60 protein-coding genes, 1 pseudogene and 1 riboswitch (2 of these 62 cut by a window edge) are annotated in these 54,671 nt (G+C 62.1%); of the genes and pseudogenes, 41 read left to right on the top strand and 20 right to left on the bottom strand.

Going from position 1 to position 54,671, the window contains the following annotated elements; all coding sequences use genetic code 11:
* The 5 genes from J3O30_RS13565 to J3O30_RS13545 form a co-directional block, all read left to right on the top strand.
* A protein-coding gene (locus J3O30_RS13565; RefSeq protein ID WP_207580834.1) for an MFS transporter crosses the window boundary here: on the top strand, positions 1-569 show its 3' portion. The gene continues 877 nt to the left of window position 1, outside the view; 569 of the gene's 1,446 nt are visible here — the last part of the coding sequence; its start codon lies beyond the left edge, outside the window; the stop codon is at positions 567-569.
* Between the two features lie 166 nt (positions 570-735).
* Complete coding sequence (locus tag J3O30_RS13560) at positions 736-1,800, top strand: histidine kinase dimerization/phosphoacceptor domain -containing protein (protein ID WP_207580833.1); 1,065 nt, start codon at positions 736-738, stop codon at positions 1,798-1,800.
* A 302-nt stretch (positions 1,801-2,102) separates the two neighbouring features.
* The gene (locus J3O30_RS13555; protein ID WP_207580832.1) at positions 2,103-2,654 is read left to right on the top strand and encodes a DUF924 family protein; all 552 of its coding nucleotides are present in this window, start codon (positions 2,103-2,105) and stop codon (positions 2,652-2,654) included.
* Between the two features lie 178 nt (positions 2,655-2,832).
* The gene (locus J3O30_RS13550; RefSeq protein ID WP_207580831.1) at positions 2,833-5,367 is read left to right on the top strand and encodes a mechanosensitive ion channel family protein; all 2,535 of its coding nucleotides are present in this window, start codon (positions 2,833-2,835) and stop codon (positions 5,365-5,367) included.
* 112 nt (positions 5,368-5,479) lie between these two features.
* Positions 5,480-5,746, top strand: a complete 267-nt coding sequence (locus J3O30_RS13545) for a hypothetical protein (RefSeq protein ID WP_017994411.1) — start codon at positions 5,480-5,482, stop codon at positions 5,744-5,746.
* A 9-nt stretch (positions 5,747-5,755) separates the two neighbouring features.
* On the opposite strand, the gene arsC is transcribed toward J3O30_RS13545, so the two are convergent.
* The 3 genes from arsC to J3O30_RS13530 are packed head-to-tail and all read right to left on the bottom strand — an operon-like array spanning position 5,756 to position 7,267.
* Positions 5,756-6,178: an arsenate reductase (glutaredoxin) gene (gene arsC, locus J3O30_RS13540; RefSeq protein WP_207580830.1), complete on the bottom strand. Its 423-nt coding sequence runs from the start codon at positions 6,176-6,178 to the stop codon at positions 5,756-5,758.
* Positions 6,175-6,873 (bottom strand): MIP/aquaporin family protein, encoded by a 699-nt coding sequence (locus tag J3O30_RS13535; RefSeq protein WP_207580829.1) that lies wholly within the window; start codon positions 6,871-6,873, stop codon positions 6,175-6,177. The genes arsC and J3O30_RS13535 overlap by 4 nt, the downstream gene beginning before the upstream one ends.
* Positions 6,874-6,910: 37 nt before the next feature.
* On the bottom strand, positions 6,911-7,267 hold the full coding sequence (locus J3O30_RS13530; protein WP_207580828.1) for a metalloregulator ArsR/SmtB family transcription factor: 357 nt from the start codon (positions 7,265-7,267) through the stop codon (positions 6,911-6,913).
* 42 nt (positions 7,268-7,309) lie between these two features.
* Between J3O30_RS13530 and J3O30_RS13525 the strand changes: the two genes are divergently transcribed.
* Complete coding sequence (locus tag J3O30_RS13525; RefSeq protein ID WP_207580827.1) at positions 7,310-7,834, top strand: DUF6428 family protein; 525 nt, start codon at positions 7,310-7,312, stop codon at positions 7,832-7,834.
* A gap of 49 nt (positions 7,835-7,883) precedes the next feature.
* Here J3O30_RS13525 and J3O30_RS13520 read toward each other — a convergent pair whose 3' ends face one another.
* Positions 7,884-8,864: a squalene cyclase gene (locus J3O30_RS13520; protein WP_207580826.1), complete on the bottom strand. Its 981-nt coding sequence runs from the start codon at positions 8,862-8,864 to the stop codon at positions 7,884-7,886.
* Between the two features lie 403 nt (positions 8,865-9,267).
* On the opposite strand from J3O30_RS13520, the gene J3O30_RS13515 reads away from it, so the two are divergent.
* A complete protein-coding gene (locus J3O30_RS13515; protein ID WP_037078243.1) occupies positions 9,268-10,098 on the top strand; it encodes a response regulator in 831 nt (276 codons plus the stop codon).
* A 183-nt stretch (positions 10,099-10,281) separates the two neighbouring features.
* Positions 10,282-11,613 carry a diguanylate cyclase gene (locus J3O30_RS13510; protein ID WP_207580825.1) on the top strand — a complete coding sequence of 444 codons (1,332 nt, stop codon included), beginning with the start codon at positions 10,282-10,284 and terminating at the stop codon, positions 11,611-11,613.
* A 62-nt stretch (positions 11,614-11,675) separates the two neighbouring features.
* On the opposite strand, the gene J3O30_RS13505 is transcribed toward J3O30_RS13510, so the two are convergent.
* Together J3O30_RS13505 and J3O30_RS13500 are read right to left on the bottom strand one after the other, a co-directional pair.
* Complete coding sequence (locus J3O30_RS13505; protein WP_207580824.1) at positions 11,676-12,698, bottom strand: GlxA family transcriptional regulator; 1,023 nt, start codon at positions 12,696-12,698, stop codon at positions 11,676-11,678.
* Positions 12,699-12,992: 294 nt separating this feature from the next.
* Positions 12,993-13,193: a hypothetical protein gene (locus J3O30_RS13500; protein ID WP_207580823.1), complete on the bottom strand. Its 201-nt coding sequence runs from the start codon at positions 13,191-13,193 to the stop codon at positions 12,993-12,995.
* A 277-nt stretch (positions 13,194-13,470) separates the two neighbouring features.
* On the opposite strand from J3O30_RS13500, the gene J3O30_RS13495 reads away from it, so the two are divergent.
* Genes J3O30_RS13495 through J3O30_RS13485 form a run of 3 tightly spaced genes read left to right on the top strand, consistent with a single transcriptional unit; the run spans position 13,471 to position 14,193 of the window.
* Positions 13,471-13,704, top strand: a complete 234-nt coding sequence (locus J3O30_RS13495) for a DUF2171 domain-containing protein (RefSeq protein ID WP_207580822.1) — start codon at positions 13,471-13,473, stop codon at positions 13,702-13,704.
* Positions 13,705-13,757: 53 nt separating this feature from the next.
* Positions 13,758-13,967, top strand: a complete 210-nt coding sequence (locus J3O30_RS13490) for a DUF2945 domain-containing protein (RefSeq protein ID WP_207580821.1) — start codon at positions 13,758-13,760, stop codon at positions 13,965-13,967.
* Between the two features lie 40 nt (positions 13,968-14,007).
* Complete coding sequence (locus J3O30_RS13485) at positions 14,008-14,193, top strand: DUF3008 family protein (RefSeq protein ID WP_207580820.1); 186 nt, start codon at positions 14,008-14,010, stop codon at positions 14,191-14,193.
* A gap of 30 nt (positions 14,194-14,223) precedes the next feature.
* Here the strand turns inward: J3O30_RS13485 and J3O30_RS13480 are convergent, their stop codons facing one another.
* On the bottom strand, positions 14,224-14,937 hold the full coding sequence (locus J3O30_RS13480) for an MgtC/SapB family protein (protein WP_207580819.1): 714 nt from the start codon (positions 14,935-14,937) through the stop codon (positions 14,224-14,226).
* A gap of 221 nt (positions 14,938-15,158) precedes the next feature.
* On the opposite strand from J3O30_RS13480, the gene greA reads away from it, so the two are divergent.
* Together greA and J3O30_RS13470 are read left to right on the top strand one after the other, a co-directional pair.
* A complete protein-coding gene (gene greA / locus J3O30_RS13475; RefSeq protein ID WP_207580818.1) occupies positions 15,159-15,641 on the top strand; it encodes a transcription elongation factor GreA in 483 nt (160 codons plus the stop codon).
* A 122-nt stretch (positions 15,642-15,763) separates the two neighbouring features.
* Positions 15,764-16,123 carry a hypothetical protein gene (locus J3O30_RS13470; protein ID WP_207584327.1) on the top strand — a complete coding sequence of 120 codons (360 nt, stop codon included), beginning with the start codon at positions 15,764-15,766 and terminating at the stop codon, positions 16,121-16,123.
* Between the two features lie 40 nt (positions 16,124-16,163).
* On the opposite strand, the gene J3O30_RS13465 is transcribed toward J3O30_RS13470, so the two are convergent.
* Positions 16,164-17,057, bottom strand: coding sequence for a LysR family transcriptional regulator ArgP (locus J3O30_RS13465; protein WP_207580817.1), 894 nt, complete (start codon positions 17,055-17,057; stop codon positions 16,164-16,166).
* Between the two features lie 100 nt (positions 17,058-17,157).
* Here J3O30_RS13465 and J3O30_RS13460 point away from each other — a divergent pair, with 100 nt between their 5' ends.
* The gene (locus J3O30_RS13460; protein ID WP_207580816.1) at positions 17,158-17,766 is read left to right on the top strand and encodes a LysE/ArgO family amino acid transporter; all 609 of its coding nucleotides are present in this window, start codon (positions 17,158-17,160) and stop codon (positions 17,764-17,766) included.
* 55 nt (positions 17,767-17,821) lie between these two features.
* Here J3O30_RS13460 and J3O30_RS13455 read toward each other — a convergent pair whose 3' ends face one another.
* On the bottom strand, positions 17,822-18,103 hold the full coding sequence (locus tag J3O30_RS13455) for a hypothetical protein (protein WP_207584405.1): 282 nt from the start codon (positions 18,101-18,103) through the stop codon (positions 17,822-17,824).
* A gap of 75 nt (positions 18,104-18,178) precedes the next feature.
* On the opposite strand from J3O30_RS13455, the gene J3O30_RS13450 reads away from it, so the two are divergent.
* Together J3O30_RS13450 and J3O30_RS13445 are read left to right on the top strand one after the other, a co-directional pair.
* Complete coding sequence (locus J3O30_RS13450; RefSeq protein ID WP_207580815.1) at positions 18,179-19,120, top strand: LysR family transcriptional regulator; 942 nt, start codon at positions 18,179-18,181, stop codon at positions 19,118-19,120.
* Between the two features lie 99 nt (positions 19,121-19,219).
* Positions 19,220-19,375 carry a hypothetical protein gene (locus J3O30_RS13445; RefSeq protein WP_003540537.1) on the top strand — a complete coding sequence of 52 codons (156 nt, stop codon included), beginning with the start codon at positions 19,220-19,222 and terminating at the stop codon, positions 19,373-19,375.
* A gap of 72 nt (positions 19,376-19,447) precedes the next feature.
* Here the strand turns inward: J3O30_RS13445 and J3O30_RS13440 are convergent, their stop codons facing one another.
* Positions 19,448-19,810, bottom strand: coding sequence for a hypothetical protein (locus J3O30_RS13440; RefSeq protein WP_207580814.1), 363 nt, complete (start codon positions 19,808-19,810; stop codon positions 19,448-19,450).
* 20 nt (positions 19,811-19,830) lie between these two features.
* Complete coding sequence (locus tag J3O30_RS13435) at positions 19,831-20,832, bottom strand: glycine betaine ABC transporter substrate-binding protein (protein ID WP_207580813.1); 1,002 nt, start codon at positions 20,830-20,832, stop codon at positions 19,831-19,833.
* 716 nt (positions 20,833-21,548) lie between these two features.
* On the opposite strand from J3O30_RS13435, the gene J3O30_RS13430 reads away from it, so the two are divergent.
* Positions 21,549-23,000, top strand: coding sequence for a cobyric acid synthase (locus tag J3O30_RS13430; RefSeq protein ID WP_207580812.1), 1,452 nt, complete (start codon positions 21,549-21,551; stop codon positions 22,998-23,000).
* Positions 23,001-23,089: 89 nt separating this feature from the next.
* Positions 23,090-23,860 (top strand): SDR family oxidoreductase, encoded by a 771-nt coding sequence (locus J3O30_RS13425; protein ID WP_207580811.1) that lies wholly within the window; start codon positions 23,090-23,092, stop codon positions 23,858-23,860.
* Between the two features lie 121 nt (positions 23,861-23,981).
* Here the strand turns inward: J3O30_RS13425 and J3O30_RS13420 are convergent, their stop codons facing one another.
* The gene (locus J3O30_RS13420) at positions 23,982-25,115 is read right to left on the bottom strand and encodes a helix-turn-helix transcriptional regulator (protein ID WP_207580810.1); all 1,134 of its coding nucleotides are present in this window, start codon (positions 25,113-25,115) and stop codon (positions 23,982-23,984) included.
* Positions 25,116-25,302: 187 nt separating this feature from the next.
* On the opposite strand from J3O30_RS13420, the pseudogene J3O30_RS13415 reads away from it, so the two are divergent.
* From J3O30_RS13415 to J3O30_RS13400, 4 genes and pseudogenes are all read left to right on the top strand, one after another.
* Positions 25,303-25,790: pseudogene (locus J3O30_RS13415) on the top strand (hypothetical protein).
* Positions 25,791-25,832: 42 nt separating this feature from the next.
* Positions 25,833-26,108, top strand: a complete 276-nt coding sequence (locus J3O30_RS13410) for a DUF4242 domain-containing protein (RefSeq protein WP_207580809.1) — start codon at positions 25,833-25,835, stop codon at positions 26,106-26,108.
* Positions 26,109-26,120: 12 nt separating this feature from the next.
* Entirely contained in the window at positions 26,121-26,501 is a 381-nt protein-coding gene (locus tag J3O30_RS13405) for a DUF1127 domain-containing protein (protein ID WP_246762669.1), read from the top strand.
* A 308-nt stretch (positions 26,502-26,809) separates the two neighbouring features.
* Entirely contained in the window at positions 26,810-27,898 is a 1,089-nt protein-coding gene (locus J3O30_RS13400; protein WP_207584325.1) for an adenylate/guanylate cyclase domain-containing protein, read from the top strand.
* A 26-nt stretch (positions 27,899-27,924) separates the two neighbouring features.
* Here the strand turns inward: J3O30_RS13400 and J3O30_RS13395 are convergent, their stop codons facing one another.
* A complete protein-coding gene (locus J3O30_RS13395; protein ID WP_207580808.1) occupies positions 27,925-29,715 on the bottom strand; it encodes a chloride channel protein in 1,791 nt (596 codons plus the stop codon).
* Between the two features lie 253 nt (positions 29,716-29,968).
* Positions 29,969-30,365, top strand: a riboswitch (cobalamin riboswitch).
* Positions 30,366-30,496: 131 nt separating this feature from the next.
* On the opposite strand from J3O30_RS13395, the gene cobU reads away from it, so the two are divergent.
* From cobU to cobO, 4 genes are read left to right on the top strand one after another with little or no spacing between them, the layout of a single operon-like run.
* Positions 30,497-31,021: a bifunctional adenosylcobinamide kinase/adenosylcobinamide-phosphate guanylyltransferase gene (gene cobU / locus J3O30_RS13390; RefSeq protein WP_207580807.1), complete on the top strand. Its 525-nt coding sequence runs from the start codon at positions 30,497-30,499 to the stop codon at positions 31,019-31,021.
* A 4-nt stretch (positions 31,022-31,025) separates the two neighbouring features.
* Positions 31,026-32,075 carry a cobalamin biosynthesis protein CobW gene (gene cobW / locus J3O30_RS13385; protein WP_207580806.1) on the top strand — a complete coding sequence of 350 codons (1,050 nt, stop codon included), beginning with the start codon at positions 31,026-31,028 and terminating at the stop codon, positions 32,073-32,075.
* A 4-nt stretch (positions 32,076-32,079) separates the two neighbouring features.
* Complete coding sequence (gene cobN / locus J3O30_RS13380) at positions 32,080-36,072, top strand: cobaltochelatase subunit CobN (RefSeq protein WP_207580805.1); 3,993 nt, start codon at positions 32,080-32,082, stop codon at positions 36,070-36,072.
* A gap of 4 nt (positions 36,073-36,076) precedes the next feature.
* Positions 36,077-36,727 (top strand): cob(I)yrinic acid a,c-diamide adenosyltransferase, encoded by a 651-nt coding sequence (gene cobO / locus J3O30_RS13375; RefSeq protein ID WP_207580804.1) that lies wholly within the window; start codon positions 36,077-36,079, stop codon positions 36,725-36,727.
* Positions 36,728-36,730: 3 nt separating this feature from the next.
* Here cobO and J3O30_RS13370 read toward each other — a convergent pair whose 3' ends face one another.
* The 3 genes from J3O30_RS13370 to J3O30_RS13360 form a co-directional block, all read right to left on the bottom strand.
* On the bottom strand, positions 36,731-37,525 hold the full coding sequence (locus J3O30_RS13370) for a helix-turn-helix transcriptional regulator (protein ID WP_207580803.1): 795 nt from the start codon (positions 37,523-37,525) through the stop codon (positions 36,731-36,733).
* The gene (locus J3O30_RS13365; RefSeq protein ID WP_207580802.1) at positions 37,525-37,890 is read right to left on the bottom strand and encodes a nuclear transport factor 2 family protein; all 366 of its coding nucleotides are present in this window, start codon (positions 37,888-37,890) and stop codon (positions 37,525-37,527) included. Before J3O30_RS13365 ends, J3O30_RS13370 begins: the two co-directional genes overlap by 1 nt.
* Positions 37,891-37,999: 109 nt before the next feature.
* The gene (locus tag J3O30_RS13360; RefSeq protein WP_207580801.1) at positions 38,000-38,785 is read right to left on the bottom strand and encodes a TSUP family transporter; all 786 of its coding nucleotides are present in this window, start codon (positions 38,783-38,785) and stop codon (positions 38,000-38,002) included.
* A 98-nt stretch (positions 38,786-38,883) separates the two neighbouring features.
* On the opposite strand from J3O30_RS13360, the gene J3O30_RS13355 reads away from it, so the two are divergent.
* The 8 genes from J3O30_RS13355 to J3O30_RS13320 all read left to right on the top strand — a co-directional run bounded on the left by J3O30_RS13355 (position 38,884) and on the right by J3O30_RS13320 (position 45,607).
* Entirely contained in the window at positions 38,884-39,303 is a 420-nt protein-coding gene (locus tag J3O30_RS13355; RefSeq protein ID WP_207580800.1) for a cobalamin biosynthesis protein, read from the top strand.
* Between the two features lie 69 nt (positions 39,304-39,372).
* Positions 39,373-40,323, top strand: coding sequence for a nucleoside hydrolase (locus J3O30_RS13350; protein WP_207580799.1), 951 nt, complete (start codon positions 39,373-39,375; stop codon positions 40,321-40,323).
* Between the two features lie 233 nt (positions 40,324-40,556).
* Positions 40,557-41,396 carry a uroporphyrinogen-III C-methyltransferase gene (gene cobA / locus J3O30_RS13345; protein WP_207580798.1) on the top strand — a complete coding sequence of 280 codons (840 nt, stop codon included), beginning with the start codon at positions 40,557-40,559 and terminating at the stop codon, positions 41,394-41,396.
* Positions 41,393-42,700 carry a cobyrinate a,c-diamide synthase gene (locus J3O30_RS13340; protein WP_207580797.1) on the top strand — a complete coding sequence of 436 codons (1,308 nt, stop codon included), beginning with the start codon at positions 41,393-41,395 and terminating at the stop codon, positions 42,698-42,700. The genes cobA and J3O30_RS13340 overlap by 4 nt, the downstream gene beginning before the upstream one ends.
* The gene (locus J3O30_RS13335; RefSeq protein ID WP_207580796.1) at positions 42,697-43,758 is read left to right on the top strand and encodes a threonine-phosphate decarboxylase; all 1,062 of its coding nucleotides are present in this window, start codon (positions 42,697-42,699) and stop codon (positions 43,756-43,758) included. The genes J3O30_RS13340 and J3O30_RS13335 overlap by 4 nt, the downstream gene beginning before the upstream one ends.
* Entirely contained in the window at positions 43,755-44,735 is a 981-nt protein-coding gene (gene cbiB, locus J3O30_RS13330) for an adenosylcobinamide-phosphate synthase CbiB (RefSeq protein ID WP_207580795.1), read from the top strand. The genes J3O30_RS13335 and cbiB overlap by 4 nt, the downstream gene beginning before the upstream one ends.
* A 94-nt stretch (positions 44,736-44,829) precedes the next feature.
* Entirely contained in the window at positions 44,830-45,030 is a 201-nt protein-coding gene (locus tag J3O30_RS13325) for a hypothetical protein (RefSeq protein ID WP_207580794.1), read from the top strand.
* Positions 45,031-45,178: 148 nt separating this feature from the next.
* Positions 45,179-45,607, top strand: coding sequence for a L,D-transpeptidase (locus J3O30_RS13320; protein ID WP_207580793.1), 429 nt, complete (start codon positions 45,179-45,181; stop codon positions 45,605-45,607).
* Here J3O30_RS13320 and J3O30_RS13315 read toward each other — a convergent pair.
* Positions 45,597-46,319, bottom strand: coding sequence for a Crp/Fnr family transcriptional regulator (locus J3O30_RS13315; protein WP_207580792.1), 723 nt, complete (start codon positions 46,317-46,319; stop codon positions 45,597-45,599). The genes J3O30_RS13320 and J3O30_RS13315 overlap by 11 nt on opposite strands.
* A 416-nt stretch (positions 46,320-46,735) precedes the next feature.
* Between J3O30_RS13315 and J3O30_RS13310 the strand changes: the two genes are divergently transcribed.
* The 7 genes from J3O30_RS13310 (at position 46,736) to J3O30_RS13280 (ending at position 53,175) form a co-directional block, all read left to right on the top strand.
* A complete protein-coding gene (locus J3O30_RS13310) occupies positions 46,736-47,014 on the top strand; it encodes an acyl carrier protein (protein ID WP_003540486.1) in 279 nt (92 codons plus the stop codon).
* A gap of 117 nt (positions 47,015-47,131) precedes the next feature.
* Positions 47,132-47,614, top strand: a complete 483-nt coding sequence (locus J3O30_RS13305) for a 3-hydroxyacyl-ACP dehydratase FabZ family protein (RefSeq protein ID WP_049731880.1) — start codon at positions 47,132-47,134, stop codon at positions 47,612-47,614.
* Entirely contained in the window at positions 47,611-48,816 is a 1,206-nt protein-coding gene (locus J3O30_RS13300; protein ID WP_207580791.1) for a beta-ketoacyl-ACP synthase, read from the top strand. Before J3O30_RS13305 ends, J3O30_RS13300 begins: the two co-directional genes overlap by 4 nt.
* Before the next feature lie 12 nt (positions 48,817-48,828).
* On the top strand, positions 48,829-50,115 hold the full coding sequence (locus tag J3O30_RS13295; protein ID WP_207580790.1) for a beta-ketoacyl-ACP synthase: 1,287 nt from the start codon (positions 48,829-48,831) through the stop codon (positions 50,113-50,115).
* Between the two features lie 57 nt (positions 50,116-50,172).
* Positions 50,173-51,201, top strand: a complete 1,029-nt coding sequence (locus tag J3O30_RS13290; protein ID WP_207580789.1) for a zinc-binding dehydrogenase — start codon at positions 50,173-50,175, stop codon at positions 51,199-51,201.
* Positions 51,202-51,208: 7 nt separating this feature from the next.
* A complete protein-coding gene (locus J3O30_RS13285) occupies positions 51,209-52,144 on the top strand; it encodes a lipid A biosynthesis lauroyl acyltransferase (protein ID WP_207580788.1) in 936 nt (311 codons plus the stop codon).
* A 308-nt stretch (positions 52,145-52,452) separates the two neighbouring features.
* Entirely contained in the window at positions 52,453-53,175 is a 723-nt protein-coding gene (locus J3O30_RS13280; protein ID WP_207584324.1) for a PAS domain-containing protein, read from the top strand.
* Positions 53,176-53,316: 141 nt separating this feature from the next.
* Here the strand turns inward: J3O30_RS13280 and J3O30_RS13275 are convergent, their stop codons facing one another.
* The 3 genes from J3O30_RS13275 to J3O30_RS13265 all read right to left on the bottom strand — a co-directional run.
* A complete protein-coding gene (locus J3O30_RS13275) occupies positions 53,317-53,676 on the bottom strand; it encodes a VOC family protein (RefSeq protein WP_207580787.1) in 360 nt (119 codons plus the stop codon).
* On the bottom strand, positions 53,677-54,075 hold the full coding sequence (locus J3O30_RS13270) for an SRPBCC family protein (RefSeq protein ID WP_164012302.1): 399 nt from the start codon (positions 54,073-54,075) through the stop codon (positions 53,677-53,679). It lies immediately after the preceding gene.
* Between the two features lie 70 nt (positions 54,076-54,145).
* A protein-coding gene (locus tag J3O30_RS13265; RefSeq protein WP_207580786.1) for a helix-turn-helix domain-containing protein crosses the window boundary here: on the bottom strand, positions 54,146-54,671 show its 3' portion. It continues 266 nt past the right edge of the window; the window shows 526 of its 792 coding nt (coding positions 267-792); the start codon falls outside the window, past its right edge; it ends in the stop codon at positions 54,146-54,148.

Genomic DNA, 54,671 nt, shown 5'->3' with positions numbered 1-54,671 from the left:
CACCGTTCCTGCTGCCTCTGTTGTTCCAGCTCGGTTTCGGGCTGAGTTCGATTGCCGCCGGCGCCTATCTGCTCGTCTATTTCCTCGGCAATCTCGGCATGAAGACGGTGACGACGCCGCTCCTGCGCTTCTTCGGCTTCCGCTTCGTGCTTGTGTTCAACGGGCTGATCGCGGCACTTTCGATCGCCGCCTGCGGTTTCCTCTCGCCGGAAACGCCACAGTTTTTCACCTATGCGCTGCTTTTCCTCGCCGGCCTGTCGCGGTCGATGGAATTCACCGCGCTGAACACGCTCGCCTTCGCCGATATCGGCCCGGCGCAACGAAGTTCGGCCTCGACGCTGTCGAGCATGCTGCAGCAGGTATCGATGCTGCTCGGCGTGGCGGTGGCGGCGGCCGTCCTCAATATCGCCGCGGCTCTGAGAGGCGCCGACAATCCCGTTCTTGCCGATTTCCGCTGGGCTTTCGTCGTGGTTGGCGCGATCGGCATGGTCTCGGTGCTGCGTTTCCTGCAATTGCCGGCGGAGGCGGGAGCTGAAGTATCCGGACACCGGAAATTCCTGAAAAATTAGCCTCCACTGTGAAACAATCGGCCCCAGTCCCGTTCCGCGCCGCCTGCGACAAGAGTGAGGGATAACCGCTGTTTACCTCGGGCGGCCAATGCAATACGACATTGCCATGCGGACGACTCGGACGCTTGCCGGCGGTCGTCGCTGCGAGAAAAAGCCGGGAGACGGAATGAGCAATTCTAGCGGCGATGCGGATGCCCTGATCCACATCCTCTATATCGACGACGACGAGGGGCTCGCCCTCTTGATGCAGAAGAACCTTGGCCAACGCGGCTTTTCGGTCGAATGGGCTGAGAACGGTGCGGCCGGCCTTGCCAGACTCGGCAAAGGCGGCTTCGACGCCGTCGTGCTCGATCATGTCCTGGCTGACGAGACCGGCCTCGACATTCTGCCCTGCATCACGGCGCTGCCGGATCATCCACCGGTCATCTATGCGACGGGCTCGGACGATACCAGCATCGCGGTCGCGGCGCTCAAAGCCGGCGCCGACGATTACATGCTCAAGGGAATCTCGGCCGATTATTTCGACCTGCTCGCCGCTGCCCTCGAACAGGCGCTGGAGCGGGCGCGTTTTCGCCGCGAAACGGCGCAGGCGCAGGAGGTGATCCGTCAGCAGCGCGACCTTGCCGAAATGCTGCTTGCCGAAGTCAATCACCGCATTGCCAACAGCCTCGGCCTCGTCGGTGCGCTGATCCGCATGCAATCCTCGATGACCAAAGACCAGGTGGCGATCGACGCGCTGCACGAAACGCAGATGCGCATCAACGCCATCGCCAGCGTGCACCGCCGGCTCTATACCAACCGGCAGGTCGGATCTGTCCAGGTGGATGAATATCTGAACAGCCTGCTCACCGAACTCGAAGCCTCGATGCGCGACGACAAGCGGCCGCACCGCGTCGTGCTGACCGCTGAGCCGGTCAATCTGGCGACCGACAAGGTGATCACGCTCGGGCTGATCGTCAGCGAACTCGTCACCAATGCCTTCAAATATGCCTATCGGGACGGCGTGCCGGGCGAGATCCGGGTATTTGTCGATCAGACGGACGAGGGGTTGAGGGTTGTCGTCGAGGATGATGGGGCGGGGTTCGATCCGGAGAGCCCGGCGAGGGGAACGGGGCTCGGCGCGCGTATTTTGACGGCCATGGCTGCGAGCTTGAAATCGGATTTCGCCTATGATCCCGGGCATGATGGTACGAAGGCGACGCTGGTGTTTTCGTTGCATGAGGGGAAGTAGGGTTTTGCGCAGCCGCAATTGCGCAATGCGGCCATAGTTCAAGAAGCCTGCCCCTCACCCTAACTGCCGGGGCCGAGCCGCGGGTCTCGACCCGTCCTTCGGACCCCCGTTCTGACGTGGAGAGGGGACGTGCCCTGCGAAATGCTGGTGAGGAACAGAGGGGTTGCCGCTATCCCCCTTCGCCCCGCAGGCGGGGAGAAGGTGCCGGCAGGCGGATGAGGGGCTGCTTGGCACACTGTTCGCCAACTTCTCCAATAACTTACTAAAGCTACATAAGGTGCCTAACGTTAGGGAGAGCGAAGATGACGACGATCCGTACGCCGCGGGAAGTTTACGATTTCTGGTTCGTCCGATGCGGCCGGGAGCTGTGGTTCCGCCCGCCGCCGGAACTCGACGTGGAGATCCGCGAAGGCTTCCGCCATACGCATCTCGCCCTTGCCGCGGGTGTCAGCGACGAATGGCGGGCCGATGCGGAAAGCCGGCTGGCGGCCATTATCGTGCTCGACCAGTTTCCCCGCAACATCTATCGCGGCACGCCGCTGGCCTTCGCGACCGATGGGCTGGCGCTTCGGGAGGCTAAGCTCGCGCTTGCCGCCGGTGGCGATCAGGCGGTCGAGACCGCCTGCCGTACCTTCTTCTATTTGCCGTTCGAACATGCCGAAGACCTTGGCGAGCAGGAACGGTCGGTGGCATTGTTCACCGCTCTCGGCGACGCGGAATATCTGGATTATGCGATCCGCCATCGCGACGTGATCGCCGCCTATGGCCGCTTTCCGCACCGCAATGCCATGTTAGGACGGGAGTCGACGGCCAGGGAACGCGACTATCTTTCGACGCCAGGCGCGGGTTTCTAAGCGCGCCGCGATCTTTCGGATTCACTTGTCGCGCTTTCGTTCTTTGTTCTACGCATGTCGTTATCGCAACCGCTGCGACATGCTTTAACCCTTTCCAGGAGCTTCCGCCTTTCTGTCGCCTTTCTTTGCTATGACAAGCTGGCATTCTATCCCGACGATAATCTTTCCGGAGGCGCTTTTGCGGCTGAGACCGATCCTGCTTCGCACCATTCTTCTGCTGATGCTGGCGGTGGCCGGCGCGCATTTCAAGGGTGCTGCGGCCTTCGCGCAGGAGCCGCAGGCATCGGCAGCCGCGCAGGCGCCGCTTGCCGACACACCGCTCGACCAGGCGACGAAGGAGATCGACAATGCCAAGGTCCAACTGACGGCACTCCAGGACGGCGTCAAGCAGAATGCCGAGGATGACGATGCCCTGGTCGGCCTTGCGACCAAGGCCGACGAACTTAGCCGCGCCGTCATCACCATATCGGTCAATCTCAGGCCGCGTTTCGACCAGATCAAGAACCGGCTTACCGAGATCGGCGATCCGCCGAAGGACGGGCAGCCGCCGGAGGCCGGGATCGTCACCCAGGAGCGTAACGCGCTCGCCGGTGAGCGCGCGCAGATCAACGCGGTGACGGGCGACGCGGAAAACCTGTCGATCACGGTGACGAAGCTCGTCAACGAGATCACCGAGATGCGCCGACGGTTGTTTGCCGATACGCTGCTCAGGCGTACGGAAATTTCGGTCTCGGTGCTCGACGATGCCGTCAGCGCCTTCGTGCATGAGGCCAGCGAGTTCATGCAAGCCCTGTCGAGCTGGGCCACCTTCGTCTGGAAATTCAAGCGTTTTCCACTTTTTGCCGCGATCTTCCTGTCGCTCGCCTCAGCCCTGATCCTGCTCTCCGGCAGCTACCGGCTGTTTGGCTCGTATCTGCGCCGCGACGAAGCTGTCGAAAACCCGTCCTATATCGGTCGGCTGTCGATCGCTTTCTGGTCGACGCTGATCCGGACCCTGGCGCTTTCGGTGCTGCTCGTCACCTCGTTCTTCTTTCTCAATAGTTTCAACGTTCTGCGGCCCGACATCGCACCTGTCATCGGGGCCTTGTTCGGAGCGATCGGGCTGGTTTATTTCGTTGGTCGCTTCGTCAACGCCATCTTCGCGCCGAACGAACCACGCTGGCGGCTCGTTCATCTTTCCAATCTCGGCGCGCGCTCGATCGGCTATTGCCTATTGGCGATGGCCGTCGTCAATGCGCTCGATTATCTGTTCGGGACCGTCGGCGAAACGATGGGCTCGCCGCTGGTGCTAACCGTGGTCAGGAGCCTGATTGCCGCGTTGATCATCGGCCTGATCCTGATCTCGGTCTCGTTCGGCAAGCCGATGCTGGCGAAGAATGGCGATCCGGATGCCCCGGGCCGGCATTGGCCGCGCGGCATGGCGATCATCCTGCGCGTCGTCGGCGGCGGCCTCATCCTCACCGCGCTGAGCGGTTATGTGGGGCTGGCGCGCTTCGTCGCCACGCAGCTCATCGTCACCGGCGCGGTCGTCGTCACCATGTATATCGGCCTGCTCTCAGGCAAGGCGATATCCAGGCAGGAAAGCTTTGGCGACACCTTCTTCGCGCGCTTCCTGACGCGCCGCTTCAAACTGGGCCCGGTGGCAATCGACCAGGCCGGTCTGCTCGTCGGCCTTGCGATCTATGCCGTGGCGCTTCTCGTCGGCATCCCGCTGATCCTGCTGCTCTGGGGTTTCCATGTGCAGGACCTGCAGATCCTTGCCTATAGGCTGTTCACCGAGGTCAGGCTCGGCGGCATCAGCATCTCGCTGCTCGGCATCTGCACCGGCATCCTGCTGTTTGCCGGCGTCTACCTGCTGACGCGCTGGCTGCAGCGCTGGCTCGACGGCAATGTGATGGCGCGAAGCCATGTCGATCTCGGCGTGCGCAATTCGGTCAAAACGGGCATCGGCTATCTGGGCGTCGGTATCGCGGCGATCATCGGCGTTTCCGCCGCCGGCATCGATCTCTCGAGCTTTGCGCTTGTCGCGTCGGCACTTTCGGTCGGCATCGGTTTCGGCCTGCAGAACATCGTTTCCAACTTCGTCTCCGGCCTGATCCTGCTCGTCGAGCGGCCGTTCAAGGTCGGCGATCATGTCGTTTCCGGCACCGCCGAGGGCATCGTCAAACGTATTTCGGTGCGCGCCACCGAGATCGAGACTTTCCGCAAGCAGTCGATCATCGTACCGAATTCGGAGCTGATCAACGGCCTGGTCGGCAACTGGACGCATCGCAACAGGATCGGCCGATCGGAAATTCCGGTTTCCGTCAGCTACAACGCCGATCCGCAGCAGGTGATGGATATCCTGCTCGAGCTGACGGCCAAGATACCGCTCGTCATGCGCAATCCCGAGCCGCATGTCGAATTCCTGCGCTTCGGCCCTTATTCCCTGGATTTCGAGCTGCGCTTCTTCCTCGCCGACATGGGCGACGGCATGACGGTGCGCAACAATCTCAGGATGGAGATCCTCCGGCGCTTCAAGGCCGAGGGCATCGAGATCCCGCTGCCGCAGAGCGATCTCACCATCCATCGCGATGCCGCGCCGGTCCTTGCCAATGCCGTCAAGGAGCAGACGGACGGCCAGGACGATCCAAAGAACAAGCCCATCGAGGACGAGGAGCGGCCGGTGCGGCAGTTGCGCGGGCGGACGGCGGATGGCAGCCTGAAGAGCTGAACGGCTCATTCAGCCATCATTCACAGGTCTATGTGCATGATCTCCACCATCGGGATTGCTGCCGCGGGCAGCACCGATCGTTCGAGGGGAGGGCGCGTCCGCGCCGCCGCACATGATGGCAAGGTTTGCCGCCGTTTTGCTTGTCCCGCTGCTCGCCGCGCCCGCGGCTGAAGCAGCATCCATCACCAACACCGATCCGGCAGCCGTGGTGCTCGTCATCACCGAGAGCGGCCAGCGCGTCGAAGTCGTGGTCGATGCCGGCGCTTCGGAAAACCTCTGCGCTTCCGGCTGCTTCATGACTACGCCCGACGGAGACCGTATCGGGCTCGACGGCGGCGAGACGATCGACATCGTCAAGGGCTCGGCCGTCGTCAAGTAGGTGGGCGGATCAGACGATCCGCTTGCCCCCGGCGTCGAGCACCTTCTCGCCGTCTTCCTTGGCGAGGGCGCCCTTGTGGGTTTCCGGCAGGATTTCCAGAACCAACTCGGAGGGCCGTGACAGGCGCGTGCCGAGCGGTGTCACGACGAACGGCCGGTTGATCAGGATCGGATGCGCGAGCATGGCGTCGAGAAGCTGGTCATCGCTGAGGTCAGGATTATCGAGGCCGAGTTCGGCATAGGGCGTATCCTTCTGGCGAACGGCCTGGCGTACGGTGAGGCCGGAATCGGCGATCATCCGAGACAGTTCCTCCCGCAAGGGCGGAGTCTTGACGTATTCGACGACGGTCGGTTCGATGCCGGCATTGCGGATCATCGCCAGCGTATTGCGCGAGGTGCCGCATGCCGGGTTGTGGTAGATGGTGACGTTCATAGCTTCGCCTCAGAGGATAGGGTTGACGATGTTTCGGCCGGCTGCAGCAGCCAGGTGAAAAGAATGAGCGCAAGGAGCGCGCCGGCGATTTCGGCGAGCCAGAAGCCGGGAAGATCGATCGGGCGGATGCCGGAGAAGGTGTCGGTCAGGGAACGGGCGAGCGCAATGGCCGGATTGGCAAATGAGGTGGAGGCGGTGAACCAGTAGGCGGCGGTGATGTAGAGGCCGACCAGCCATGGCACCGCTTTCTGCTCGAACCGGGTGCCGGCAAGAATGACCGCGACCAGGCCGAAGGTCGCCACACCTTCGGAGAACCATTGCGCGCCGCCGGTGCGGATCTTGCTGGAGAGTTCCACGAGCGGGAGTTCGAACATCAGGTGAGCCGCGATCGTCCCGGCCACGCCGCCGGCAATCTGTGCCAGCACATATCCGGTCAGGTCGCGTTTCGGCAGCGAACGTGACATTGCAAAGACCAGCGAGACGGCGGGATTGAAGTGGGCGCCGGAGATCGGCCCGAGTGTGGTGATCAGCACCACCAGAATGGCGCCGGTCGCGAGCGTATTGCCGAGCAGGGCAAGCCCTGTATCCTGCGTCAGCGACGTCGCCATGATGCCGGAGCCGACGACGGTCGCGACCAGCATGGCGGTGCCGATGGCCTCTGCGACCAGCCGGCGCGGCAGATCGAACGGCGCCATCAATCGGCCGTCACCGGTTTTGCGGTCGTGCCTGTGGTCATTGCAGGTCCTCCTTCATCGCAGGTGCACAACACGCGGCGACGGCAGCAGCCGGCGCACAGATCTCAGGGTTTCCGCCGCAGCAATCTTCCATCAGGAAACGGATCAAGCCGCCAAGCGCCTCGTAATTGGGGGTGTAGATGATTGAGCGGGATTCGCGCTGCTGGGCAATGAGGCCGGCACGTTCCAGCTCCTTCAGATGGAAGGAGACGTTGGACGGCGAGACCTCCGCCTTTTCCGCGATGGCGCCCGCCGCCATGCCGTCCGGACCGGATACAACAAGCATGCGGATGATCTGCAGGCGCGTTTCCTGCGAAAGCGCACTGAAAGCGGCGAGGGCTTGACGTTGATCCATATTTCAATAATCCTTGAATCGTTGAAATGAGGATTAACTGATATGGACACGATCGACAACGGAAAAATCCGAGAGAATGATATCAGTCTCGGCCTCCTGCTGGATATGCTCGCCGACGAAAAGGACGCGCCGCTGGTTTTCTATTCTGACGGTCGGGCGGTGAAATCAGGCTATCATGTCACCGAGGTCAAGGCGGGCCAATTCGCGGGCCTCGATTGCGGCGCCAATCCCGAGGCCTGGACCGAAATCTTCATCCAGCTCTGGGACATCGATGAAGGCGACCGAAAGCACATGCCGGCCGGCAAGTTCTGTTCCATCGTCCGCAAGGTGACGGAGCATGTGCAGCTCGACGGTTCTGCCAAGCTCACCTTCGAAGTCAGCGACGGCGTGCGGCCGATGCAGCTCTATCGCGCAGCGAGGCCGGTTCTCAGTGCTGGTGCCGTCCACGTCATGCTTTTACCGCGGCCGGCAAGCTGCAAGCCGCGCGATCGTTGGCTGGAGGAGGAAAGCAAAACGGACGTCGCCTGCTGCGGCCCCAACACGGTACGGAGCCGCTGCTGCGCCTAGAGAGCTTCACACTTCACCATTGTGCTCGGCAAGGCAGCGGCTCGCCGCGTCAAGCGATTGATGCTTGGGTACCCCACCATCTAAGCACCCGCAGCGCCCGGAGCGTCACCCATCGTGAGGGCCTACCTTGTCCGTCGTCGACTTCGAACCACACACGCCCCGGCGGGCTCCGGTCGAGCGGCCAGCGGCCATCTTCAAGGCGTCGGGTACGAAGGTGGTTGATCGCCTCGCTGAGGCGCGGGTCGGGAGCGGTGTCGGTGAGGATAGCGCTGGCGCGGAAATAGTCGAGCGCACGCAGGATGTCGTAGCGCCAGCGGTTCGGGTGCAGGAACTGCAGGAAATTTTTGTCGGCGGGCTCGCCGGTTCCGAGGCGACGGAAGAGGCTGCGCTCGAGCAGGAATTCCTCGCCCCTTCCGCGCGCTTCGCGGGATCGGGGCGTGCCGCCGGTCGATTTCTCGAATTCCAGCAGCCCTTCCAGGACGTTGATGGTGGTAGCGAAAGACGACCGAACCGAGCCACGGGTTCGCTCGCAGTTCCAGCCGCCGTCGGCGAGGCGCTCGCCGGCCAGCCTGTCGACGATCGGTGAGATGTCGATCCCGAAATAGGCGCCGTCGGCCACGGTGCGGCCGTTGATGCATTCTTCGACTTCGCCTTCCCAATAGGGCTGGCCGCCTTCTTCCCAACGGGCATTGGCGCCGATCAATGCGACGGTGTGCCTGGCCTGCGCGCAGGCGGGATCGAGACCGAATTCCCTGAGTTGCGACAGCGAGAAGGTCGTTGCCATCCATGGCTGGCCGTGCTCATGCCACTCGCGAGGGTCGAAACCGGCGGGCAGGAAGGCGCCGCCCGCCCATTGCCCGTCCTCGTCTCGGCAGGCAAGCAGTCTGGCACCCCAGCCCTCCGTCTCCACCCTGGCCCGCTCGGCCATCCACTTCCGATCCGGGGCGTCGAGCAGATCGCGCATCACCTGCCATCGGATCGACGGGTCGGAATCGAGAAGCCATTCGATCACCGGGTCGGATTGGGTCATGGGCGAACCTCTCGGCGGGTCGGGTTTGATGGCCCGTTTATAATCGCTTCGGCCGGGCGCTGCCAGCCAATGGGCGCGCGGGAGTGGGCGTCTCACCTCTGCGACCAGTCATCCGCCGCCGTCCTTCGAGGCCCCCACAGGGCACCTCGGGATGAGGGCTGTTCGGTGTGCCGTATGGCTGGAGAGTTGATCGGCGTGCCGAGCGACTGTGGCGACGGGAGCCCGTTCGATACCGAGAATGCGGCGCTTCGCGACTACTTTCTTAATCATATTTGCAAGAAAACGGAGGCGGCCCCATCGGGCTGCTTCTTCGTTTTATATCCAGCCGTGCTGATTAAGAATTATTCAAATTAATTGATGTACCAATTTGATCCGGGGACAGAATTTACATCAAAGGTTTGCTATGGCGTTTCTAGGTATTTCGGGGATGCAATATTCCGGGGAAATGTTTGCTGGCGCGCGTATTATTGTCGCGGAAGATTCCAACGTATTCACCTCGATGATCAGCAAACGCCTCAAGGAGCTGTTCGACATCGACGTCGAGATCTGCCGCAGCTTCGAGGAGTTGCAGGTTTCCTATGACAAGTCTTCAGATCCGATCACGCTGGCAATCTCGAACATCAACCTGCCCGGCGCCGAAAACGGCGAAGCGCTCGAATATCTGGTCGATCTTTCCATCCCGACCATCGTGTTTACCGGCACCTTCCATGAAAGCATGCGCGACAAGCTGATGGCCAAGGATATCGTCGACTATATCCTCAAGGACAATATCTTCGCCGTCGACCTTCTGGCGGAATCGATCTGCCGGTTCCTGACCAATCATCGTCACCACGTGCTGATCGTCGACGATAGCGCGACGGCCCGCGCGCTGCTGTCGAGCCGGTTGAAGCGGTATAATTTCCGTGTCAGCGTCGCCGAGAACGGCGGCAAGGCGCTGGAGATCCTGAAGGCCAACCGCGATATCGGCCTGATGATCACCGACTACAATATGCCCGACATTGACGGCTTCGAGCTGACGCGGCGTATCCGCTCCAGTATCGGCTCGCACGAGCTGCGCATCATCGGCGTTTCCTCCTCGTCGAACCGGCTGCTTTCGGCGCGTTTCCTGAAGGCCGGCGGCAATGATTTCATGCTGCGTCCCTTCATCGACGAGGAGTTCTACTGCCGCGTCAACCAGAACCTCGATACGCTGCTGCAAATCCAGTCGATGCGCAGGGAGCGGGCGGTTGCCTGAAGGCCCTTCCAGTATCATCGCCATAGGGGCGGAGATGACGGAAACAGGCCGTCGTCGAATTTCTGCAATTACAAGTAACGCCGCGATTTGCCCCCTTCACGCGCGCAGCCCTCTCGGTTATCGTCCGCCCCGCCGGGGAAAGGGCCGAGTCGAGGCCATCGGACGCATGGGGGAGTAGCGGCTGTGGCTTTTCAAGCGGATTTTCAGCGAGATGGCATCGGGCTGCGCTCCGGCGGGCTCAAAATACTTCTGGTTGAAGATTCCCGGATGTTTTCCGCCGTGCTTTGCCATCGGTTCCAGACCGAGCTTGGCCTTGCGGTCAAATCCTGCCCGTCGCTGAAGGCTCTTCGCAAAGAACTTGCCGAGGACGGTCACGGCTACACCATGGCCGTGGTCGACCTCAACCTGCCGGATTCGCCCTATGGCGAAGCGCTCGACTGTACGATCGAGCACGATATCCCGGCGATCGTCTTCACCGCGACATTCGATGTCAATACGCGCAACAGGATCATGGAGCGCAATGTCATCGATTACGTGCTGAAGGACAATGAATTCGCGCTCGACAATCTCGTTGCCACCGTCCGACGGGCGATCTCCAACCGCAAGACGCGGGTGCTCGTCGTCGATGATGTCGTCTCGGTGCGCCAGGTGTTGGTTGACCTCCTGAAGGCGCAGCAATATCTCGTCGTCGAGGCAAATTCGGGGCTCGAGGCGCTGGCCGCACTTGAGGCCTACAGCGATATCGAACTGGTCGTCACCGACCACCACATGCCCGATATGAGCGGCTACGAGTTGACGCGGCGTATCCGCCATCGCTTCGGTTCGGACAGGCTGCGCGTCATCGGCGTTTCCTCCTCCAACGACCGCATGCTTTCGGCGAGTTTCCTCAAAGCCGGCGCCAGCGATTTCGTCTACCGGCCCTTCGTCGCCGAAGAACTGCAATGCCGCATCGCCAACAATGCCGAAACGCTGGCGCAGATGCGGCAACTCAGGGCGGCGGCGGCCTGCGATTACCTGACCGGCCTCTATAACCGCCGCTATTTCTACGACAATGGCCCGAAGCTGGTGAACGAGTGCCTGCGGCTGAAAGTGCCGAGTTCGGTGGCGATTCTCGATATCGACCATTTCAAACGACTGAACGACACCTATGGCCACGAGATCGGCGACAAGGTGCTGAAGGCTGTCGCAAACAGGTTGTTCACGATCTTCGAAGGCAGCGACAATCTTCTCTCGCGGCTTGGCGGGGAAGAATTCGCCATCCTCTTCCCACAGATGGATTCCCTTGCGGCGACCAAGCTCTGCGACGAGATCCGCTCGGATATTTCTCGGTTGAAGGTCACGGCAGACGACGAGGAACTCGGTGTCACGATTTCGATCGGCATCGCCGAGATCGGCGGCTACGAGACCTTCGAGAATTATCTCAACGCCGCCGACCAATTCCTCTACATGGCCAAACACCGGGGCCGCAACCAGGTCTATTCGGACGCCAAGATGACGGAAGAGGCGGCGCAGTAGAGCCATCCTGGGCGAGCCGCCGCCGTTTCATTTCAGGCGGCAGTCTCTGTTTTTTCAAACTCTCAGGCCGCGACCGGCTGCTGGCGCGCGGTCGCCATGGTCATCTTGCGCTCGGCACGCTCCTGTTGCGGTGAGCGATGGTAGAGTTCGCGATAACACTTGGAGAAATGCGAAGCCGAGACGAAGCCGCAGGCGACGGCAACCTCGACCACAGGCATCGAGGATTGCACCAGCAGGTGGCGGGCGCGGTCGAGGCGGATTTCCAGATAGTAGCGGGCCGGAGAGCGGCCCATCTCCTGGCGGAACAGCCGCTCGATCTGGCGGCGTGAGAGGCCGGCGCCATCGGCGATCTCGATCAGCGATAGCGGCTCGGCCAGATTGCCTTCCATCAGTTCGATGATCGACAGCACCTTGGCGTTCTGCACGCCGAGACGGGCGCGCAGCGGCAGGCGCTGGCGGTCATGCGGATTGCGCACGCGATCGGTCAGGTGCTGCTCGCAGATGCGGTTGACGAGGCTCTCGCCGAAATCCTCACCGACGAGGTTGAGCATCATGTCGAGCGAGGCGGTGCCGCCGGCGCAGGTATAGAGATTGCCGTCGATCTCGTAGAGATCGGCATAGACCTCGGCCTGCGGGAAGGCTTCCGAAAAGCCCGGCAGATTTTCCCAGTGGATGGCACAGCGCTTGCCGTTCAGCAGGCCGGCCTGGGCCAGCACATGCGCGCCCGTACAGAGGCTGCCGACGGCAACGCCGCGATTATAGCATTCGCGCAGCCATGCATTGACCGACTTGTTGTTGAACTGCTCGACATCGATGCCGGAACAGACGAGCACCATGCCCGGCCGGTTTTCGCCGCCGAGATGGCGGCGCTCCTCGGCCAGCGAGGAATTCGCCTCGACGCCGATGCCGCAGGAGGAATAGACCTTCTCCCCGTCGAGGGAGGCGAGCCGCCAGGTATAGGCCTGATAGCCGAGCATGCGATTGGCGATGCGTAAGGTGTCCACGGCCGCCGAAAAGGGCAGCATGGTGAATTGCGGTACCATAAAGAAGACCAGCGAACGCTTCTTGATCTGCATCCTGTTCATAGCGAAATCCATGCTCGAGGGGCGATGACACATTCGTTGCGCGGATTGCGTCGCGCCGATGTCCTGAAAGCGACACTGGCATGGAAAAATGCGGCCGGGAAGAGCAAATATGCGACATCGCCTGAGATCTAGCCGGTCAAACCCCCGGAAGGGGCGTGGGAAGGGCAACGAACAGGCTGATAGGCATCTGAAATTCAAGATCGAAAACGGCCTGGGAATGGACGGTCAGCCCATGAGAAAGGCGGCGTTGCAGTAGGCAGACGCCGCCTCATCTTGGGAGAAATGTCGCATTCATTACACGGTCCGGTGTTTGTTGTCGTCCGTGCTCGGCCAGCCGATGTCCTTGCGGATGTCGAAGGGCATGGCTTCGATTTCGCGAGCCGTCTGCCAGCGCGTCCAAGCGAGCACAAGCCTGCGGGCATAATGTGCCAGATCGAAGCGGCCTTCGCCGGAGGTGAGGGTCTTGCCAGCACCCCGATAGATGAGCGTGGTCATGTCCAGATCCTTTCTTGGGTCAGGGGCATGGTCTCGATGGGAGGTTTCGTCCATGTCCGTAATCACAATATGGGCTCCCGGAACTCATCATTCAAACGAATAGAGTTTATGGATAACATCAGAGATATTGAACGATCGCCGTGCGCCCGCCGATCGGAAGAGCTGACCGCTGCGGGGTTGCAAAATGCCAAATCGGGGCACGGCGAGATGACTCGGAACCAAGTCCGCTCCACGTCGTTGCCGCTTCGTACCTGACAATGATGCAAAGGAGGAAACCATGATTTCCGCAGATCAGATCCGTGAACATATGGAAGTGCGGGCTGCCGATGGCACCCATATGGGGACAGTCGATCATCTCGACGGACCCACGCGCATCAAGCTGGCGAAGACCGGCTCGGAGGACGGCAAGCACCACCTGATCCCGATCGACTGGGTCGATCACGTCGATGCGCATGTTCATCTGTCAAAGAACGCCAGGGATGTTCGCACCCAGTGGGCCACTATTAACTGACGGGCGGTCGGCTGCGGCTTTTGCCGCAGCCTCCTCGCCGTAAGGAGCCTCGCATGTCCAAGCAATTGAGGAAGGGCGACGACGTGAGCTGGGACACCAGCCAGGGAAAGACCGAGGGCAGGGTGGTCAAAAAGCAGATCAGCCAGACGAAGATCAAGGGCCACAAGGTGAAGGCGTCGGCGGCGGAACCCCAGTATATCGTGGAAAGCGACAAATCGGGAAAGCGGGCCGCACACAAGCCCGATGAACTCAGGAAGCTTTGAGGCCAACTCGGCGCCTCATCACAAGCATAAGGAGATCGATATGCCAGCCAAGTCCAAGGCCCAGCAGAAGGCGGCGGGCGCCGCACTGTCGGCCAAACGTGGCGAGACGCCCAAGAAAGAGCTCAAGGGCGCCTCCAAGCAGATGGTCGAGTCCATGAGCGAAAAACAGCTCGAGGAATTTGCATCCACCAAAAGAAAGGGCAAACCGGAGCACGCCCCCAAATAGGCAGGGCGCCGCGATGGCGGGGCGTCCGGCTTATGTCGTGGGCATCGAGAAATTCGCGACCTCGTGCGCCTCGGAGACGGCGAAGAGGATTGCGCGTGCGGATGCGTCCGGATCTTTCGCCAGCCAGCGCAATTCGAACGTCACCCCGGTGCGGCCATCTTCGGCCTGTCCCAACGAGACAAACGATGCGCTGCATTCAAGAGGTCCCAGCACATCCGAAAGGTCGGGAATATCAGAACTCGAGCCATAGACGACGAGCGTCGCCTTGCGTTCGCAGCGCAGCCAGGTGTCCAGGCGTTTCAGCGGCGACAGCACGATGACGGCGATGACGGTTGCGACGGTCCCGGTGACGATCTGGCCGCCGCCGAAGCAGAGGCCGACCACGGTCATGAACCACAGGGTCGCCGCCGTGGTGACGCCAGTCATCATGTCGCCGCGCCTGAGGATCGCTCCGCCGCCGATGAAGCCGACGCCGGTCAGGACGCCGAGGGGAAAGCGCAGCACGTCCATCTGGGTGAAAAAACTCAGTGTTTTCCCGTAGGTCGATAGAAGCAGGTTCGCCTGGACCATCGCAACGCAGGCGGCAAGCGCCACCAGGATCGTCGTCCGGAAGCCCGCGGCATGGCCGCCGCGCTCGCGGTCGAGGCCGATGAGGCCGCCGGCGATCACCGTCAGCGCGATGCGCGCGGCGATGTCCCACCAGCTCGGTGTCAGCGGCATGGCGTCGGTCAGGAACGAAGGCATGTTTCGCTCCGGGTTATATCGCGGGCTTTCCGCTGTTCGCCGGGCATTGATCCTCCTCGGCCATGATGCGTCACGGGTCTAAACGCCATGCGGCGCGGGACGTTCCGCGTTGCCGATGAGCCAAGATTGGCGGTTCGTCTGCGGCGGGTGTATGTATGTTTTGGATGGGGAGAACCTCCCCGTCAGCTATAAGCGCACCGCGCCCAAAACGGAGTATAGAATTGGCCGTCGCATTCACCAAGGAAGAGAGTTTCGAAACCGCTTCGGAAACCCTGCTGCCCGATCGTCCGGTTTCGCCGCATCTGAACCTGGTGACGGAGGCAGGGTTGAAGGCTCTGGAACTACTGTTCCAGCAGGCTCGCCTGGCCTATGATGCCGCGAGTGTCATCGAAGACGTGAACGAACGACGGCGGCAGGCGGCGGGACCGTTGCGCGACCTGCGCTATCTCGCGGCGAGGCTCCGCAACGCCCAGCTCATGCCTGACCCTGCGTCAACCGACACTGTCGCCTTCGGCAGCACGGTGACTTTCAGCCGCGACGACGGGCGCGTGCAGACCTATCGGATCGTCGGCGAGGACGAAGCCGATCCCAAGGCCGGATCGATTTCTTATGTGTCGCCGGTGGCGCGGTTGCTGATGGGCAAGGCTGTCGGCGATGTGGTGGAGACAGGTAGCCATGAGCTGCAGATCATCGCTATCGCGTAGGGCGGGATACTCAAAGCGGCGCCGAGTTTGACGATGCGCAATAATTGTTATGAAAAATGGTACTTCATAGTACTTTATTTATCATTCGCGGCCTAGAAAGATGACATCGAATATCGAAGGTCATCCGCATGGTCAGCGCAATTTCCAGTTCCGCATCCACCCTTTTGAGTTCAACCGCTTCAACCTCGTCGTCCAGTTCGTCGGACCAGCTTGCCTCTCTCGAGGCGCAGCTTGCCGAAAAGCAGGCAGCCCTGTCGCAAACGCAGGACGAGAAAGAGAAGGCCACAATCGAAAAATCCATCGAGACGCTGGAAGCAAAGATTGCCAAGCTCGAAGCGTCCGAGAGCAGCAAGACCGAGGCGTCCGCCGCATCGAAGCCCGCTACCGAGGCTCCGCAGGATCTCTCCGGCGAGAGCGAGCGTATCGGCACGAAGAATTTTGACGACACCAGCGAATTCGGCAGCCGCACGGCGTACGTGTGACAGCGCCTGTTTTGAGCCGCTGCTGTTCTGAGCAACGCGTTCAGAGATTGCGCTTGGCCACCGTGATGACCTCGCGCGTCAGCTTCGCCAGGCGATCGGCGGCGAGGCGGTTTATCTGCCAGTATAGTGGGACATCGAGTGGGGTGTCGGGAACCAATTCGACCAGCCGTCCCGATGCGAGATGTTCGCGGGTGAGCTGGGTCGGGTTCATTCCCCATCCCATGCCCGAAAGGCTCGCCTCGACGAAACTCTGCGTCGACGGCAGCCAATGGGTGGGATAATCGAGATCGCGTCCGAACTTGCTGCTTACCCAGCTGCTCTGCAACCTGTCCTTCTGATTGAAGGTGAGCGCCGGGGCATTGCGGATTGCCTCGGCGGTTACGCCGCCCGGAAAGTGGCGTGCCACGAAGTCGGGGGTTGCCGTAGCGTGGTAGCGCAGAATGCCGAGTGCAAATCGCCGGCATCCGCGGACCGGCTTCTCAAGGCTGGTGACGGCTGCGATCACCCGTCCGCGCTGCAACCATTCGGCGGTGTGGTCCTGGTCGTCGACGGCGATATTCAAGAGGTAGGAAGAACTCTTGGCGAAGTTCGACATGGCCTCCACGAACCATGTCCCAAGGCTGTCGGCATTGGTCGCGATCTGGAGCGTCACCCTTTGGCGTGGTTCGTCGGGATCGACGAGAGCCGGCAGTTGCCCGAAGAGTTCGGCTTCGAGCATGCCGACATTCTCCATATGGCGGCAGAGCCATTCTCCCTTTTCGGTTGCCGTGCACGGCGTGCCTCTGACGATGAGGACGGTACCGAGACGCTCCTCGATCTGCTTTACGCGCTGCGAAACGGCCGAGGGAGTGACGTTCAGCACGGTCGCAGCCCTATCGAAGCTGCCTGTCTGGACAACAGTTGCGACGGCGCGCAGGGCGGGGTAATCGAGCATGATTAAGTTTCGCTTAATTGAGATAAGCCAGATTAATTAGCCTAATTCTCTTCACGGCGATACGGCAACCCTTACCGAAGCAGGGGCGTTCGCCGAAGCGATGAATTTTTCGATCTATGTCACCGGCCTGATGATGGGCCTCAGCCTCATTGTCGCAATCGGCGCGCAGAACGCTTTTATTCTGCGCCAAGGCCTGCGCAACGAACATGTCTTTTCCGTCTGTTTCGCATGCGCGTTTTCGGATGCAGCGTTGATCGTGCTTGGCGTGACCAGCCTGCAGCAAATCGCCAGGTTTATGCCCTGGCTCGATCCGGTCATGCGCTATGGAGGAGCCGCGTTTCTGGCCTGGTATGGAGCGAAGAGCCTCTATTCCGCCTTTCGCTCGTCCGCCAGCCTCGCGGAAGCAGAAGCGAGACCATCGAGCTTTCGCCAGACGCTCATGACCTGCCTTGCACTGACCTGGCTCAACCCGCATGTCTATCTCGATACGGTCGTGCTGCTCGGCACGATATCGACACGCTACCCGGGACAGCAGGCTTCGTTTGCTGCGGGGGCGGTGACGGGTTCCTTTCTGTTTTTCTTTTCGCTCGGATACGGCGCCACGTGGCTGCGACCGATCTTCTCGAAGCCCTCATCCTGGCGCATGCTGGAAACGCTCGTCGCATTCACCATGTGGATCATCGCGTTCAAGCTGTTGGGCGGGATGTGATGGCCGTTCGACCGGCGAGATGGAAATGTGCTGGATCCGGCGGTAAACGGGTCGGTCAGGGGGCGCGGACGATCACAACGGCGCGCAAGCTTTTTGATGGACGGATGTTTCCTGATGGGCGCACATGGTGAGGCACGCCGAGCTTACAATCTTCAGCAGCGGTTCGGCTAGCAGAGGCGGCGACCGTCAACTCTATCTTGGGCTGACAATCGGCCAGCAGATGCGACGGAAAACGCCTTAGCTGCCGGAGTGCATGCTCATGGTTCACATCCCTGCGCCTCTGCGACTTGAACGCGGAAAGGGCCTGTACGATATTCCAGATGCTCATGTTCGACATGTCGGGGCCTCCTTTTGCTGCATCGGCTGCTGACCCCTCGAAATATGGCGAGCGATTGACATTCAATCAAACAAAATGATATGCGGTTATAAATCAGAAAAATTGAAAGATGCGACGATGAGTCTTCCCTTTCGCCGTCCCATTCCGCTGCTTGACAACGACGTGTTGCGTACCTTCGTTGCCATTGCCGAGACTGGCAATTTTTCGACCGCCGCGGAGGCGGTCTTTCGCACGCCGTCAGCGGTGTCGATGCAGATCAAGAAGCTCGAGGAACAACTGGGCGCGACGCTGTTTTTGCGCGATGCCCGCTCGGTGTCGCTGACGCGCCACGGCGAGATGCTGTTGTCCTACGCCCGCAACATCCTGGCGCTGTCGAACGAGGCAGTGTCGCGCTTCATCATGCCGGAGCTCAGCGGCGTCGTCAGGCTCGGCGCACCGGAGGATATCGGCGAGCGGCTGCTGCCGAGCATCCTGAAGAGTTTCGCGGAGAGCTATCCCGGCATCATGGTCGACGTAACGATCGACATGAGCATGGGATTGAAGAAGCGCATGGAGGAACAGCGGCTCGACCTGGCCTTGATCAACTGTGCGACGCGGCCGTTCCCGACAGGCGGCGAGGTGGTGTTTCGCGAGCGGCTGGTCTGGGCCGGCGCCAAGTGCGGTTCGGCGCATCGGCGCGATCCCCTGCCGATCTCGATCTGGGAGGATGGCTGCATCTGGCGCCAGGAGGCTCTCTCCCAGCTCGAACGCAACAAGCGGCACTATCGCGTCGCCTATCTCAGCGGCCACACCATGGCGCAGCGCGCCGCCGTGCTCTCCGATCTCGCCATTGCGCCGCTGCCGCTGTCCTATGTCAATGAGGACATGGCGATCCTCGGCCCGCAGGAAGGCCTGCCGGAACTCGGCGCCTTCGATATCCGCCTGCTGACCGCCTCGCAGGTGTCCGGGCCGATCGAGACAGTGGCCGACAGCATTCGCGGCGCCTTTGCCGAGAGAGCGAAGGCGGTCGCCGCCTGATGATCTCTTTCAGGCGTTGAACCTTTTGTCCCCTTGTGCGTTATCGGCGCGAACGGCATAAGTCCCGTTCGGGGTTGATTTCAAACAAGGATATTCGAAATGACGACAACGGCCAAAATCGCCGCAGCCTTGATGGTACTTCTTGCGCTTTCCTCCTGCGGCAACACGATCCGCGGCATAGGAAAAGATACGGCCAACACCGTAAATGCAACGCAGGATGCGGGCCGCTCGGTTGACCGTGCTGCAAAGAAGTAAAGACCGTTCACATTCCTCCGGGGATGCCGGATAAAGCTTTCCTGGACAGAATCAATTATCGACTGGGCCGGATCAAGTATTGACCGGGGGATAAGCCTTTTCCAGCCCGCCGGATCGGTCAAGACCGGTCCGGAAGGCCTGGTAGGCAGGATGCTGGCTGGAGCGGGCGGTTTCCATCACCCGGATCTGAAGCCGATCCGGCGCATGTGCTCCGAGCCATATTCCGAGATTTTCGAGTTTTAGCGAGTTCAGGAACCGCGACCCTGCTGCGATGTCGAGATGGCGGCGCAGGCCGTCGAGCAGGTTGTCGTCCTGAGCGACATTTTCCATGAGCAGCGTCAGATATGATTTGTCCGTCTCCGACAGCGCGGCAAGCTTTTCCGCAACGGTATCGCGGTCGGGAAAGGGAACGTTGCCTGTCATCGAATCGTCCATGCTTGATCGTATTTTTGGCGTTATAAACTCGCCTTGACCTTCTCGGCTACATCGGCGGGCACCCATTTCATCCAGAGGCCCTCGTAATTGCGAAGGAAATGGATCGCGGCATCCTCGTTGCTTTCGTGGTTTTCGTCTTGCCAGGCAAGCACCTGGTTGATCGTCTGATTGTCCCATTTGCGGGTTTTGAGATAGGTGGTGACAGGTCCCGCGCGACTGGCGAAAGACCTGGTCATCAATGTGAAGGCGCGCGAGACCGGATAGGAATTAAGCTGGGGCCTGAGGCAGCCGGAAACCGCCGTACAGCGGTCCCACTCGGTCTTGTTATGACCGACGCCGAAGCTCAGGCGCGTCATCTCGTATTTGCCGAGGATTGCGGTCGGCGCCCAATAATAACCGAGCCAGCCGATCTTATTGTCGAAGGCGCGGGCGATCGAGGCGTCGAGCCGTTCGGCGCTGCCGGTTTCGACGAGTTCGAAGCCCTTTTTGTCCGCGGCAAGCGCCTTGAACAGGTTGGTGGTTGATATCTGACAACTCCAATCGGCTGGGCAATTGTAAATAGCGCCCTTCGAGGCATCGTCCTCGGCGGGGAAGAGCTCGGGATGTCTCAGCGCATCTTCGACCGAACGGATGTCGGGATTGGCGTCGGCGATGAATTTCGGGATCCACCAGCCCTCGACGGCTCCGTCGGCCAGGATCTCGGCTCCCTGCACCAGCCGGCCGGAGTTGACGGCCTGATCGAGCAAGGCCCTGACGGAATTGATCCAGTACTCCGAGGCGATGTCGGGAGTGCCTTTCTCATTCATCGAGGCGAAGGTCGGCAGGGTGTCGCCGTCGACGATGGTGACGGCGCAACCGTAGCCCTTTTCCAGGATGATCTTGTCGAAGCTCGCCGCAATACCGGCCGAGGCCCATTTCATCTCAGCGATCGAAACATTGCCGCATTCGGCGGCTTCGGCCGGCGCGACGACAGAAAGAGCCGCGGCAAAGACGGCGGGAATCAGAAACGTCTTCATCGTCATTTCCCCGAATTCTTCTTTACAGCGCCGGCCTTTTCAGACGCGCTAATGACGCTGTGATACCTTGAATCTACGGACGCGCAGCCAGGGTCGGAAATCAGCGACAAATCCTTCTGGCGCCCAAAAGGAAATGACTGACGGGCGATGCCGCGACATACATTTCCGGTTCATGGGTGCCTTCCGTCCTTGCGGCTCCGGCAGCTCATTGCAGGTCATGCTCGAAAATGGCGGTTTTTGGGAAGCCTACGCGTTCGGTCGCAGAAATCAACCATCTTCTGCTGACGGTCGCCGGACTAAATTATTGAATTCGAAGAATTTATCTCAATATCCGGAAAATGGCGCCTTTGAGCGCAGTGCACGCTCTTGGCGATCACCGTCGGGTCTTCTGCAGAAATTTCGACCAGAATGTCAAAAAAGATCAAAATTAACATTTGCGTAAGGCTTCAATAACTCTCCGGTAAGAATGTGCCGTTATCAGTTGGGTCGTGGCGGGAATGACCGCCGCTTCTCCGGTTCAGGTAGTGCGTACCGGAGAAAGCGAGCTTCGCCGTGTAGGGGTGAAGACGCCTGAGTTTTCGGCAAACCGCGCAGAGCCAAGGCCATGCGCGGTTTTCGCGTTTCTGCGGGAAGCTTGACCCGGGCCAAGTCTTACCCTGTGCCAAGTCTTGACCCGGTGTCGCCGGCCATTGTAGGCCTCGCCTCAGCGAAAGGCGGCCACCATGGCAAGAGCGATCATGCTGCAGGGAACCGGCTCGGATGTCGGAAAGACGGTGCTGGTCGCTGGCCTTTGCCGGCTGGCGGCCAATCGCGGGCTTGCCGTCCGGCCGTTCAAGCCGCAGAACATGTCGAACAATGCAGCGGTTGCCGATGACGGCGGCGAGATCGGCCGAGCGCAGTGGCTGCAGGCACTGGCCGCACGCACGCCGTCTTCGGTGCACATGAACCCGGTGCTGCTCAAGCCGCAATCGGAAAACGGCAGCCAGATTATCGTGCAGGGCAGGGTGTTCGGCCAGGCGAAGGCGCGCGACTATCAGCGGCTGAAGCCGCAACTGCTCGGCGCGGTGCTCGAGAGTTTCGAAAAAGTGGCAGCAGATGCCGACCTCGTTATCGTCGAGGGTGCCGGATCGCCGGCCGAGATCAATCTCAGGGTCGCCGATATCGCCAATATGGGCTTTGCGACGCGTGCCGGCGTGCCTGTCGTGCTCGTCGGCGATATCGATCGCGGTGGCGTCATCGCCTCGCTGGTCGGCACGCAGGCGATCCTTGATGAGGGCGACCGAGCGATGGTTGCGGGTTATATCATCAACAAGTTTCGCGGCGACGTTTCGCTGTTTGACGACGGCATCCGCGCCATCGAAGGCTTTACCGGCTGGCCGTGTTTCGGCGTCGTGCCGTGGCTGCCGGGTGCGGCACGCCTGCCGGCCGAAGATTCGGTCGTGCTCGAACGGCTGGCGAAGGGCGGGGCGGGCCGGCTGAAGATCGCCGTGCCGGTGCTGCCCCGTATCGCCAATTTCGACGATCTCGATCCGCTGAGGAGCGAGCCGGATGTCGAGCTGGTCTTCGTGCGACCAGGCGAGCGGCTGCCTGTTGCAAGCCTCATCGTCCTTCCCGGCTCAAAATCGACGATATCTGATCTCGCCGACTTGAGGGCTGAGGGCTGGGACCGCGACCTCCAGGCGCATGTCAGGCGCGGCGGCCGGGTGATCGGCATTTGCGGCGGCTACCAGATGCTTGGTCGGACGGTGCACGATCCACTCGGCATCGAGGGCGGAATGCTCGAGGCGCCGGGGCTTGCGCTTCTCGACGTCGAGACCGAGATGGCGCCTGAAAAAACCGTGCGCAACAGTCATGCCCGCTCGACCGAATACGACGTGCCGCTTGCCGGCTACCAGATCCATCTCGGCATCACCCGCGGCCCGGATGGCACCCGGCCTTCGGCGATCATCGACGGGGCACCCGATGGCGCGCTTTCGGCCGACGGCCGAATCATGGGCACCTACCTGCACGGGCTCTTCGGCAGCGACGCCTACCGCGCCCGGCTGCTGCAGAGCTTCGGGTTATCAGGCGGGCGAAGGAATTACCGCGAGAGCGTCGAGCAGGCGCTCGACGAGATCGCCGGGGAATTGGAACGTCACCTCGATCCGCGCTGGCTGGCCGGACTGCTCGGTTAGGCCGGATGCATCCTTCGTTCTGCTCTTGCCAAATTAGTTGACTGAGTCCATTAATTGCCCCGGCGGAGCTGATCGAGAGCGGTAAGACGATGAGCGTGATGGATAGATTTTCACTGACGGGTCAGGTGGCGCTGGTGACCGGCGGCGGCCGTGGCCTGGGCTTCGAGATGGCACGTGCCCTTGCAGAGGCCGGCGCCCATGTCATCGTTACCGGACGCACGGCGGCGACGCTGGAAGACGCCGTAAGGATCATCCGTGCGGCGAGTGGCACAGCGGAGGCCGCCGCCTTCGATATCACCGATCGCGAGGCCCAGCGTGCGTTGATGGCCGATATCGAAAGGGCTCACGGTCGCCTCGACATCCTGATCAATAATGTCGGCGCCCGTGACAGGCGACCGCTGGCCGAATTCGATGATGATGCCATCATCGAACTGCTGCGCACCGATCTGGCCGCCGCGATGACGCTTTCGCGGGACGCCGCCGTGCTGATGAAGCGGCGCAATCACGGCCGCCTGATCTCGGTGACCTCCATCAGCGGCCATGTCGTCATGCCCGGTGACTGCGTCTATCCGGCAGCCAAGCAGGGCCTGACCGGCCTGATGCGCGGTATGGCGGTCGAATTCGGTCCGCACGGCATCACCAGCAACGCGATTGCGCCGGGCTGGTTTGCCACCGAAACCAATGCGGCGATGGCCGCGAACGAGGAATTGATGCCCTTCGTGCGCCAGCGCATTCCGGTCCAGCGCTGGGGGCGGCCCGACGAGATCGCCGGCGCGGCGCTGTTTCTTGCAAGCGCCGCCGCCTCCTTCGTCAATGGCCACGTCCTGACGGTCGATGGCGGCATGACGGTCAGGATGTGAGCGTTGGAAATATCGGTCTGGCGGTTCTCTATGGATGTGATGGCGCTCGGTTCGGTACCGAGGGACCCCGGCCCCGTTTTCACGTCTTCCGCCAATCGCTCCGAAGTTCAAGGTCGAGACGTCACGCGCGCCTGACAGGCGGACTGAGTTCGCGGACGAGCTGCTGCAGGCTGCGCTGGTCCTCCGCTCCCGTTTTGTCGTAGATGGCGGCCAGTTGCGATTTCACGGTGCCGTCGGCAACGCCTTGTGCGTTGGCGATCTCGGATCGCGTCATGCCTTCGGAGACGTAGCCGACCACGCGCCGTTCGGCTGGAGTGAGAGCAAAAAGGGCGGCAACGGCTTCGACGGCCGACTGTGTCACCGTTCCCGCGGCGGCGAGGAAGATCGCCGCAGCCGCGCGGCTTTCGAAACGTCCCCTTTCGGTGCGCCGCTGCAGCGGCAGAACGTGCGCGACGGCGGGGCGCTCGGCCGAGGCAAGCGGGACATCGATCCCAGCCGCTGCGAGACTGATTTCGTCCCGCGCGCCAAGCGCCACGGCGTTGGAAAGGGCAGCGCCTGCATAAGCGTAGCGCGCGGCCAGCCGGCCTGAAAGCGAGTGAACGACGTGCTGCTCGCGCAATCGTGCTTCTGCGGCATGGTTGGCGAAAAGGATTGTCATGTCTTCAGCAACGATGAAGACCGCATGGTCGAGAGCGTCGATGACCTCCCTGAGGACGGCTGCTTCGGCGCGCTCCATCTCGAACATGTCGTGGATCGTCACGGCACGGCGGATATGCGGGCCGAGTAGCCCGACAATGTCGAAGACGCGTCGCTCGCTCGGTTCGTATTGCACCGAAATGTTGATTGTCCCGACCCGGGTCGGGCGCTTCAGCACCGCCATGTCAATCGAGTTCAATACCCCATACTTGGCATGAAAGTTCTGGTAGAGCGCACCGCTCTTCCAGACGGCTTCGCCATCGGGTCCATAGAGGGAGAACATTCGCTCCAGCGTATCCGGCTGATCGATCTCCATTCGGTGGAGAAGGTGGAAGAACGGGACGTCCTTCGCATGCGCGACGAGGGTGCTGATGGCTTCTCCGTCGTCGCAGGCGATCTGAGCCAGCCGTGCGGAACGGGTGGTGGTGTCGAAGACGGCAAGCGTGGTCAAAAACCCATTCACCTGGCCATTGATCAGACGAAGAGCGTTTGGCCAGGCATCCTCCCGGGCCACACAATCATAAATAGCGCCAATGATTTCCGACAGCTGTTGTTCCATGATCGCAAACCTGCATCAGCCCGGCCTGCGCGGTCAATTGCCGCCGGCCAGGACGCCTTCATTTCCGGGATTTGCGGAAGATTTCATCCCCCACGCGGGAGATGTTTCATCGCGTGGATTTCTTACAACGCCACTGCCGGCCGGATTCCACTCGGCTTGGACAACCAGAAATTGGAGGGCAATCTTCATGAAAGCGACCAAAGCGCCGATCGCGGCGCTTCTCTTTATCGCAGTTTTACCGGCTGCAGCGCTCGGCGGCGGCGCCGGCCTGCCGAACCAGGTCCGGGAGGCCAATGCGCGCTTCCAGGACGTCAACCAGGCCGTCAGGGAAGGCTATTCGCCGATCCCGTGCACCAGCGGCATCGATGGGGGTGCTATGGGCATCCACTATGTCAATGCCGACCTCATCAAGGATGAGGCCGTTGATCTCTCCAAGCCGGAAGCCGTGATGTACGAGCCTGACGAACACGGCAAGATGAAACTGGTCGCCGTCGAATACATCACGACGAAAGGTCCCGCCAATCTCGGCGGTCAGCTGTTCAGTTTCACGAATGCACCGAACCGTACGGCCTTCCGGCTTTCTACGAGCTGCATGTCTGGGCATGGAAGGACAATCCGAAGGGATCGTTCGCCGACATGAACCCCGACGTCAGCTGCCGGCATGCGCACGGTTGATGAAGCGCTGCGTCACTCAAGGCATCATGAAAGGATAAAACAATGCCGCAATTCGTTGTCGAACGAAATATTCCAGGTCTCGGAGATATGAGCAAGGAAACCCTGCGCGAGATCTCGGCGAAATCCAACGCCGTCGTGGCCTCCCTCGGCGAACCCTATAGCTGGATCACCAGCTATGTGACTGGCGACAAGATGTACTGCGTTCATGAGGCCGAGAGTGCGGAAGCGGTCTATCGGCACGCGGAAAAGGGTGGCTTTCCTGCGGACCGCGTGACGGAGATCACGAGCCTCATCGGCCCTCATTCGGCCGCGCGTTAAACGCCGCGTTCGATGGGGCGCGGCAACCCCACTTTCCATCCGCGCACAGCCCTTCCGCAAACCGATTTCGAGGTGATGCGCCGGGGCGCGGGAGCTGGCCGGCGGACGAGGCGCCGGCCGGCTCGCAGGCGCAGCGATGTTGTAATCGGCGCACGCGTCTCCGGGGACAATCATGAGCGAGAAGCTCTTGCAGACGGGTTCGAACTGCGACTGTCCAAAGCGGTATTGCTGCTGTTTTCTCCGGCTCGTAACTTCATCCTGTGGCAACGACGGCAGTCGGTGGAAAATCGGCTTGGCGCGCTGTCGGACCACATGCTGAAGGACATTGCGGCGTCGAGAAGCGAGATCCCGTTCGTCGCCTCGCGGGATGGAGACTGGAACAGATTCCGCTGACCGAGCAGCCCTTTGCACATCGAAGCGAGGCAAAACGCTCGACGAGAAAAGGCCAGAATTCCGCATCACTCCCATTCGCCCGGGTGTAGTATAACGACGCGAAGCAGGTTAATGAACGGCAGGTGTAAGACCGCTCGTTGAGCGCCCGTTCTGCCGTTCTGCTCATCGGGCTCGAGGGCGAAATGGCCATTGCCGGTTCTCGGTCCTCATGCGGAGATTGAAAAATTAAAAATCATATTCAATGGCTTATAGAGCAGGGGATCACCAGCGAGCATATTGGCGACCTCGTCGCCGGTCTGTGCGACCGGCTGATCGCGGACGGATTTCCGATCTGGCGGGCGAGTATCAGAATGCCGTCCCTCCATCCCATGTATCGCGGCGTTTCGGCTAATTTCATGCGGGGCGGTGCGACTGTCCTTGAAAATGCGGAGCACGGCAGTGAGACGGAACGTGACTTCGAGAAGACGCCGATCTTTCACCTTTTGAGCCGCGGCGAAACAAAGGGGCGATGGAACCTGGCGAGCGGCGAGGGGCTCGATTACAGCGAACTCAACGAATTCGCGCTCGCCGGTGGCACGGATCACGTGATCAGCCTGTTCGAATTCCCGAAGGAAGTCGCGCTGCGCGGGCTCGGATTCTCGCTGACGAGCGACGCGCCGGGCGGATTTTCCGATCAACAGCTGGCGATCATAGAAGAGCTGTTCCCGGCGCTGGGGCTGGCGGCTTACCGCGTGGCGGTTTCGAAGACCGCGACCGATATCCTCGCCGTCTATACCGGCGCCAGGACCAGTGCGCGCATCCTTGCGGGCGAAACCCGCAGGGGAATGGGTGGCTCCATCGATGCCGCCATCCTGCTTGCCGACCTCCGCAATTTCACGGCGCTGACCGAGGCCTACCAGCCAGGCGAGATCGTCGGGTTTCTCAACGAGCATTTCGAGCTGATCGACCGGCATGTCGAGGAAAATTCCGGCGAGATCCTCAAGTTCATGGGCGACAGCGTGCTGGCGATCTTTCCGACGGACGCCGAGGATCCGCAAAGGGCGTGTAAGGCTGCGTTGGCTTCGGCACAGAATCTGCTGAAGGCAAACGAAGAGCTCAATCGCGAGCGGACGCGCAATGGAGGCCCCGATATCGGCATCGATGTCGTGCTGCATCTAGGCGAGCTTTTCTACGGAAATGTCGGCGCTCACGGCAGGCTCGACTTCACGGTGATCGGCAGGGCGGTCAACGAGGCTTCGCGGCTGGAGAAACTCTGCGGTACGCTTGAGCAGCACCTTCTGCTGTCGGAGAGTTTCGCGGCCAACTGTACGGTGGCTTGCGAGTATCTCGGGTCGTTCGAATTGCGTGGAGTTTCAAAGCGGGCCGACGTCTTCAAGCTCGCCAACTCTGTGTCATGAAGCGCCGATCAAAGGCGCGACCAAGTTCAGATCTCGCCTGAGACCTCACGACGGCGACGGTCAAGTTCTTCACTGTAGCGGCGCAGCGTATAGCTTTCGCTGAGCTGGCCGATCACCTTGCGTTCGATCAGGTTGTTGACGACGGCGAGTGCTTCGCTTTCGCTCTTGTCGAAGATCGCCGCCGCCTGCCTGGCATTCATCTGCGGCTGCAGGAAATCGTTGCGGTAGTGGATGAAATCGGCAAGCGTCGTGCCCTCGTCCTGCGCGTCGGTCGGGTTGGCGTAGATCTCCGGCACCAGCACGAGGCCTGCATATTTGTCGCTCTCCTCGACGAGGATGACGCGCTGGGTCGAGCCGATCGGGAAAGCCTGCTTGAATTCCTCCAGCGAAATACCCGCCCTTGCGGTCTTGACGTCGGCGCGCATCAGCTTGTCCACCGTCAGGTTACGGATCCAGCCGACGTCGTGGGCGCTACGGATGCTTTCGCCGCGCAGGTGGAAGCGCCAGGTGGCGAAGGAATAGCCGAAGGTTGAGCGGACGACGAGTGAGGAGGTGATGACGGCGGCGAGCACTAGAGCGGTGATCGGAAAATCGCCGGTGATTTCGAGCGCCAGGAACGTCATCGTCAGCGGCCCGCCGATGACGGCGACGGCGAGCGAGCTCATGCCGACGACGGCATAGATGACGGGCGTCAGCGTCGCATCGGCGAAATAGGGGCCGCAATAGGCAAAGAGCTTGCCGAGCAGGGCGCCCATGAACAGTGAGGCGAAGAACAGGCCGCCCCTGAAGCCGGAGCCGATCGAGATCGCCGAGGCCAGGGATTTCAACAGGAAGAGGCCGATCAGCGCCGGGATCGCCACCTCGCGGGAGAGATTGAGATGCAGCGCGCCGTGGCCGGCCGAGAGCACCTGTGGCGAAATCATCGCCAGAAGTCCGACGACGATGCCGCCGAGCGCCGGGCGGAAGGGCGGGGCGATCGAGCTCTTGCGCGCCAGCTCCTCGACGAAGGAGACGCCCTGCATGATCAGGATGCCGACGCCAGCGCAGAAGCCACCGAGCAGCATAGCCGGGATATAATCGGCCGGCACGACTGCGCCGAAGCTGCCGATGTCGATGGTGAAATCGCCGTGGGTGAGCAGCCTTGCGATGAGGGTGGAAACCAGGGCCGAGACGACCACAGGGGTCAGCGAGACGATCGTATAGGTGCCGATGATCAGCTCGAAGGCGTAGAAGGCGCCGGTCAGCGGCGCGTTGAAGGCAGCGGCGATAGCGCCCGCCGCGCCGCAGCCGACGAGGGTGCGCAGATCGGAGCGGCGAAGCTGCAGCTTCAGGCCGAATTTCGAGGCGAGGCCGGCGGCAAGCTGGGTATAGCCGGCCTCGAGGCCGACGGAGGCGCCGAACCCGTTGGAAATCAGGTTCTGCACGGCAACGATGATGCTGTCGGTCAAGGACAGGCGGCCGCCATGCAGCGCATTGGCCTCGATCGGGTCAACCATCGGTTTCTTGCGCCGTTTCGCCAGTACGGACAGCAACAGGCCGAGCAGGACGCCACCGATGACGGGGGCAGTGAGAAGCAGCAGCTTGTCGTCGATCACCGACGAGCTCAGCCGCTCGCTGTCGTCGATGCCGAAGACCATCTGATGCAGTTGATTGGAGACGTAGCTCATGCCGGTGACGGCGAGACCCGAGGTGATGCCGACGACGGCACCCGCCAGCGACAGGCCGACCTCACTGCGGCGGGTCAGCGCCCGCAGCCGCCCCGGGTCGAAGAAAACACGCAGCGCTCGGAACCGGCGCCGATCCAATTTCATAAGCATGGCAAGACAACTAGGCAGGAAGAGGCCCGGTCAAGGGCGATGGCGCAGTCCGCTTGCAGTGCAATTGTGGCGAAAAGCCGGCGCCCTGGATAAATATTTGTGACGTAAGTATCTGATAAATGACGATGTTTTAGGTAGGGTAAGTCGTGTTGCTGGCGTTGCCTCGCCTGTCTAGCCACTGCCGGCCGTCGAGGGCGGTTGACTTCACCCCTGAGCTTGCCTAACCATCCCTCAACGGATGGTCACCTGACCATCCTCGGATATAACGGATGGTTCCGGATCGGTGTTACGCCTTCCGGATGAAAAGGGAATGTGACGGGGCGGACCCAAGCCGGGCGCCTTCATCACAGCCGACCCCGCGACTGTAGAGCGGTCAGGGTCTTCCATCCGGCATCGAGCCCTTCCGGCCGGCGGCTTGCAATAATGCAAGCGGGCGGGACGGGCGACATGCCGGAAAAGCCACTGGACATGCATGATGATCAACCGGGGTCGGACGCCTCTTAAGTCTACGAATCGTCCACCTTTTCATCGATGCAGCCGGGAAGGCGAGGCAGATCCGCTGGCACGATCAGGGCGACCGGTTTCCGGTCTGCCCCGATCGCGGCCGATAACCGCGAGCCAGGAGACCTGCCATCCCGTGCCGGGCGAGAAGCCCAACCCTGGGCAAGAGGCCCGCTGCCAGCACGGAGGTTGTTTTGGCTGAACGATTGAATTCGGCGCGGCCTTGTGCGGCGCGATCGAGTGGGTGGGGTGCGGCATCCCACCAAAGGGGCGTCTGCGCATGACGACCGCTCCCTCCAACACCGTCTTCATCCTCGGCGGCGCCCGTTCGGGGAAATCCCGCTTCGCCGAGTCCCTTGTCATTTCGATCGGCCTCGACCGCCATTATCTCGCGACCGGCCGCGCCTGGGATGAGGAAATGCAGGCGCGCATTGCCCAACATAGAGCCGATCGCGGCCCGTCCTGGACGACGCATGAAGAGCCGCTCGATCTCGTCGGCAAGCTTGACGCTATCGACCGCGAGGGCGGCGTCGTGCTCATCGATTGCCTGACACTCTGGGTCACCAATCTGATGATGGATGAGCGCGATATGGCGGCGGAATTTGCCGCGCTCACCGATTTTCTGCCGCAGGCGAAGGCGCAGCTCGTTTTCGTTTCCAATGAGGTCGGCCTCGGCATCGTGCCGGATAATCGCATGGCGCGGGAATTCCGCGATCATGCCGGCCGGCTGCACCAATCAATTGCGGCCAAGGCCGCCGAAGTCTATTTCATCGCGGCAGGCCTGCCGTTGAAAATGAAGGGTTAAGTTCATGAACCAGCAGAAAATTCCCGCAACCGTCATTACCGGCTTTCTCGGCGCCGGCAAGACGACGATGATCCGCAACCTGCTCACCAATGCCGGCGGCAAAAAGATCGCGCTCATCATCAACGAGTTCGGCGATCTCGGCGTCGATGGCGAGGTGCTGAAGGGCTGCGGCGCTGACAATTGCACCGAGGACGATATCATCGAGCTGACCAATGGCTGCATCTGCTGCACCGTCGCCGACGATTTCATCCCGACGATGACGAAGTTGCTCGAGCGTGAACAGCGGCCCGACCATATCGTCATCGAAACCTCGGGCCTTGCCCTGCCGCAGCCGCTGGTCGCGGCCTTCAATTGGCCTGACATTCGCACCCAGGTGACGGTCGATGGCGTCATTACCGTGGTCGACAGCGCGGCTGTCGCCGCCGGCCGTTTCGCCGACGACCACGATGCCGTCGAGGCGGCGCGCGGCGCAGATGAATCGCTCGATCACGAAAGCCCGATCGAGGAGTTGTTCGAGGATCAGCTGACTTGCGCCGATCTGATCGTACTCAACAAGACCGACCTGATCGACGCTGCCGGCCTTATCAGGGTTCGCGACGAGGTCGCCTCCCGCACGGTGCGCAAGCCGGTGATGATCGAGGCGAAAAATGGCGAGGTGTCGGCCGGAATTCTGCTCGGCCTCGGCATCGGCACGGAGGACGATGTCGCCAACCGCAAATCGCATCACGAGCTGGAGCATGAGGACGGCGCGCCGCACGACCATGACGAATTCGACAGCTTCGTCGTCGAACTCGGCCCGGTCGCCGATCCCGCCGGCTTCATTGCTGGCCTGAAGACGATTATCGCCGACCATGACGTACTGCGTCTCAAGGGTTTCGTCGATGTCGCCGGCAAGCCGATGCGCCTGCAGATCCAGGCCGTCGGCAACCGCATCGACCATTATTTCGACCGTGCCTGGGCCCCGAGCGAAACGCGCGCCACGCGCCTCGTGGTCATCGGTCTGCACGAGATGGACCAGGACGCTGTTAGGGCGGCGATCGAGGCGCTGGCGTAATCCCATGCATCTGCTTCTGGCCCAACAGGGAACGATCAGCGACTGCGAGGAGGCGATCGACCTCGGGCAGACGCCGGGCGATATCGTGTTCCTGTCGGCCGCCGACAGCGAGCTTGCCGCCATCGCAGCCGCCCATCGCGAGCATGGGGCGGCGCCTTCGCTGAGACTTGCCAGCCTGATGAGCCTCAAGCATCCGATGTCGGTCGATACCTATGTCGAACGCACGGCGCGGCATGCCAGGCTCATCATCGTGCGTGCGCTCGGCGGTGCCAGCTATTTCCACTATACGCTGGAGGCGCTGCACGCGGCAGCGTCCCGCGCCGGTGCGCTGATTGCGGTCTTGCCGGGCGATGCCCGGCCGGATGCGGGGCTCGTTCCTTTTTCCAACGTTGATCTCGACGATATGAATGCGCTCTGGGCCTATCTGATCGAAGGCGGCGACGCCAATGCGCGCGGCTTTCTCGATTATGCCTCGGCGATGTTGTCAGGTGCCGAGAAGCCGGCGCCGGCAGTGCCTTTGATGAAGGCGGGCATCTGGTGGCCGGGGCGGGGGCTGATCGGGGTGCAGGAGTGGCGGCAGGTTGCCGGTTCGCATGTCGCGCCGCCTTCGTCCGTCGAGCAGGGGGGTATCCCACATTCGACGGAGGAGGTGGCGTTTGGGCCAATCGTCGCCATCAGCTTCTACCGCGCCCTCGTCCAGAGCGGCGAGACCGCCCCGATCGAGGCACTGGTCGAAGCGCTGGCGGCGTTCGGCCTGCGGCCACTGCCGGTTTTTGCCTATAGCCTCAAGGACCCCGTCTCGACAGGTATTCTCGAAAGCGTGTTTGCGGCACTGAAACCCGATGTCGTCATCAACACGACCGGCTTTGCCGTCTCGGCACCAGGTGCTGACCGGCAGCCGACGGTGCTGGAAGCGAATGGGGCGGTGGTGCTGCAGGCGATCCTGTCGGCCTCGTCGCGGGAGGCTTGGGCCGCTTCCGCGCAAGGCTTGTCGGCACGAGATCTCGGCATGAACGTGGCGCTTCCTGAAGTCGACGGCCGGGTGCTGGCGCGGGCGATCTCTTTCAAGACGGCAGCGCGTTATGACGCGGCTGTCGAGACCAACATCGTCTGCAGCGAACCCGATACCGGCCGGGTGAGTTATACGGCTGAACTTGCCGCCAACTGGGCGCGCCTGCGGAAGAGATCGGCCGGTGATCGCCGCATCGCGCTTGTCATGGCGAATTATCCGAACCGCGACGGCCGGCTCGGCAACGGCGTCGGCCTCGATACGCCGGCCGGCACCATCGCGGTGCTTCGCGCCATGGGAGCCGCGGGTTACCCGGTCGCCGACATTCCGGCAGATGGGGACGCGCTGATCCGGCATCTGATGGAAGGGCCGACCAATTCCGGCCACGACGGCAGGGTCATTCGCGAAACGCTTTCCCTCGCTCGCTACAACAGCTTCTTTCAATCTCTTCCCAATAAGATTCAAGATGAGGTGAGGGCTCGCTGGGGCAATCCTAAGGACGATGCGTATTTTCGCGAGGGCGGCTTCGCCCTGCCTTTCGCGCGCTTCGGCGGCGTGCTCGTCGGCATCCAGCCGCCGCGCGGCTATAATATCGATCCGAAGGAAAGCTATCATTCGCCGGATCTCGTGCCGCCGCACGGTTATTTTGCCTTCTATGTCTTCCTGTGCCAGGAATTCGGTGCACATGCGGTCATCCACATGGGCAAACACGGCAATCTCGAATGGCTGCCGGGCAAGGCGCTGGCGCTGTCGGAAGGCTGTTATCCCGAGGTGATCCTCGGGCCGCTGCCGCATCTTTATCCCTTCATCGTCAACGATCCGGGCGAGGGCACGCAGGCCAAGCGCCGGACTGCCGCTGTCATCATCGATCACCTGACGCCGCCTTTGACGCGGGCTGAGAGTTATGGACCACTCAAGGATCTGGAAGCGCTGGTCGACGAATATTACGAGGCCTCCGGCGGCGATCCCCGCCGCATCCGCTTGCTCAGCCGGCAGATCCTCGATCTGGTCACCGATATCGGCCTCGACCGGGATGCCGGCATAATCAGCGGCGAAAGCGAGGGCGAGGCGCTGAAGAAGCTCGACGCCTATCTCTGCGACCTCAAGGAAATGCAGATCCGCGACGGGCTGCATATCTTCGGCGTTTCGCCCGAAGGGCGGCTGCTGACCGACCTGACGGTGGCGCTGGCGCGGGTGCCGCGGGGGCTGGGTGAGGGCGGGGATGCGAGTTTGCAGCGGGCGATTGCGGGTGATGTGGGGGTGGGCGGTGTGCCTGTGGCACCCCCCTCTGTCCTGCCGGACATCTCCCCCACAAGGGGGGAGATCGGCAAGAGGCTTGGGCTTCCCACAAAAGAAACGTTTGAAGTTGCCGCACCTTCGGCCGAGCAGTTGGAGCGGGACCTCTCATCCCCGATCTCCCCCCTTGTGGGGGAGATGTCCGGCAGGACAGAGGGGGGTAACTCCACGTTCGATCCTCTCGACTGCGACATGGCCGCCCCCTGGACAGCCCCACGTCATGCCATCCTAGCAGATCTCCTCGACGCCCCCTGGCGCACCAACGGCGACACCGTCGAGCGCATCGAGCTCCTGGCGGCGAAGTTCGTTTCCGGCCAGATCGTCTGCCCTGAGAACTGGCCGGCGACGCGGGCGGTGCTTTCCGAGATCGAGACCCGCCTCAAGCCTTCGATCCTGGCCTGCGGGCCAGCCGAAATCGCAGGCCTGCTTAACGGCCTCGACGGCCGCTTCGTTGCGCCCGGCCCCTCCGGGGCGCCGACGCGCGGGCGGCCCGATGTGCTGCCGACGGGCCGCAATTTCTATTCGGTCGATAGCCGCGCCGTGCCGACGCCGGCCGCCTACGAACTCGGCAAGAAATCCGCGGAACTGCTGGTTCGCCGCTATGCGCAGGATCACGGCGAATGGCCGGCTTCCCTAGGGCTGACGGCCTGGGGCACGTCGAACATGCGCACCGGCGGCGATGACATCGCCCAGGCGCTGGCGCTGATTGGCGTCAAGCCGCTCTGGGACATGAGCTCGCGCCGCGTCACCGGCTACGAGATCATACCGCCGGCAATGCTCGGGCGGCCGCGCGTCGACGTGACGCTCAGGATATCCGGCTTCTTCCGCGACGCTTTTCCCGAGCAGATCGCCCTGTTCGACAAGGCGGTCCGCGCCGTCGGCGCGCTTGAAGAGGACGAGGCCGACAATCCGATCGCCGCGCGCATGCGCGGCGAGGCGGCAAGGCTTGCCGCAGCCGGCCTCGACGAGGTCTCGGCCAGAAGGCGAGCGGGCTACCGGGTGTTCGGCTCGAAGCCCGGCGCTTATGGCGCGGGGCTGCAGGCGCTGATTGACGAAAAAGGCTGGGAGCGGCGCGCCGATCTCGCCGAGGCCTATCTCGTCTGGGGCAGCTATGCCTATGGCGCCGGCGAGGAGGGCAAGGCCGAACGCGGCCTGTTCGAGGAGCGGCTGCGCTCGGTGCAGGCCGTCGTTCAGAATCAGGATAATCGCGAACACGATCTGCTCGACAGCGACGATTATTACCAGTTCGAAGGCGGCATGGCGGCGGCGGCGGAACAGCTCGCCGGCGCCCGCCCCTCGATCTATCACAACGATCATTCCCGGCCGGAACGGCCGGTGATCCGTTCGCTGGAAGAGGAGATCGGCCGCGTCGTGCGCGGGCGCGTCGTCAATCCGAAATGGATATCGGGCGTCATGCGCCACGGTTACAAGGGTGCGGCCGAGATTGCCGCCACCGTCGACTATCTCTTCGCCTTTTCGGCGACGACGGGTGCAGTCGGCGCCCATCATTTCGAGGCGGTATACCAGGCCTTCGTCGCCGATCCCATTGTGAGTACCTTCATGATGGAGAAGAACCCGGCAGCATTCGACGAGATGAAGGAGCGGCTGTGCGAGGCGATCGACCGCAGCCTCTGGACGCCGCGCAGCAATTCGGCCCGGTTCGACCTGGCCGCCAACAATAGAACAAGGTGAACCGATGAGCGACGAGACACCGGAGAGCGCGATCCCAGAAGGCGAAGCTGGAAAGGACGATGCGCGCCATGCCGAGAAGATGGCGAAGAAGAAGGCCGCCCGCGACAAGATCATGGCGACCAAGACCGATGGCAAGGGGCTGATCATCGTCCACACCGGCAAGGGCAAGGGCAAGTCATCGGCCGCCTTCGGCATGATCTTCCGCCACATCGCCCATGGCAAGCCCTCTGCCGTCGTGCAGTTCATCAAGGGTGCGATGTGGACCGGCGAGCGCGATCTGATCGAGAAGCATTTCTCCGATCTCTGCCAGTTCCACACCATGGGCGAGGGGTTCACCTGGGAAACGCAGGACCGCGCCCGCGACGTTGCCGCCGCCTCGGCTGCCTGGGAAAAGGCCAAGGAGCTGATCCGCGACGATCGCTATTCCATGGTGCTGCTCGACGAGATCAACATCGCGCTACGCTACGACTATCTCGATATCAACGAGGTCGTGGAATTCCTGAAGAACGAGAAGCCGCCCATGACGCATGTCGTGCTGACGGGGCGCAACGCCAGGGAGGAACTGATCGAGATCGCCGACCTGGTGACCGAGATGGAACTGATCAAGCATCCGTTCCGCTCCGGCATCAAGGGCCAGCCGGGCGTGGAATTCTAGGCATCAGTTGAGAGAGAGGCCGCGCAGGATCGCGGCCGTTTCCTCATCCGCCGGGAAGAAGGATTCCACGGCCAGTTCCGACAGAGTGATGTCGACGGGCGTGCCGAAGACCGTGGTCGTCGAGATCAGGGATAGCAGACCGGCCTTGGTCGAAAGCTTCAGCGGAATGGCGATGCCGGCGTGGTCGGTATGCGCATCGTTCGCCGCTTCGGGCGCCGGATAGGACAGCAGTTCGTTCAGCAGCCTCTCCAATACCGGATCGCCCGAAGCCGATATTTGCTGACGCAGCCGGTCGATAAGGTGGGCGCGCCATTCCGGGAGGTTTGCAATGCGGGGCGCCAGTCCTTGCGGGTGCAGGCTGAGGCGCAGCACATTGACTGGCGGTTCCAGCAGGGAGGGATCGGCAATGCCTGAGATGAGCGGCGCCAGCGCCGCGTTGGAGGCAATGAGCGTCCAGTGGCGGTCGATCGCGAGCGCCGGGAAAGGCTGATGAGTTTTCAACACCATGTCGATGGCGCGGCGCGCCGGTTCCAAGGCGGGATCGTCGAGTGCACGCTCGGTAAAGACGGGAGCGAAACCCGCCGCCAGCAGCAGCGGGTTCCGGTCGCGGAGCGGCACGCCGAGGCGTTCGGCAAGATGCAGCAGCATGTCGCGGCTCGGCGTCGAGCGCCCGCTCTCGATGAAGCTCAGATGCCGCTGCGAGATATCTGCCTCCAGCGCCAGGTCGAGCTGGCTCATCCGGCGGCGCTGGCGCCATCCGCGCAGATGATCTCCAAGAGGGCGGGCGGTCGGCTTCATCAGGCAGCTTCCGGCAATTGGTCGATGAAGCCGCGGACGGATTTCAGTTTGCCGTCTTCGAGTTCGGCAAAATCCGTGCCCTTGATCAGTGCTTCGCCATTGGCAGGTCCGAGGCCCCAGGAGAAACGCAGATTGTCGCCATAGCCGTCAGCCGTGCCGATCAGTTCGAAACGGAAACCGGGGAAACGGTTCTGCACGGCCTCCACCAGCGAATTGATCTGCTCGTGGCCTTCGCCGCGCATCAGCGGATCGATGTAGGTTGCGGCTTCCGCCCAGCTCTCGGCGATGAGAGCGCGGCGGCGAGCCGCATCCGTCTCGTTCCAGATGGCGAGGTAGCGCTCGGCATTGCTGTTTGCATCGTTCATCGGGTCATCTCCTTTTGATCGCCCGTCATTCAGGCAGGGCGATCATGCGGGAAGGTGGTGCACCCTATCAATTACGCCAGAGGTAATGGAAGACGGCCAAGCGTCTCCGTCAGATGCCGAGCCACAAGCGCAGCGGATTTGCCGGGTCGGCGAGGAGCTTGACCGCCAGGGCGACGCACACGATCACCAGCAGCGGCTTGATCAGCTTCGAACCGATGCGCATGGCAAGGCGCGAACCGAGCTGCGCGCCGAGGAACTGGCAGATGCCCATCAACAGGCCGATCTTCCAGAGTATCGCGCCAAAGCTTGCGAAGACAATCAGCGCGCCGAAATTCGAGCCGAGATTGAGAAGCTTGGTGTGGGCGGTTGCCTTCAGCACGCCGAAGCCGGCGAGTGTGACGAAGGCGAGCATGAAGAAGGAGCCGGTGCCCGGGCCGAAGACCCCGTCATAAACGCCGATGGCCGGGACCAGCGTCAGGCCGAAGGCGAAGGGCGTGATGCGGCGATGGGTATCGACGTCGTTGAGGTTCGGCTTGACGGCAAAGAAGATCGCGATCGACAGCAGCAACACCGGCATGATCGCCTGCAGCACCTGTCCGGGTACGATCGTGGCAAGGGCAGCGCCGAGCGCCCCGCCCATGACCGCCATCAGCGCCATCGGCAATTGTTCGCGAAGCTGCACGTGGCCCTTGCGGGCATAAGCGAGCGTTGCCGAGGCGGCACCAAAGATCGACTGCACCTTATTGGTGCCGAGCGTCTGCAGCGGCGGAATGCCGGCAATCAGCATGGCGGGAACGGTGATGAGGCCGCCGCCACCGGCAATCGAATCGACGAAACCAGCAAAAAAGGCCGCCGCGCAGAGCAGTAGAAGCAGATGGAAGGTGATATCGGGCAAGACGGAGTTCCGGAGGGGCTTTCAGGCCGCCTTCTTGCATTTCCCGCCTCGGGCTGCAATGGCTGCAAAGGACATGGCAAGGCGCATTCGGCAGCAACATGAGCGACATTACCTTCGACAGGAGCAGACATCACGTGCTCGGGCTCGGCTGCGAGCGCAAAACGCCGCCCGCTGAAGTGCTGGCACTGGCCATCGAAGCGGTTGAAGCGGCCGGTATCATCGGGGCGGAGCTTGCTGCCATTGCCTCGATCGACAGCCGTTCCGAAGAAGCGGCGATCCTTGCCGTTGCCAGGCATTTTGCCGTGCCCGCCGTCTTCTTCGATGCGCCGCGGCTGGAAGAGGAAACGCCGCGGCTTAAAAATCCCTCTGCCATCGTCTTTGCCCGTGTCGGCTGCCATGGCGTGGCGGAATCCGCGGCACTTGCGGCCATTGGAGCGGATGCGGAGCTGCTGCTCGGCAAGATCAAATCCGCGCATGCGACAGCGGCGATTGCCGGCATCGGGTTGCGGAAAGCCTGACGGGCGTTATGGTGGCCACACGTTGCGACGCCGTCCGGCAGCTTCGCGATCTACATTTAGAGGATATCAATGCACAAGGTCATTTATGACACGGATCCGGGCGTCGATGACGCCATGGCGCTTCTTTTCCTGCACCGCCACCCCGAAATCGATCTGATCGGCATCACCACCGTTTTCGGTAACGCCTCGGTCGAGACGACGACACGCAATGCGCTCTTCCTCAAGCGCGATTGGAATATTCCGGCACCCGTTGCCAAGGGCGCCAGCGTCACCATCGACCCCTCGCGCGCCGAGCGGCCCTGGCCGGCCATGGTGCATGGTGACAATGGCCTCGGCGATATCGACGTGCCGGAGACGATCGACCTGCCGCTCGATCCGCGCCCGGCGCATCGCTTCATCATCGATACCGTGCGCGCCCATCCGGGCGAAGTGCGCCTCGTCGCTGTCGGGCGGATGACCAATCTGGCGCTGGCGCTGAAGGAAGCCCCCGAGATCGCAACGCTGGTCAAGGACGTCGTCATCATGGGCGGCAATTTCTATGTGCCGGGCAATGTCTCGCCGGTCGCCGAGGCCAACATCCATGGTGATCCCGAAGCTGCGGATATCGTCATGACCGCGCCCTGGAAGGTGACCGTCATCGGCCTCGACGTCACCGCGGTCACCACGATGAGCCGCAGCTATCTTGGCGAGATGGCGGCCAAGGGCGACAAGGCGGTCAAACAGCTCAATGAACTCTCGCAGTCCTACATCGATTTTTACAAGCATGCGGTTGAGGACGGCATGATGGTGCATGATAGCTGCGCCTCAGTCTATGTCGTGGCGCCCGAACTGTTCTCGTCGATATCGGGTGCGGTGCGTGTCGTCTGTGGCGGCATCGCCGACGGCCAGACCATCGTAAAGCCGGACGGTCGCCGTTTTCCGCCGGGTGACTGGGATGGCCTGCCGAGACAGATCGTCTGCACCGGCATCGAATCGAAAAAGGTTATCGATCTCATCCGCGACACGCTGCTCAGGGCCTGACCGATTGGAAGACTGGCCGCTTCGCGGCCGGTCGTCGCGACTATATGATAATATATTCATATTGTTATTCGGGTTTTCCGAGAGTTTGATTCCGCTTCCTAGCAAAGTGAGTCATGGTCATCTCGGCAACTTCCGGTGAGACAGGGCGCCCGGCGGATCTAAAACAAACAGGTGCGCATAATGTCGTCCGAAAACCGCTTACACTTTTCGGCATCATGCTCTAGATCAGCAAGATGATCGATGCCGCATTCTCCCATCTTCCGGCGCTGGAGCCGGGCACCGTCTGGCTGGTCGGTGCCGGTCCCGGCGATCCCGGGCTTTTGACGCTGCTCGCCGCAAGAGGGCTTTCCGAGGCCGACGTCATCGTGCACGACGCGCTGGTCAACGAGGAATGCCTGGCGTTGGCGCGGCCGGAAGCGGTGGTGGAATATGCCGGAAAACGCGGCGGCAAGCCTTCGGCCAAACAACGTGACATCTCGCTGCGGCTGGTGGAACTGGCACGCGCCGGCAAGCGGGTGCTGCGGTTGAAAGGCGGCGATCCCTTCGTCTTCGGCCGCGGCGGCGAAGAGGCGCTGACGCTGGTCGAGCACAATATCCCCTTCCGCATCGTGCCCGGCATCACCGCCGGCATCGGCGGGCTTGCCTATGCCGGCATCCCGGTGACGCATCGCGACATCAACCACGCCGTGACCTTCCTCACCGGCCATGATTCCTCCGGCATCGTGCCCGACAGGATCAACTGGGAGGCGATCGGCCGGGGCTCTCCCGTGATCGTCATGTATATGGCGATGAAACACATCGCCGAGATCAGCACCCGGTTGATCGCCGCCGGCCGGGAGCCTACCGAACCTGTCGCCTTCGTCTGCAACGCTGCCACTGGCCGGCAGCAGGTGCTGGAAACGACGCTAGCCGAGGCGCCCGCGGCCATCGCCACCGCCGGGCTCGAACCGCCAGCGGTGGTCGTCGTCGGCGAGGTGGTGCGGCTCAGAGCCTCGCTCGATTGGCTCGGCGCGCTCGCCGGACGGCGGCTGCAACCCGATCCGTTCCGCCGGTCCGGCAAGGTGCTGACATGAGCGGCCTCCTGATCGCAGCGCCGTCCTCCGGCGCCGGCAAGACGACGGTGACGCTCGGATTGCTCAGGGCGTTGCGCCGGCGCGGCATCGCGGTCGCGCCCGGCAAGGCCGGTCCCGATTACATCGATCCCGCCTTTCATGCGGCCGCAAGTGGCACGCCCTGCCTGAATTTCGATCCCTGGGCGATGCGCCCGGAGCTGATCTCGGCCAATTCAGCCCTTCACCGTTCCGGCGACCGCATCCTCGTCATCGAGGCGATGATGGGACTTTTCGACGGAGCGGCCGACGGAAGGGGAACTGCGGCCGATCTTGCCGCTCAGCTCGGCCTGTCCGTGGTGCTGGTCGTCGATGCCTCGCGCATGTCGCAGTCAGTGGCGCCGCTGGTATCAGGCTTTGCCGGCTTCCGCGCCGATGTCCGCGTCGCCGGCGTCATCCTTAACAAGGTTGGCAGCGACCGGCACGAGGCGATGCTGCGCCAGGCGCTCGAAGCGATCCGCATGCCTGTTATCGCCGTAATCGGCAGCGACAAGGCGCTCGCCTTGCCGGAGCGCCATCTCGGTCTCGTCCAGGCCAGTGAACACACCACGCTCGATAATTTCATCGACCATTCGGCGGATGCCGTTTCCGAGGAATGCAATTTCGAATTCCTGCTGCGCATTGCAAGGCAGGGGCTCAACCGGCCGTCTGCCGCCAATATCGACCGGCTGATGCCGATCGGCGCCCGCATCGCCGTGGCGCGCGATGTCGCCTTTGCCTTTTCCTACGAGCATATGCTGCTCGGCTGGCGTCGCCGCGGGGCTGATATTTCGTTCTTCTCGCCGCTCGCCGACGAGGCGCCGACCGGTGACGCCGATGCGATCTATCTGCCCGGCGGCTATCCCGAGCTGCATGCCGGGCGGCTTTCGGCGGCGCAGAATTTTCGCGCCGGCATGCTCGACGCGGCGGCACGCGGCATCAGGATTTACGGGGAGTGCGGCGGCTACATGGTGCTCGGCGATGGGTTGATCGATGCGGGCGGAAAGCGCCACGAAATGCTCGGCCTGCTGCCCGTCGTCACCAGCTATGCCGAACGCCGACGCCATCTCGGCTACCGCCGTGTGACACCGCTCGACGGCGCCTTCTTCGCGCGGACGATGACCGCGCATGAATTCCACTATTCCACTGTTGTGTCCGAGGGCGAGGGGAAGCGGCTGTTTGCAGCGCAAGATGCGCTCGGAACCGATCTCGGTGCTGTCGGGTTGCGGCGCGGCCAGGTGGCGGGGTCCTATATGCACCTGATCGATCTTGCGAGAGCTGCCGCATGAGCGCGCCCATCGCCCACGGCGGCGGCATCACCGCTGCTGCCGCCGCCTTCGGCGGCAGGCCGGAAGACTGGCTCGACCTTTCCACAGGCATCAATCCGTGCCCCGTCGCCCTGCCTGACGTTCCGGCAAGGGCATGGCACCGCCTGCCGGACGGCCATCTCGCCGATGAGGCAAGGCATGCCGCGTGCGAGCATTACGGCAGCGGGGCGATCCTGCCGCTGCCGGTGCCCGGAACGCAATCGGTGATCCAGCTTCTGCCGCGCCTGCTCCGGCAGGACAGGCAAGTCTCTTTGACAGACAGAGTTGCCGTGACGGACGACAAAGTCGCAGTGACGGACGACAAAGTCGCAGTGGTGTCGCCGACCTATGGCGAATATGTGCGCGCCTTTGCTTCGGCCGGTTGTGCCGTCGGTGCGGTCCGCGATGTCGCGGCGATCGGGGCCGAGCATCGGCTGGCCGTCGTCGTCAATCCGAACAATCCGGACGGCAGGGTCTGGCCGGCCGAAACGCTGATTGCCCTGCACGACAGGATGAAGGCGGCAGACGGGCTTCTCGTCGTCGATGAGGCCTTCGGTGATACCGATCCGGCGCTGAGCCTAGCAGCCCAAGCGCAATCACTTTCCAACCTGATCATCTTCCGCTCCTTCGGTAAGTTCTTCGGGCTTGCCGGTCTCCGGCTCGGTTTTGCGATTGCGCGCCAAGATATTCTCGAGCGTTTCGAGAACTGGCTCGGCCCTTGGGCAGTCTCGGGCCCGGCTCTTTCGATTGCAGGTTCGCTGTTGCGTTCGGACGTGTCTGCAATCCGCGCCCGCATCGATGAACGCTGCGCCGGCCTGCATGCGGTGCTGACTGCGGCCGGATTGCGGATATCGGGAGGAACGGCGCTGTTCACTCTTGTCGCCGACGGCAGGGCGAGCGACATTTACACCCATCTCTGCCGCCATCATATTCTCGTCCGCAAGTTCGACTATGCGCCGGATCAGCTGCGTTTCGGGTTGACGCCGGATCCGGCGGCGGACCGACGACTTTGCGAAGCCCTTCAGAGATTTGAGCGATGACGATCGACGAAAACCTTCTCGTGCTGCTTCTGGCGCTGCTGCTCGACCGGATCGCCGGCGATCCGCAATGGCTGTGGTCGCGGGTACCGCACCCCGTCGTCATCTTCGGCGCGGCGATTTCCTATGCCGACCGGCAACTCAACTCCGCAAGTCTCACCGGCTCCCGACGCCGAATGAACGGCGTCGCCGCCATCCTGGCCCTGCTGCTGCTGGCGGTGGCCGCGGGCTTCGTGTTCAACCGGTTCTTCGCGCTGTTCGGTCTCGCCGGCATCCTGCTCGAGACCGGATTGGTGGCGATCTTCCTGGCGCAAAAGAGCCTTGCCGATCACGTCGCGGCGGTCGCCGTCGCCCTGCGCGACGTGGGGCTTGCCGGTGGACAGGCCGCCGTTTCTCAGATCGTCGGGCGCGATCCTGAAACGCTGGACGAGCCGGCGGTGTGCCGCGCGGCGATCGAAAGCCTGGCCGAAAACTTTTCCGACGGCGTCGTCGCGCCGGCGCTCTGGTATGCCGTCTTCGGCCTGCCGGGCTTGCTCGCCTACAAAATGCTGAACACGGCGGATTCGATGATTGGCCACAAGTCGGAAAAATATATCGATTTCGGCTGGGCATCGGCCCGGCTCGACGATATCGCCAACTGGCCGGCCGCGCGTTTCTCCATCCTGCTGATCGCCGCCGGCGCCTGGGTCCGGCGCGGTACCAGCGCCTGCCGCCAGGCGGTTCGCGTGGCGATGCGCGACGGCGGCCTGCACCGTTCGCCGAATTCCGGCCGGCCGGAGGCGGCAATGGCCGGCGCTCTCAACGTCCAGCTCGCCGGCCCGCGCATCTACGGCGGTGTCATCGTGACGGAGCCGATGATCAACAACGCTGGCCGGGACATAGCTACCGCCGGCGACGTCGAAGACGGCGTATCGGTGTTTTATGCCAGCTGCATGGTGCTCGCCGGTCTGACATTCGGGTTGTTTCTGTGTTTTCTGTAGGGTGCTACGCACCGCGGACACACCGCGGTGGACAGCTCCGGCTCAAACGTTTATGCGAAACGCCTCATACCTCCATCAGACCGGAAGCAGAGCAATGACAGTTCAGGTTGAATTACCGTGCCCGAAGTGCAAGAGCACCAAGATGAAGTTCGAGCGTCCGGAGATCCGGGAGACGGATATCATCACCTGTGCCGCTTGCGGTCATAACCTCGGCACCATGGCCTCTATCCGCGAGAAGATGAACAAGGCCTACCAGCGGCTGAACCCGCCCTCGGTTCCACGCAAGCTCCAGTGAAGCGGGCCGCTGTCCTGCGGCGGCGTTTCCGGCTTAAACATGTTAAAATTGTGATTACCATTCGGGTTAAAGCTATATAATAAGTATTGCCGTAGTCTCTCTTTCGCGTGGGCGCAATTAAACTGCGCGGGTTCGAAGAGGGGTTATCATGAAGACGATTTTGGCGGCCGCCGCCGCAAGTTTATTGCTGCAATTTTCTCCCATTGCCGCTCAGGCAGCAACGCTGGTCGCCAATGTCAGCATTGGCAAGCAGACGATGACCGTCACCGAGAACGGCTTCGTCAAGTATCGTTGGAAGGTTTCGACCGCGCGCAACGGCTATGTCACGCCGACCGGTTCGTGGAGCGCCAAGTGGCTGTCGCGCGATCACCGTTCCCGGAAATACGACAATGCACCGATGCCCTACGCGGTGTTCTTCAACGGCGGTTACGCCGTTCATGCCACCTTCGACCTGAAACGCCTGGGCCGACCGGCCTCGCATGGCTGCGTCCGCCTGCATCCCGACAATGCGGCCGAGTTCTTCTCGCTGGCGCGCCAAGCCGGCCTTGCCAATACCCGCGTGGTGATTACCCGCTGATTTTCTTTTCCAGCTCATCCATATCGGGGACGACGATATGTCGGAAGTTCTCGATATGGATGACGCCGCTCTTGCGCAGCCTAGTCATCTGGCGGCTGACGGTCTCGATCGTCAATCCGAGGAAATCGGCGATCTCGGCGCGTGATAGCGGCAGGTCGAAGGCGGTGCTCGTCGCCGTTTGCGGTTCGACGTGCGTGGCGATGAGGTGAAGCAGGCTTGCGACCTTTTCCTCGGCGGTGCGCCGGCCGAGCGTCAGCATCCATTCGCGCGCGACATCCAGCTCTTTCAGCGCCTGATCGTGCAGGCTGCGCTGCAGCTCCGGCGCCTCCGATATCATACGGTCGAGCAGGTTACGGGGGAAGACACAGATCTCCGTGTCGGTCGCGGCCTCGGCCGACAGCGTGCTTTCACGCACGAAGGGTCTGCCGACGAAATCGGAGGCGAATTGCAGGCCAACGATTTGCCGGCGTCCGTCCGGCATCACCTTGCAGAGCTTTACCACTCCGCGCATGATGTTCGAGTAGAACGAGCTTTCCGACCCTTGAGCGATGATCTCTGTGCCGGCATCGACCTTGCGGCGCAGCGAGTGGCGGCCGAGGTCCCGGAGCTGGCGGCTGGACAGGGCGCCGCAGACGACGCCGTGCCGCGCCTGGCAGGAGCGGCAAGCGACGGGCGTGCCGGCCTCGGGAATCTCACTGCGTGCGACGTCCATCTCCTGATCCCTTCGAAATCCGCGTTTGCCCGCGCGGTATAACCGAGACGATTACGCCGCGATTACTGGTTCGGCTATCCCAATTTCTTCCAGCGCGACTTGATGATTATCGATTTCGCCGGGATCGCGATTTGATCCAGATCAAAGTTTCGGTAGCCTGGCTCTCGTTGGAAGTACCCGCGCCGAGGCGCGCCGGTCCGCAGGCCTGATTCGGACGGCTTCTTTACTCTGCTCGAGCCGACGGGGTTTTCTGCAGCGGCATCGCCTCCCGCCTCGGGTGACGGCAAAGGCCGCTTCCATTGCTGTTTAGGCAACACCCAGCGGGCAAATTGCCGCCACGCCCGGATGAAAGCATTGGCTTTTGAAATGGATTTGCCTATGAGGGGTTTAAATCGTCATTTCATGAGGTACAGCGCGTGACCGCTACATTCGATAAAGTTGCCGACATTATTGCAGAAACCAGCGAGATCGATCGTGCGACGATCACGCCGGAGAGCCATACGATCGACGACCTCGGTATCGACAGCCTCGATTTCCTCGACATCGTCTTTGCGATCGACAAGGAATTCGGCATCAAGATCCCGCTCGAAAAGTGGACGCAGGAAGTCAATGAGGGCAAGGTTTCCACCGAAGAATATTTCGTGCTGAAGAACCTCTGCGCCAAGATCGACGAGCTCAAAGCCGCCAAGGCCTGAGCGACATATCAATCTTTTTTGACCGCCCTGCCGCCTTGAATATGGCGGCCGGGCGGTTTCGTTCCTAAGTAGGCGTCACCGGCGGGCGGATCTGGCCTGTCGGGCCGGAGGATCCGAATGCTGCTGGAATATTTCCAGATGATTGACCGCGTCGAAGCGGTGGACCTGAAGAAGGGCACGCTGAAGGCGCGATCCGTCGTGCCGGCCAAGAGCCCCGTCTTTGAGGGCCACTTTCCTGGTATGCCGCTGGTTCCTGGCGTGCTCCTGATCGAAACCATGGCGCAGGCCTCCGGCATGCTGGTGCTTGCCGTGACCAATTTCGCCGCCATGCCCTTCCTGATGACGGTCGACGGGGCCAAGATGCGCACTTTCGTCGAACCGGAAGCCGTGCTCGACATCGAGGCGGTGCTCGAGCACGACGGTTCGGGTTTCGCCGTTACCAAGGCTAAAATCACCAGCGCCGGCAAGAAGGTCTGCGATGCGCAGCTGAAGCTTCGCACCATGCCGTTTTCCGAGGTGCCGCTCGGCGATATCGTGAAGAAACGTGCCGGCGAGATTGGGCTTCTCGAAGCGATCGCGGCGCAGGGAGTGATTGGATGAGCAAGGCTGCAAACGACGTCGTCATCTCTGGTATAGGCATCGTCACCTGTCAGGGCGTCGGCAAGGATGCGCATATCTCGCTGCTTTCGGCGGCAAGCGCCCCCAAGACGATCGTCGAGACCGAGAAGTTCAAGCCCTATCCGGTGCATCCGCTGCCCGAGATCGACTGGTCGCAGCAGATCGCTAAGCGCGGCGATCAGCGCCAGATGGAAAACTGGCAGCGCATCGGTGTCTTCGCCGCGGGCTTGGCACTAGACGATGCCGGTTTCAAGGACGATCTCGAGGCCTGCGGCGCGATGGATATGATCGTGGCGGCCGGCGGCGGCGAGCGCGATATCAATGTCGATACACTGATCGTCGACGAGGCCCTGAAGCGCAACGACCGCGAATTGCTGCTGAACGAGAAGCTGACGACGGAGTTGAGGCCGACGCTGTTCCTCGCCCAGCTTTCCAACCTGCTCGCCGGCAACATCTCGATTGTGCACAAGGTCACAGGCTCGTCGCGCACCTTCATGGGCGAGGAAGCGGCCGGAATCTCAGCCGTCGAGACTGCCTTCTATCGCATCAAATCAGGCGAATCCTCGCATGCGTTGGTCGGCGGCGCCTTCGCGGCGGAGCGGCCGGACATGATCCTGCTCACCGAAGCGATCGGCGCCCATGCGCGCGGCGACTGGGTGCCGCTCTGGTCGCGCAGACCCAGCGCCGGCGGCGGCATGATCACCGGCTCGGCAGGCGCCTTCCTGGTGCTCGAATCGCGCCAGCATGCGGAAGCTCGCGGCGCGCATATCTATGCCGTGATCGACGCGGTCGAGGGCGACCGCGGCAACCGCAATGCCGGCAATCTCGAAGCCCGGCTGGAGCGGCTCCTGGCACCGGCCACGGGGCTTGCGACCGAAAGCACGGCGATCTTTTCCGGCTCGACCGGCATGCACGATCTTGCCGCCCGCGAGCGGGCGGTGCTCGAACATCAATTGCCCGACGTTGCGATCCGCGGCTTTAGTGGCGTCACCGGCCATACGATCGAGACGCAGTTCACGCTGGGTCTGGCGCTTGCGGCGCTTGCCGTCGACGGCAAGGCCAAGGTTCCGCCCTTTGACGCCGCCCATGAGGCGCCGATGCGCGCAGGCGCCACCGCCGCCGTCGTGACCGCGGTCGGGCACCAGCGCGGCGAGGGCGTCGCCGTTCTTTCCGCAAATGCGTGAGGAGTGAAAGATATGACAGCTTCCGCTTACAAGGATCACCTTGGCCGTCCGATCGTGGCCGTGACCGGCATGGGTATCATCACCTCGCTCGGTCAGGGCCTCAGCGACAACTGGGCAGCGCTTTCGTCAGGCACGTCGGGCATTCACGAGATCAACCGTTTTCCGACCGAGGGATTGTCGACGCGGATCGCCGGCACCGTCGATTTTATCGGCATCCCGGTACCAAATGCCGTCGAGCGCTCCTACGCTTTCGCCCGCGAAACGACGATCGAGGCGCTGGCCAATGCCGGCCTTTCCGGCGATTTCAACGGCCCGCTGTTCCTTGCCGCCCCGCCGATCGAACCGGAATGGAGCGCGCGTTTCGAGCTTGCCGACCGTTCGCCGGCCTCCGAGCATCCCGGTGATGCCTATGAGCGTTTCCTGACGGCGCTGCGTCAGCGCCCGGACCCGGCCTTCCATGAGGCAGCCCTGTTCGGCGCGATTTCCGAGCGCCTTGCCGACCGGTTCGGCACGCGCGGTCTTCCCGTCACGCTGTCGACCGCCTGCGCCTCCGGCGTCACGGCGATCCAACTCGGCATCGAGGCAATCCGCCAGGGCCGGACGACCCGAGCGCTGACGGTTGCAACCGACGGATCGCTGAGCGCCGAAGCGCTGATCCGCTTCTCGCTACTGTCGGCTCTTTCGACCCAGAACGACCCGCCGACCAAGGCCTCCAAGCCGTTCAGCAAGGATCGCGACGGTTTCGTCATCGCCGAAGGTGCAGCGACGCTGGTGCTGGAATCGCTGGAAGCGGCGGTCGCCCGTGGCGCCAAGGTGCTCGGCATCATGAAGGGCGCCGGCGACAAGGCCGACAGCTTTCACCGCACCCGGTCGTCGCCGGATGGCGGCCCGGCAATCGCGACGATCCGCGCGGCGCTTGCCGATGCCGGCATCGACGAGAGCGGCATCGGCTATATCAATGCCCATGGCACTTCGACGCCCGAGAATGACAAGATGGAATATGGGGCGATGTCGGCCGTCTTCGGCGAACGGATCGTCGGCATCCCGGTTTCGTCGAACAAGTCGATGATCGGTCATACGCTGACGGCGGCGGGTGCTGTCGAGGCGGTGTTCTCGCTGCAGACGATGCTGACCGGCACGTTGCCGCCGACGATCAACTATACCAATCCCGATCCGTCGATCGTTCTCGATGTCGTGCCGAACAAGAAGCGGCAAGCACAAGTTTCAGCCGTGCTTTCCAACTCCTTCGGCTTCGGCGGGCAGAATGCCAGCCTTGTCATGGCGCTCGAACCGGCTTAAGCGGTTCCCGACACATTTTTGAGACGAGATGACGCCGTCTAGGCGAGGGATTTTGCCATGCGCGCTTTGCAACTGATCGATGACCGCAAGCTTGAGATCACCGACCTGCCGGAACCGGACGCGCCTGCAGCCGGGGAGGTGACGCTGCGCGTCAAGGCGGTGGCACTCAACCATATCGATCTCTGGGGCTGGCGCGGCATGGCCTTCGCCAAGCGCAAGATGCCGCTGGTCATCGGTGCGGAGGCTTCCGGTGTCGTGGAATCGATCGGCCCGGGTGTCGCCAACGTGCTGCCCGGCCAGCTCGTCTCGATCTACGGCGCGCGCACCTGCGGCCTCTGCAGCCCATGCCGCGAAGGTCGCGACAATCTCTGCGAACATGTCTCCGGCGTGCACGGCTTCCATCTCGACGGCTTTGCGCAGGAGAAGGTCAACCTTCCCGCGCGCCTGCTGGTGCCGGCTCCTCCCGGCGTCGATGCGATCGGTGCAGCGCTTGCTCCCGTCACCTTCGGGACGGTCGAGCACATGCTGTTCGACAATGCCAAGCTCGAACCCGGCGAAACCATTCTCGTCCATGCCGGCGGCTCCGGCATCGGCACGGCGGCGATCCAGCTTGCCAAGAAGATCGGCTGCACCGTCATCACCACGGTCGGTTCGGACGACAAGATCGAAAAGGCCAGGGCGCTCGGCGCCGATCACGTCATCAACTATCGCACCGACCGTTTCGAAGGCGTGGTGCGCAAGCTCACCAAGAAGAAGGGCGTCGACGTCGTCTTCGAACATGTCGGCAAGGACACCTGGGCAGGCTCGATGCTCTGCATGAAGCGCGGTGGGCGCCTCGTCACTTGCGGCTCGACCTCGGGTGTTTCCACAGAGATGAACCTGATGATGCTGTTCCAGCAGCAATTGAAGCTCTTCGGCTCGTTCGGCTGCCGCATGGAGAACATGGCGAATGCGATGCAGAAGATGGGCCGCGGGCTCGTGCATCCCGTCATCGACACCGAGGTCAGCTTCAGCGATATCGACCGGGCGCTCGAGCGGATGGAATCGCGCCAGATCTTCGGCAAGATCATCCTGAAGATGGATTGAGCCCCAAGTGAAGCTGTTCATCACCCGGATCGTCCTGGCGCTCAGGCACTTCCAGCAGTGGCTGGTGGCGCAGGTGATGTTCGGCTTCCTGAATTTCCTGAAGCTGTTTCCGGCCGATGGCGCGATCCGCTTCGCCGACAGGACGATGCGCCGCCTCGGCCGGCTGACCAGCCGCCACAGACTGATGCTGACCAATCTGCGCAACGCCTTTCCTGAGAAGAGCGAGGCCGAGATCGAAGAGATCGCGCTGGCAAGCTGGGGCAATATGGGCCGGCTTGCGGCCGAATACGTCTTTCTCGACCAGCTGTTCGACTATGATCCCGAAAAACTGGAGCCGGGCAGAGTGGAGGTGTCGGGCATCCCGATCTTCCTCGATCTGCGTGACAATCCGCGCCCCTTCATCGTCTTTACCGGCCATACCGCCAATTTTGAGCTGCTGCCGGTGGCGGGCGCCGCCTTCGGACTTCATGTGACCGTGCTCTTCCGGCCGCCGAACAATCCCTATATCGCCAAGAAGGTCTTCGATTTCAGGAGCGCGCGTATGGGCAAGCTGGTGCCCTCGCATGCCGGCTCCTCCTTCGCGCTCGCCCGTCAGCTGGAAGCAGGCCAAGGCGTGGGCGTGCTCGTCGATCAGAAATTCCGCAAGGGGCTGAAGGGGATCTTCTTCGGGCGCGAGGTCAAGACCAATCCGCTGCTGCCGAAGCTGGTGCGCCAGTTCGACTGCGAGGTCTATCCGGCGCGTTGCATCCGTCTGCCCGGTAATCGCTATCGGCTGGAAATCGAGCCGCGGCTGGACATGCCGCGCGACGCCAGAGGCACTCTCGACCTGCCGGCGGCCGCCCAGTTGCTCAACGACAAGGTGGAAAGCTGGGTGCGGGAATACCCGGAGCAGTGGCTTTGGTATCACGACCGCTGGCAGATCAAGCAGACGCTCAGCTCCTAGACTTTCGGCATCATGCTGCAGAAACGTCCACCCTCATTTATGAGCGGTGAAAAGCGGCAGGTGCTCTCGGATTGAAACTGAGGGCACTTCATGTTACCCGTCACCACCAAGACGCGAATAATATTTACCGTAGGGCGCATTCTACAGCGCCGCGCGACTTTTGGACGCGCAAAGGACGCTGTAGTACTTTGAATTGCTGTATACTTTATTTTTAAATTGATTCCGATTTAAGGATAGAATTATGCAGTGGAGATGATGCGCCGTGAGGTTTCGGACTCGTCTCTTGGGACAGTGGGATGGGAGGCGTTTTGCTGGAGCTTTTTCGAGCTTTTTCCTTGCGTTGCACGCAGATCGAGGATGCCATACGGGTGGGCGACGATCAGCGCGTCACGGCGCTCGACCGGCATGTCGAACCGCTGGTCGAGGCCATCCTCGCCCATCGGGCGGTCAATCTGCTCGAAGTCTACATGCAACTGCAGTTTGTGAGCCACTTGATTAGCCAGGACGCCGACGACAGCGCCAGCGTCACCGAGCACACGACGGTGCTTTCCTATCTGCTCGACCGCTATTTCGGCACACATGGCCCAGACTGGCGCGTGCCTTCGCCGCAGGACGTGCGTATCGAGCCGCCGGCAGCCTATGTGCCGGATACCGACAACGGTCAGTTTCTCAATGCTGCGATCCTCGAAACCCTGCCGGACCGCGTCGCGGTGCTGACACGGGATTACCGCTACCTCTATTCCAATCCAGCCAACTGCGCCGATCTCGACAAGAAGCCGATGGAACTCATCGGACGGCACCTTTCCGAATTCATCGGAGAGGAGCTGTTTGCCGCGTGCGCCAAATACAAGCTCGACGCCTGCTTTGCCGGTGAGCAGGTCGACTATGCCTATGAGTGCCCGGGCGGCGGTGCCGGATCGGGGCAGGTGCGCTGTCGCATGTCGCCGTTGCGCGATGCGGGTGGTACGGTGATCGGCGCGCTGCTCGTCATGGAGGATATCGATCGGCAGCGACCAATTGGAACAGAATGATTTTAGGCCGGGTCGGCCTGAAATCTGAATCCTGTTCTAAATTAGAGAGTTGGAGCATGATGTCATAAGAAAACCGCGCACACTTTTCGGCATCATGCTCTATAGCTGATCAACTGGCTGCCCACGACCAGCCAGCCGCCTTCAGGCAGTCGCCCAGACGGCGAGTTCATACCCGTCGCGGTCGAGGAAGTGGAAGCGGCGGCCGCCGGGAAAATCGGTGATCGGCCGGACGATCGTGCCGCCAGCCCTCTCGACCGACGTCAGCACGTCTTCGAGATCCCTGGCATAGACGACAACAAGCGGGCCGCCCGGCCGCACGGGTCCGTAATCGGTGAAGCCGCCTTTCAGCCGGCCATCGTCGAATTCGCAGTAGTTCGGGCCGTAGTCGGTGAAACGCCAGCCGAAGGCCGAGCCGTAGAAGGCTTTGGCGGCGGCGATGTCGGCGACGTTGAATTCGACATAATCGATGCGGCGATCGTGGTTTTCTGACTTCTCGGCCATCTATCTCTCCATCAGGGCTTTAAGCATGGCGAGATCCTTCTCGACATGGGCGGCATCGGCTGAAAACTGCGCATCGGTCATGCCGGGCAGGCGCAACAGCGTAAACATGACCTCGCAGCCATCGCCGTTCGGCACGATGCGCAGCGCATTATAGACCCTGAGGCCAGATTCGATCGTCACCGTGTGGTCGATCACGCCGAATTCATTGGTGGGCACGAAGCTCACCTTGACGGTGCCCAGCGCGCCATGGGCAATCCAGTCGGCGCCGTTTGGCACGAGGCCGCTCGCAAGTCCGGAGGCCCAGAGCGGCATGTTCTCCGGCTTGCCGGCGAAATCATAGACGTCGCGCCAGTCGCGCTCGATCGATTGGTGGATGATTTTCGCAGGCATCGTCGACATGGCTTGCAGGTCCTTGGCATTTGGTCTGGCTGTAATAACAGGCCGATCCGCGGCGTCTTGAACAAAACGGTCAGCTTGGCCTTTTCGAGATGCTGAGCTGGCCGAGAACGACGGCGGGTGTCAGGCTAGAGAACTCGCCGACCTCGCGCGTCATGTGGGCCTGATCGGCAAAGCCCGCTTCGAGTGCGAGGCTGGCAAGCGGCATCGTGTCCGAGCTGCGGCAGAAGTCGAGGAAACGCTGGAATCGGCGGATCCGTTCCAGCGTCTTCGCGCCATAGCCGAAATGATGGTGGCAGCGGCGGCGTAACTGCCTTTCGCTCATGCCAAGCCGGCCAAACAGACCGGATGCCGGGCGACCGCTGTCGGCGGCGGTGAAGATAATGGCGGCATCCCGGGCAGGTTCGTCCTCATCGCGGATGGCCTCTTCCAGCAAGCGGCCAAACAGCGCCATGGCGACCGAAGGATCGCGACATTCGCCAAGCCGCGCCTCGAATTCGGCCGCGTCCTTCCGGCCGATGTCAGCAAGAGGCACCGAGCAGCCGACAAGCGCCGAAAGCGGCGTCTTCAACCACGGTGCCGCGGCGCCCGGCGCAAAA

The organism is Rhizobium sp. NZLR1, assembly GCF_017357385.1.
Taxonomy (GTDB): Bacteria; Pseudomonadota; Alphaproteobacteria; order Rhizobiales; family Rhizobiaceae; genus Rhizobium.
The sequence above is the reverse complement of the archived record's forward strand: the minus strand, read 5'-3'. Positions and strand labels throughout refer to the sequence as shown.

Excerpts from the sequence above, each read along its gene's own strand:
- J3O30_RS13270 (WP_164012302.1), bottom strand. The coding sequence starts at position 54,075 with ATGTCGACGATGCCTGCGAAAATCATCCACCAATCGATCGAGCGCGAC.
- J3O30_RS13340 (WP_207580797.1), top strand. The coding sequence starts at position 41,393 with ATGAGCGGCCTCCTGATCGCAGCGCCGTCCTCCGGCGCCGGCAAGACG.
- arsC (WP_207580830.1), bottom strand. The coding sequence starts at position 6,178 with ATGAACGTCACCATCTACCACAACCCGGCATGCGGCACCTCGCGCAAT.
- J3O30_RS13505 (WP_207580824.1), bottom strand. The coding sequence starts at position 12,698 with ATGAACAGGATGCAGATCAAGAAGCGTTCGCTGGTCTTCTTTATGGTA.
- J3O30_RS13440 (WP_207580814.1), bottom strand. The coding sequence starts at position 19,810 with ATGGACGATTCGATGACAGGCAACGTTCCCTTTCCCGACCGCGATACC.
- J3O30_RS13295 (WP_207580790.1), top strand. The coding sequence starts at position 48,829 with ATGACAGCTTCCGCTTACAAGGATCACCTTGGCCGTCCGATCGTGGCC.
- J3O30_RS13320 (WP_207580793.1), top strand. The coding sequence starts at position 45,179 with ATGAAGACGATTTTGGCGGCCGCCGCCGCAAGTTTATTGCTGCAATTT.
- J3O30_RS13325 (WP_207580794.1), top strand. The coding sequence starts at position 44,830 with ATGACAGTTCAGGTTGAATTACCGTGCCCGAAGTGCAAGAGCACCAAG.
- J3O30_RS13535 (WP_207580829.1), bottom strand. The coding sequence starts at position 6,873 with ATGGCGCCGTTCGATCTGCCGCGCCGGCTGGTCGCAGAGGCCATCGGC.
- J3O30_RS13465 (WP_207580817.1), bottom strand. The coding sequence starts at position 17,057 with ATGCTCGATTACCCCGCCCTGCGCGCCGTCGCAACTGTTGTCCAGACA.
- J3O30_RS13435 (WP_207580813.1), bottom strand. The coding sequence starts at position 20,832 with ATGACGATGAAGACGTTTCTGATTCCCGCCGTCTTTGCCGCGGCTCTT.
- J3O30_RS13515 (WP_037078243.1), top strand. The coding sequence starts at position 9,268 with ATGGCGTTTCTAGGTATTTCGGGGATGCAATATTCCGGGGAAATGTTT.
- J3O30_RS13370 (WP_207580803.1), bottom strand. The coding sequence starts at position 37,525 with ATGAAGCCGACCGCCCGCCCTCTTGGAGATCATCTGCGCGGATGGCGC.
- J3O30_RS13450 (WP_207580815.1), top strand. The coding sequence starts at position 18,179 with ATGATATGCGGTTATAAATCAGAAAAATTGAAAGATGCGACGATGAGT.
- J3O30_RS13290 (WP_207580789.1), top strand. The coding sequence starts at position 50,173 with ATGCGCGCTTTGCAACTGATCGATGACCGCAAGCTTGAGATCACCGAC.
- J3O30_RS13455 (WP_207584405.1), bottom strand. The coding sequence starts at position 18,103 with ATGTCGAACATGAGCATCTGGAATATCGTACAGGCCCTTTCCGCGTTC.
- cbiB (WP_207580795.1), top strand. The coding sequence starts at position 43,755 with ATGACGATCGACGAAAACCTTCTCGTGCTGCTTCTGGCGCTGCTGCTC.
- J3O30_RS13300 (WP_207580791.1), top strand. The coding sequence starts at position 47,611 with ATGAGCAAGGCTGCAAACGACGTCGTCATCTCTGGTATAGGCATCGTC.
- J3O30_RS13525 (WP_207580827.1), top strand. The coding sequence starts at position 7,310 with ATGGACACGATCGACAACGGAAAAATCCGAGAGAATGATATCAGTCTC.
- J3O30_RS13485 (WP_207580820.1), top strand. The coding sequence starts at position 14,008 with ATGCCAGCCAAGTCCAAGGCCCAGCAGAAGGCGGCGGGCGCCGCACTG.
- J3O30_RS13520 (WP_207580826.1), bottom strand. The coding sequence starts at position 8,864 with ATGACCCAATCCGACCCGGTGATCGAATGGCTTCTCGATTCCGACCCG.
- J3O30_RS13355 (WP_207580800.1), top strand. The coding sequence starts at position 38,884 with ATGAGCGACATTACCTTCGACAGGAGCAGACATCACGTGCTCGGGCTC.
- J3O30_RS13420 (WP_207580810.1), bottom strand. The coding sequence starts at position 25,115 with ATGGAACAACAGCTGTCGGAAATCATTGGCGCTATTTATGATTGTGTG.
- J3O30_RS13445 (WP_003540537.1), top strand. The coding sequence starts at position 19,220 with ATGACGACAACGGCCAAAATCGCCGCAGCCTTGATGGTACTTCTTGCG.
- cobN (WP_207580805.1), top strand. The coding sequence starts at position 32,080 with ATGCATCTGCTTCTGGCCCAACAGGGAACGATCAGCGACTGCGAGGAG.
- J3O30_RS13495 (WP_207580822.1), top strand. The coding sequence starts at position 13,471 with ATGATTTCCGCAGATCAGATCCGTGAACATATGGAAGTGCGGGCTGCC.
- J3O30_RS13460 (WP_207580816.1), top strand. The coding sequence starts at position 17,158 with ATGAATTTTTCGATCTATGTCACCGGCCTGATGATGGGCCTCAGCCTC.
- J3O30_RS13365 (WP_207580802.1), bottom strand. The coding sequence starts at position 37,890 with ATGAACGATGCAAACAGCAATGCCGAGCGCTACCTCGCCATCTGGAAC.
- J3O30_RS13305 (WP_049731880.1), top strand. The coding sequence starts at position 47,132 with ATGCTGCTGGAATATTTCCAGATGATTGACCGCGTCGAAGCGGTGGAC.
- J3O30_RS13555 (WP_207580832.1), top strand. The coding sequence starts at position 2,103 with ATGACGACGATCCGTACGCCGCGGGAAGTTTACGATTTCTGGTTCGTC.
- J3O30_RS13410 (WP_207580809.1), top strand. The coding sequence starts at position 25,833 with ATGCCGCAATTCGTTGTCGAACGAAATATTCCAGGTCTCGGAGATATG.
- J3O30_RS13335 (WP_207580796.1), top strand. The coding sequence starts at position 42,697 with ATGAGCGCGCCCATCGCCCACGGCGGCGGCATCACCGCTGCTGCCGCC.
- J3O30_RS13490 (WP_207580821.1), top strand. The coding sequence starts at position 13,758 with ATGTCCAAGCAATTGAGGAAGGGCGACGACGTGAGCTGGGACACCAGC.
- J3O30_RS13425 (WP_207580811.1), top strand. The coding sequence starts at position 23,090 with ATGAGCGTGATGGATAGATTTTCACTGACGGGTCAGGTGGCGCTGGTG.
- J3O30_RS13430 (WP_207580812.1), top strand. The coding sequence starts at position 21,549 with ATGGCAAGAGCGATCATGCTGCAGGGAACCGGCTCGGATGTCGGAAAG.
- J3O30_RS13560 (WP_207580833.1), top strand. The coding sequence starts at position 736 with ATGAGCAATTCTAGCGGCGATGCGGATGCCCTGATCCACATCCTCTAT.
- J3O30_RS13405 (WP_246762669.1), top strand. The coding sequence starts at position 26,121 with ATGGGGCGCGGCAACCCCACTTTCCATCCGCGCACAGCCCTTCCGCAA.
- cobA (WP_207580798.1), top strand. The coding sequence starts at position 40,557 with ATGATCGATGCCGCATTCTCCCATCTTCCGGCGCTGGAGCCGGGCACC.
- cobO (WP_207580804.1), top strand. The coding sequence starts at position 36,077 with ATGAGCGACGAGACACCGGAGAGCGCGATCCCAGAAGGCGAAGCTGGA.
- J3O30_RS13395 (WP_207580808.1), bottom strand. The coding sequence starts at position 29,715 with ATGCTTATGAAATTGGATCGGCGCCGGTTCCGAGCGCTGCGTGTTTTC.
- J3O30_RS13500 (WP_207580823.1), bottom strand. The coding sequence starts at position 13,193 with ATGACCACGCTCATCTATCGGGGTGCTGGCAAGACCCTCACCTCCGGC.
- cobW (WP_207580806.1), top strand. The coding sequence starts at position 31,026 with ATGAACCAGCAGAAAATTCCCGCAACCGTCATTACCGGCTTTCTCGGC.
- J3O30_RS13315 (WP_207580792.1), bottom strand. The coding sequence starts at position 46,319 with ATGGACGTCGCACGCAGTGAGATTCCCGAGGCCGGCACGCCCGTCGCT.
- cobU (WP_207580807.1), top strand. The coding sequence starts at position 30,497 with ATGACGACCGCTCCCTCCAACACCGTCTTCATCCTCGGCGGCGCCCGT.
- J3O30_RS13545 (WP_017994411.1), top strand. The coding sequence starts at position 5,480 with ATGATGGCAAGGTTTGCCGCCGTTTTGCTTGTCCCGCTGCTCGCCGCG.
- J3O30_RS13530 (WP_207580828.1), bottom strand. The coding sequence starts at position 7,267 with ATGGATCAACGTCAAGCCCTCGCCGCTTTCAGTGCGCTTTCGCAGGAA.
- J3O30_RS13350 (WP_207580799.1), top strand. The coding sequence starts at position 39,373 with ATGCACAAGGTCATTTATGACACGGATCCGGGCGTCGATGACGCCATG.
- J3O30_RS13275 (WP_207580787.1), bottom strand. The coding sequence starts at position 53,676 with ATGGCCGAGAAGTCAGAAAACCACGATCGCCGCATCGATTATGTCGAA.
- J3O30_RS13480 (WP_207580819.1), bottom strand. The coding sequence starts at position 14,937 with ATGCCTTCGTTCCTGACCGACGCCATGCCGCTGACACCGAGCTGGTGG.